Origin of the sequence: Plantibacter sp. CFBP 8804 (assembly GCF_014841225.1) — a bacterium.
GTDB classification, from domain to species: Bacteria; Actinomycetota; Actinomycetes; order Actinomycetales; family Microbacteriaceae; genus Plantibacter; species Plantibacter auratus.
In genome coordinates this window covers 1-41,950 of record NZ_JACYTU010000019.1, presented here as the reverse complement: position 1 = coordinate 41,950, position 41,950 = coordinate 1, and the positions used below count along the sequence as shown (strand labels likewise).

The window sequence follows — 41,950 nt, the reverse complement described above, 5'->3', positions numbered from 1 at the left end:
GGGCTCGTCTTCGACGAGCGCGCTAAGTCATCAGTCCGATCGACACCTCGCCAATGATCGTGAGCGCAAGCACGATGTATACGGCGGCGGCGACGTAATGCAGCACGGCGCCGGCTCGTGGCGACTCTGAGAAGCGCGAGTGAAAGACCCCCGCACCGACACCGATTGCACCGTAGAGGAGAACTTCCATGCCGACGTTGACGGCACCGAGCATGGCCAGCTGCAGCTCCGGTTGCGTCGCCTCGCCTAGGAACTGCGGCAGGACCGCCATGAAGAAGAGGATGACCTTCGGGTTGGTCAAGCTCACTATCACGCCTCGGATGTAGGGGCGTTCTGTGGCGATCTCGGGCGCTGAGTCAATGGAACGGCGAGCGCCTCGGATGGTCGAGTACGCGAGCCAGAGCAAGTAGAGGGCTCCGAGCACCTTCACCACGTCCAGGAGCAGCGGATAGGTCTGAGCGAGGCGTCCGACGCCGACGACCACTGCGATCGCGTAGACGGCCATACCCGTACCGATGCCGAGGATCGCCTTCGCCGCAGCTGCTCGACCGCCGGCTAAACCGACCGCGAGCATGTAGGCCATGTCCGGCCCCGGCGGTATGAGGAACAGCAGGATCACGGCAATGAACCCCGGCAGCACGCTGACGTCAGCCATCTCCGCACGTCCTTGCCGCAATGCCTCGACATACCTCGATTGAGGGGCCAATTGCACTGCCCGCGCCCTGGGCGAGAGGCAACTGACGTGTTCGCATATCCATTTCCTGTCGCGACTGAGCTGCGACAAGAACGCAAGCACCGGCAAAGACGGTTCTATCAGAGACGGGTTGACGAACACAACCGCCTAAGGTGGTTCCATGGCTGCACGAGCGTTGGCTTTCCGCACGGGCAACGTGCTCGCGACTACGTTCACGGGGACGTTGTCGGAACGTCATGGCGTGCGAGTGGAGCGAGTACCGACGACGCAGCGACTCCTCGACTGGTTCGAGCTCAACGACTTCGCTGTTGGCTCGTGCTCGCCCGCGCAGCTTGACCGAGCCTGCGAACTGCGTGAGTCGATCCATGTCGTAGCTACCGCGGCAGCATCGAAAGCGCGCCTCCCAGCTGCGGCCACTCGGATGCTCAATTCCTGCAGCACCCAAGGGCATGCCACGGCCGTGCTGACCAAAGAGGGCGAACTGCGATGGCACCTCGAGACGGCATCCGTAGAGGATGCGCTGAGCGTGATCGCGGCGGATGCGATCGCGCTCGTCTCAGGTGGACGAGACGGCCGACTGGCGGTGTGCTCATCCGCCACCTGCCAAGCCGTGTTCCTCGACTCGAGCCAGAGCCGCACGCGTCGCTGGTGCGACATGAACTCGTGCGGTAACCGTCAGAAGAAGGACCGGCTGAGGGCCAAGCAGCAAGCCAAGACGCCCTAAGAAAAAGGATCGCGGCGCATGGCCTCACCGAAACCCCGGTTCGATTGATTCGCGTACCGAAACCACCTGAGGTTCTGGTGCAGCGTTCCGTTTCCTACGCCGGCTGAACACCGGAGGCACCATGGGACGCCCGGAGAAGGCTCTAGTTGATGCAGAAACACCCGCAGGCGCGTTTGGGTCTGCTCTTCGAGATGCGCGACACGCGGCGGGGATGAACCAGACAGAGTTGGCGGATCGAAGTGGATGCAGTCCTGCAACTGTGAGCCAAGTCGAGCGGGCAAGGTTCCTGCCTGCGTACGATCTGGTGCTTGCTTGGGAGGTCAATCTAGCTGCGCTGGGCCAACTGATACCGCTTTGGAGCGAAGCGGTACTGCGAGCTCATCGGCGTCGGCGCTGCTCGATTCCGTACGAAGGCTAGTGTCCCGGCAAGTTACGAAAACTCGTCATTGTCTCGGTCTCATTCGGGTCCAGGTCGTTGGTTACCCACGGAAGAGCCTCCGTGCGCGTCTCGAAGGGAGTGCCTTCAAGAGCCGTATGGGCGCCGGCGTGGCTGATTCAGGAGTCTTCGTCAGCGGGTTTCTGGCGAGTCGTCGTTCGGCGAGACCTAATGGGCGGGCTCTGTCACGAAGGCGTCAGAAATCCTACGCACCTTCGTGCGTCAGGCGATCCGTACAGCTCTGAGTAGCTCACTGAGCAGCTGCTCGACCACGTCGAGGGGCTAAGCGTGCTCGACGTGGGGCGGCTCGCGCCTCAGTAGCTATTTTTTTGGTGCCGGCGGCGGTTTGATCTGTGAGGTCGCAGGACGCGGTGCAGGCGTGTACTGCACGCGTGCAGGCTGCATGCCGTGTTCAATATGCTTGCCGCTAGACGTCTGGTACTGCCCGGTGAGGCGATCGGTCATGTTGACCTCCTTGGGTGACATTATCCACTACTGAAAGAGCTCATGCCGACCAACATCTGGGGAGTCGCCTTCTACGTGTTCGCCTTGTTTCCAGGCGTAGCTTTTCTCTTCGCGCGCGAAGGGCACCGTCCGACGGCCAAGCGCTCAGTGCTGCGAGAAACAGCGTCCGTGGTACTTGTCAGCGCAGTGTGTGCCGCTCTACTCGCTGTTCCATTTGCCCTGCTCTCCCTCCTTTGGCCATCCTTCAACACCGAAGTCATGCGATTGATGAGTGGCGATCTCGCCTGGGTCCGTAACAATCTGTCGGCCTCAATCGGCCTCAGCATCGTGATTCTCGCGGGTGCGACCTGCCTCGGGTACGCGCTCGGCACGAAATGGATGGACGATCACGGCCTCGAGAAGCTCTGGAAGTCCTCAATTCCGCGCGACACCTCGGCCTGGATGGCAATGTTCTCGGCTGCCGAGGGTCAAGCGGTCGATGTTGCATTGACCCTGAAATCGGGCGCTTGGGTGTCCGGAACGCTCTACACCTTCGACAATGACCCCGACCCACACCCGCACCGTGTGGTCACACTCACCCAACCGTTCTATCGACCTCCAGGAGCAGAGGACGCCGTCGCCCTGATGGAAACCGACTTCCTCATGATCGAAGCGGGCGAAATCGAGCTGATTCAAACTTCCATCAAGGTGGTTGATCCGGAGCTCACTATGACGGGCCCCGAGCTCATCACGCCCGAAGGCTCACCTTCCGCGAATTCGACCTCGTAACGGTCAGCCAATGGCTGCTACACCAGCTGAGATCGCGGGGCATACTTTCATTTCCTGTCGACGTGCTGGCCTACTTCGACCGGCCCGGCACCAGCAACGGGCCGACGGAGGCGATCAACGGCCGACTCGAGCATCTCCGCGGTTCCGCGCTCGGGTTCCGCAACCTGGCCCACTACATCGGCAGGTCGTTGCTCGACGAGACCGGCGGCTTTAGACCCCAACTGCTACACCTTCGATTGGGATGAGCCGTCAAATCGAGCGTCAACGCGGCGATGGCTTCTGTGACGGTCGGGGACGAATGGGGACAGGCGTCGTGCGATTGCGTTAGTTGCTTCGACGGGTAGTTCAGGCACGGTGCCGAAATCGGTTCCCCCGCCCGGCAGAGTGCCCGCGACGTGGAAGTGCAGGTGCGGGATGGCCTGGTGAGTCTAAGTATTCGGACTGGGACTCCCTCCGCTCCTACGACAACTTCATTTCGCAACTGATGTGATCTCCGCTCGATCGAGTTCTTCCAGGACGGCCGCAGGGCTTGAGATGAGTTGCACTAGACCGGACATGCGTTGGGCCCACTCGGCCGGGGTCGATTCGTCGTCGTAGGCCGAGGCGGTCCAGAAGTGACGCCGGATGTTTGCGGGGAGCGACTCGGCGATCGCCTTCGTCAGCCGGTCGGCGCGTTTGGACTGTGGGGAGGGTTCGTACCGTTTCTGGGGCCGATCAGAAACCACGGCCGACGTGGCCGTGGGTGCGGTTGCGGCCTGGATCTGGGCCGCAGTGTCGATCGCCCAGCCCTCCAGTGCGCTCCCCAAAGGGATGGCCACCCGTTGCGTGCTTGCGATCGCCGCGCGCCCGAGCGCTAGGGATAAACCACCAGGGTCTTCGTGGTAATTCAGGTAGCGGGCGACGTCGACGCCGGGCGGGCACACCTCGGCAAGCTCGACGTCGCCCACAAAGTTGCTGGGATCTATGAGCCAGTCCGGACGCACCGTCACGTCGGGGCGAAGGCGGACCCTGTAGAGGTAGAACTGCTGGCCTTCGTCCGCCTGATCGTCGATACGCCGAAACATGTTGTGAATCGCGGCCTCATAGGTTCCGACGTGGAGCGCTTTCGCTCTCTGTCGCTCCGCCCACGCGGCCACACGCTCGTTACCGCCCATCATGAGTCGGGTCGTAGCAGTTAGCCGTGCCGCGGGGTCGATGGACCGGCGGGGCCAGTCGTCGTGCGTCGACGTGTGATACCAAAATAGGGTGGGCACTGCCTCGTCGATCAGAGCAGCGTCGTCGGGGTCGACAGTGACGCGCGGCGCATCCTCGGCTTCGCAGGTGACACCGCATCCGGGACAGGCTTCCTTCGATTCATCCCATCGCTCGATCCAATGGAGCGTGACGGTCCAGCCGTGCCCGCAACACTGGCAGAGCATCTGCCGGTCATGGTCGAAGTTGACGGGTCTATCCACGCTTCATTCTCAATCGTGACCCTGGCGCGCGAGGCGTTGACACGTACGTGTCACAGAACTGAGATCCCGCATCTGGGCGTCCCCGCTCTAAACTATTGCAGTCGCGACTCAGCCCGGATCCTCTCGCCCAGGTGGCGAGGACGGCAAGATTGCTAGAGAGCAATCCGTACTGGGTGGTGGCCGAGACACAGCGGCCTCCCCGGAGGTGCCCCCGGTAGTGCCTGGGTTTGAGTGTCGCCCCCGGGGAGTAAGCCGCAATGGCCGCATCCTCGGGGGCATGCTTCTAGCAGCTCATGTGGCCAATGGTGATTCGGAGATGGGCAACCCGAGGGCCGCGCTGACGCGGAGCCCATTTGCGCGTAACAGGCCCACGAATCTTTTCAGCTCAGCACGCATATGGTCGGCTTGGGTCTTCGACATCGAGAAAGTGGCACCACGTGGGGACCGCAGCCGCAGGGTTGTCTCGCTGTTCTTCTTCACCGCCCACCCCTGAGCTACCGCACTGCTGCACACCAGAGCGATTTCTCGCTCAGCCAAAGAGTGCGACCCGCCAGCTGCTCTTTCGATGCGTGAGCGCTGTACTGCGCCGAGGGCCTTGACCCTGTCTTCTACCTCGAGAGCGGCCGCGGAAACAGCGGCTCTCAAGTTGCCATCCGTTTGCTCGTGGAAAGGCAGGCGGGTGATTCCCAATATGTCGGTGGGGAGTTTGAGGTCTGCGGTCGGGAGGAGGTAGACCCGCTGACGGCTCAAAACTCCCACGAAAAGAGCGTATTCGAAGATGACGTTGTCTCGGGCCGCGAGACTTTCCTTACCGCGGCTTGTAACGGCATCATCAGGGGTCGCGATGAGGACAGCGAAGTCCGCGTCCTGAGCCGCCTCTCGGAGGGAATCCAGGGTGACGCCACCTGCCTCAAACACACCCTGGTCCCAGCGGTGCACGTCGCAGGATGCCCCCAACTCGGCCTGCAGGGCACGTGCGATCGGCATGCCTTCCGACGAGCTACCGATAAAGACGCGAGCTTTGGCACCTGACCCACTCATGTGCCAACCATAGGGGGTTGGGGCCGTATCCCTGCGACATCCCCATGCAGCCGAGACCTCGACCGCACGGGTGCCTACGGCATAGCTCTTCGAGGGGGGTAGCCGATCTCTCGCGGGAGCTGCGACCCATCAGCTTTCTCAGCGCCGCCGCACTACCCGAGCGCACGCGCTGCACTCGGGGCACTGGTGCCGTCGGATCACATCGGGCTCTCCGTGTGCATGGCTGAGCGAATAGGGCCCCGGCCAGTTGACCGGAGCCCTGTCTGATAAGGGCGATCACCGTCGACCACACGCGCCCGTGCGCTGAATCGGATGCTAGGTCCCTCCGTCTGCCTGCTCTTCCCTCCGTACAAGATTCGTCTCAAGAAGCTACAGGTTTACGAGACACGAGGCCGACCGACGACCCAGGGTGCTTCGGGCCCGAGGGTCCGCAGATCTTGCAGTCGTCGTTCTGTCTCAAGAACTCGTCTCACGGCACTGCGTGTCTCACCGATGCTGGCGCGGGTTTCTGAGACATGCTGGTGCGATGAGGCAGATCGGATACACCAGAGTCAGCACCGCCGGCCAGGACGCGCAGCTGCAGCTCGACGCTCTTGTCGACGCTGGCGTGCAGAAGCGCGACGTGTTCGCGGACGTGACCTCCGGCAGTAGGACTGCAATCGAGCGGCCCGGGATGACGAAGCTGCTTGAGTATGCCGAGGCAGGCGACACGGTGATCGTGTGGCGCATCGACCGACTCGGCCGCTCCCTCATCGACGTCCTCAACACCGTCGAGCTCCTACGCAGCCGCGAGATCCAGGTGCGATCCCTCTCCGACGGCATCGACCCCGCAACATCAACGGGCCGACTCATGTTGCACATGCTCGCCACCCTGGCCGAGTACGAACGTGAGCTCATCGTCGAACGCGTGAACGCCGGCATCGCTGCGGCACGCGAATCGGGCACACGGTTTGGGCGCCCACCCGTGAACCCCGACATCATCACCGAGAAGCTCGCCATCGTCGCCGAAGCCCGCGGCCGCGGCCGCACCGCCGCAGAAGCCGCCGCACTCGTCGGCTGGAGCAGAGCCTCGCTCTACAGACACCAGACCAACACCACTGCACGAACACCCTGACGTTCAGGGTAGGCCGTACGCGGTAACCGAAAACCCTCGGTGGCCGGGAGGATCTGCGATCTCGATCGGATCGCGGATACCACGCACGTTGAAGTCGGTCATGCGTGGCGTGACATCCTATTGACTTGGCCACTCTAGAACGCGCGCGTTGGCTTCAACCACGACTGTTACCACATCGGTGGAGCCGAATTCGGAGAACCGTAGCGGTAGCGCTTCACCTGAGGTATGAGCTTGTGTAATCCGTCGCTGAATGAACCGTGCCACGGCGCCCGACGGTAAGTCATAGGTCGATTGACCGTGGACCAACACCCACCGCGGCTTCATCTTTTCACTCCTGGAACTTCAGAGATGAGGATCGTGTCAAGGGTTTCCACAATGTCGTTTGCGTTGAAGAGCTCGAATGCCGAGATCCGCTCGCGGATGATCTCCGAGGTAGCGGCAGCGATGGCCCTGCCTCTAACAGTCGCTAGCGATGCGTCCTCGAGTCGAAGCCGCCGGGCGATGTAGTCGGTCAAGTTACGGAACAGAGCGTCAGCAGATGCATCGTCCGTAAGCGCTGTTTCGTATACAGTTCTGTATTGCCGAATGTGGTCGGTTACGGTTCCTACCGCCAGGAGCAGCGCCGCCCGCCGATCATCGGCGCTGGTCATAATCATTGGGTCCGGCGCGTCCGCACCCTCAAGGGCAATACGCATAGCTTTGTTCAGCAGGTCAGTCGCGTTTCGGCCGTGGGTGTAAAACGTAGATCGGTTCATGCTTGCCCGTTGAACGATCTCGCCAACGGTGAGCTGCGCGGACGGGTTCTTCGCAGCGAGCTCGATCACTGCAGCGGCGAGTTTTGCTGCCGTTTTCCAGTAGCGCGGGTGAGTCCGACGTGTCTCCACGAAACGTCGGTCGTTTTCATGGGTCCGAAGGTTCTCAGACGAGTTCATTATGGGTGGTTCCTTTAACACACGAGCGCAAGCCGCCTTTGCCGGCGCAATATCTTCATCTACCGCAGGTCAGTACGTTCTTCTGTATGACGGCGGCTCTACTGCTCCATTACGGCCGGACTTCACGAAACGGCTCCGGGCGGGTGGAGTACCGATTTCCACCCGCCCGAAGTTACTTACGTGTCTCTATGCCGCACGGCGACGGGTGCGGCGTCCTGCGACCAACCCACCTCCCAGAAGCAGCAGGAGGAGAGCGCCGATGCCCAGAGGCAGCACGTTCGCGCCGGTCGAAGCGAGCCCCGGGCCCGGTGTCGGGACCTTGACCGTCGACGGCGGCGACTCGACCCCTGGGCCGGCGGGTGGGACACCCACGGCAGTCGCGGTGTTGCTGATCGAACCTGCGTTGAGGTCAGCCTGGGTCACCTTGTACGTGGCGGTGCAGGTGATCTGCTGGCCAGGGGCGAGAGTGGCGGCTCCAGCTGGGCAGACAATCGCGGAGAGGGTCCCGGTCCCGGTGAACTTTCCTTCCGTCACTGCGACGTTGCTCAGCGTCACATTCCCGGTGTTGGTCACCTGGAATGAGTACGTGATGACCTGACCGACCGTGGTCGCTTTGTCCGCGTTCGCGAGCTTGACGACAGCGATGCCGGGAGCGGGCGGCGATGGGACCGTGACTTCGGACGGCGGCGAGGTGGGCGGGGTACCCCCGCCCGGTGGCGTCCCGGTCGCCGTGGCGTTGTTCGTGATCGTGCCAGCATCGACATCAGCCTGCAGGACCGTGTAGGTGGCAGTGCAAGTGATCTGCTCACCTGGCGCCAGAGATGCAGCGCCAGCCGGGCAGACGACCTCGGAGAGCTCGCCAGCGCCAGAGAAGTCGCCCTCGTTCACAACCACATCAGTCAACGTGACATTGCCCGTGTTCGTGACCAGGAAGGAGTAGGTGATGACCTGCCCGACGACGAAGTCTTCCTGAGCTGCAGCGTCGGCCGCCTTGACGACGGTGATCGCCGGTGCTGGGACTGAGGGGACCTCGACCGTCGACGGCGGCGACTCCACCGGCGGACCCGTGGGCGGGGTGCCCGAGGCCGTGGCCGTGTTCGTGGTGTTCCCGCGATCAACATCAGCCTGCGTCAGCGTGTAGGTCGCCGTGAACGTCGTCGACGCCCCGGGAGCAAGCGTCGCAACCGACGCCGGCGCGACCGCGCTGAGCGCACCCGAACCGTTGAAGTCGCCCTCGTTCACAACCACGTCAGTCAACGTGACATTGCCCGTGTTCGTGACCAGGAACGAATACGTCAGCTCCTCACCAACCTCGTAAGAAGCCTGACCAGCCGGAGCAACCGTCTTCGCAACCGTCAACGCCGGTGCTGGGACTGAGGGGACCTCGACCGTCGACGGCGGCGACTCCACCGGCGGACCCGTGGGCGGGGTGCCCGAGGCCGTGGCCGTGTTCGTGGTGTTCCCGCGATCAACATCAGCCTGCGTCAGCGTGTAGGTCGCCGTGAACGTCGTCGACGCCCCGGGAGCAAGCGTCGCAACCGACGCCGGCGCGACCGCGCTGAGCGCACCCGAACCGTTGAAGTCGCCCTCGTTCACAACCACGTCAGTCAACGTGACATTGCCCGTGTTCGTGACCAGGAACGAATACGTCAGCTCCTCACCAACCTCGTAAGAAGCCTGACCAGCCGGAGCAACCGTCTTCGCAACCGTCAACGCCGGATCCGAGATGGGGTTCGTGGTGCACGCGGTGTTGTCGGGGTCGCAGGATGTTGGTGGGGTCGTGCCTGTAGGGATGACGTAGTTCGACAGCTGTCGGTCACCAGTTGCTGGATCGTTGATTGTCACCGCGTAGGTGATGGTCGTCTGACCACCGACCGGAATGATCCCGCTGATCCGGAAGCTCTCGTCTGCAATCGGGTCGATCGTCAGCGAGGTGCCAGACGACACCGCGGGTGGGCTGGTGACTGTCGCGTCGTCGAGAACCGAGGACAGATCGTCAGTAAGGTCGACTTCCGCGGGAGCTGTCCCGTTCGTGTTCGCCAGGGTGATCGAGTAGGTCACCGTCTGTCCCAGGGTCACCAGGGTGCCCGAGGCCGGGTCGGACGACTTTGCGACGGTCAGCTCGGAGCACAGACCGCTGTCCTGCTGAGAGGTAGCACCGAAGAAGGGAAGCCCGGTTGCCGCGAGGATTGTCGTTGGCACTGGTGCGGTCGATGCAGCCGTGGGGACGGATGTGATCTCGTACAGATTGCCCGTGGCGCCCGCAAGGTAGATCTTGCCGCCGCTTTGTGCTGCGCCGTACGACTCGGGAAGGGTGCCGACCTGGGTCACCGCGAAGCTTGGTGAGATGCGGAACAGTGCGTTTCCATTTGGCCCCGATCCCACCGCGAGGACGTCGCCGTCCGCGAGGGAGAGGAAGTCGCCGGCAGACCCGAAGCCGGCGGGGAAGGCGGCTTCGTACAGGGTCGCGACACCGGTGGTGGGGTTGATGCGGAAGATCTGCTGCGCGGTCGCGCTGCCGCCTCCCACGCCGCCGACCAGGAGTGAACCATCAGCCAACGCGCTCAGAGCGTTCGGGAAATAGTTCGTTGCAGGGAGACCAGTGATAGCGACACGTGCCGTCTCCGCCCCAGTATCCGGGTTGATCGTATACAGGAATGGCACGCCGGGGAGGATGCCGTACAGGGTCAAGCCGTCGCTAGAGAAAGCGATGTCTGTGTATGAGCGCGGAACCGGGACGCTGCCTTCGAGTGCACCCGTCGCTGAATACTGGTTCAGTACGGGGGTAGCGCTTCCCGTATTCACGTAGATGTTCCCGGGCGTGCAGATCGGCGCCGCAAGGGCAGACTGGGCTGGAGTAAACACGCTAAAGACAGTGATCATGCCCATCAGGAGGGCGAACAGCACGGCAGCCGCGGTGCTTTTCCTGACCGTTCCGGTATCGTCTCGGAGAGTCGATGGTCGTGTTGCGGACATGGGTTCCTTCCGGAGCGGATCACGAGGTGCTGTGATTCTTGGCGGCCGACTGACAGATTTTTCACAGGATATGTTGCTGGCGGGGTCCGGTTCCAGCGCGAAACTACCTAGTTTCGCCAGGTGGATAAAAACCGGTATTCGCCTAAGAAGAGCTCGTCGGCACCCGCGGCGCGGAGATCGCGAAACGCGTCGACACCTACGCCACCGCCCTGCACCACGGCATGACCGTTGACGCCCTGAGCGGCCTCGACCTCTCCTACACGCCGCCACTCGGCTCCCCGTGGGACGCCGTGCAGGTCGCCACGCAGGCCTGGAAGCGGCCTGCTACTGCCTGGCGCGCATCATCTGGAAGTGGCGATCGAGCCGGTGCTCGCGCTGCCGCTGTTCGCGACGTTCCTCGGAGTGCCATTCGCCGCCATCGGGCGCGCGCTTCGCGACGTCCGGTTCCTCGGCGCGGTCGGGCTGGTGAACTTCGTCATCGTCCCGGTGGTCGCCTACGGGCTGTTGCGGTTCGTCGCGGATCAAGCGGCGCTGCTATTCGGGGTGCTCCTGGTGCTGCTGACGCCGTGCATCGACTACGTGATCGTGTTCGCCGGCCTCGCGGGAGGAGCCGCGGAGCGCCTGCTCGCGGCGGCTCCATTGCTGATGCTCACGCAGATCCTCTCGCTGCCCGTCTACCTGCTGCTGTTCATCGGTCCCAGCGGTGTCGCGGCCGTCGAGCTCGGCCCGTTCGTGCGGGCATTCCTGCTGCTCATCGTGCTGCCACTGACCGCGGCCGCGGCGACCCAGTGGCTCACCAAGCGGCACCGGATCGGACGCGGGATCGAGCGCACGATGCTGGCGCTGATGGTGCCGCTGATGGTCGCGACCCTGTTCACCGTCGTTGCCTCGCAGGCGGGGGCCGTGAGCACCGCGGCCATGCAATTGCTTGTGGTCGTGCCGCTGTATGCGGCGTTCCTCGTCATCATGGCGTTCATCGGCACGGGTGCCGGGCGGCTGTTCCGCCTCGACGTCCCGGCGACCCGTGCCCTGGTGTTCAGCGGTGCCACCCGGAACAGCCTTGTCGTCCTGCCGCTCGCGCTCGCGCTGCCCGCTTCGCTCGTGCTTGCGCCCGTGGTGGTCGTGACGCAGACCCTCGTCGAGCTGGTCGGCATGGTCGCGTTCGTACGGCTCGTCCCGCGGCTGGTTCGGGCCCGAAAACCGGCCCGCTGACCCGTCCGTCACCTGTGGATAACTTCGGCGCGAAAAGCGCTGATAGTATATATTATGTCAACTCTTTGATCGAGGACCCCTCTCCCACGGATGACCGGCGCGGTCGCTCCGCCAGAGACCCATCCAGCGTGGAAGCTCCTCGGAACCAGACCACGGCATATCACTACGGCCGCGCCGGCAGGCCCTCTCCTGAAGCGTGCTGACCGGCGAGCCACGTGCGGTACCCGCCGTCGAGGTTTCGGACCGAGCGCCCTCGTTGCGTGAGGAGCCGGGTGGCGATGTGGCCGCGCAGGCCGACCTGGCAGTGAACGACGAGCTCTCCGGACGGCAACTCTGCCAGGCGCTCGCGCAGGTCGTCGAGCGGGACGTTGATCGCCCCGGGGATGCTCCCGGCGGAGTGCTCGTCGCGCGAGCGGACATCGATGAGCGATGCGCCAGCGGCGCGTGCCTGTTCAAGCTCGTGCCACTGCACGGTTGGCGTCGTGCCGTTACGCGTGTTCTCCGCTGCGTACCCGGCGATGTTCACGGCGTCCTTGGCGGATCCGAACTGGGGTGCGTAGGCGAGCTCCAGGTGCGCGAGCTCGGACGCGGTCAGGCCGGCGTGCATCGCGGTCGCGATGACGTCGATGCGCTTGTCTACGCCGTCACGGCCGACGATCTGCGCCCCTAGGATGTTGTCCGTCTCCGGGTCGGCGAGGAGCTTGATCGAGAGCGCCTCCGCGCCGGGGTAGTACCCCGCGTGCGAGCTCGGATGTACGTGCACCTGATAGTGCGGGCGGGCCGCGGCGCGCAGAGCCTTCTCGCTCCAGCCCACCTTCGCGGCCACCAGGTCGAAGACGCCCACCACTCCGGTGCCGAGTGCCGGGCGCGCTGCGGCGTCTCGTCCGGCGATGACGTCGGCGACCATGCGCCCGTGCCGGTTCGCCAGTCCCGCCATCGTCACGAGCGCGGCGTCGCCGCCGACGAGGTCCTGCTTCTCGACGCCGTCGCCGACGGCGAAGACGTGCGGGTCGCTGGTGCGGCTGGCGCTGTCGACCCAGATGCCGCCGCTCTCCCCGATGCGCAGGCCAGCAGCGGCGGCAAGAGCAGTCTCGGGGACGACGCCGGCGGCGTCGACGACGAACGCGGCGGGGATGCGGGAGCCGTCGCTCAGCACCACGGCGTCGCGTTCGATGCGGTCGATCTGCGTGTCCAGGCGCAGGTCGACGCCGTGCGCGCGGATCTCCTCTGCCAGGGGCGTGGCCATCTCCGGGTCCAGTGGGGACAGCACCTGAGCGCCTCTCTGGACGAGCGTCACCTGGGCTTCGCGGGCGACGAGGTTCTCGACCGCCTCCAGCCCTGTGTAGCCGGCTCCGACCACGATGACGGGGGTGCCGGGCGTCTGCACTGCGCCGTGGATCGCGTCGGCGTCGGGCACGGTGCGCAGCGTCATGACCGGCATCCCGGGGTCCTCGAGGAGGGGTCGCGGGCGCGCGCCGGGGGCCAGGACGAGGTAGTCGTAGGGCTCCATGGTCGACGCCCCGGTGCTCAGGTCGACCACCTCGACGATCCGGGTCGCGGTGTCGATGCGCGTCGCCTCGTGGCGCACCCGGACGTCGAGTCGGAACCGGCGGTGCAGCGACTCGGGGGCCTGCAGCAGCAGGGAAGAGCGATCGGCGATCGTGCCGCCGACGTAGTAGGGCAGGCCGCAGTTCGCGTAGGAGACTTCCCCTCCGCGCTCAATGACCACGATCTGAGCGTCCTCCATGAGTCGGCGCAGCCGCGTGGCGGCGGACATGCCGCCCGCCACGCCCCCGATGATCACGATCCTCGGACTCATTGCTCCGATCCCGTCGCGCACACGCAGCGATCGGTGACCGGCACATCTCCGAGCGCCTGCTCGATGTGCTGTCCGCACCCATCCCAGGTCGGCTTGCCGCAGCTGGAACACGTCACACGCTGGCACATGTCAGCCTCTCCGTCCGAACAGGCGGGCGAGGAACCCTCTGCGCCCCGCGTCAGCCGCCTCTCGCTGCGCCGCGGTATGCGAACCGCCGCACCACTGCGCAGACGGCACCGTCTGCTTCACCTGCTGGACATGCTGGCCGCACCCGGCCCATGTCGTCTTACCGCACACGCGGCACCTCACTGCTCGGCACATCGACGACTCCTCGTTCAAATACTCCAGGGGGTATGCCAACCATACTCCCCGGGGTATCGTAGGAGTCAAATCGACGACGAAAAAAGGACAGCCATGGTAGACACCGCCCCCTCGCCGGCCTACGACGAGGCCGCTCAGCGCAAGATCATCAACCGCCTCCGACGGGCGCAGGGACAGTTGGCGGCGGTCACTGCCGCCGTCGAGGCCGGTGCGCCCTGCCGAGACGTCGTCCAGCAGCTCGCCGCCGTGTCTAAAGCGCTCGACCGCGCCGGATTCCTCGTCATCTCGACAGCGCTCAAAGAATGCCTGAGCCATCCCGACGACGACCAGGCACCTTCGGCGGAGGATCTGGAGAAGCTCTTCCTGCAACTGGCTTGAGCGCCGCTAGGAGCTCAGGTCCTCAACGTCCACCGATCGGTGTAGCTTCGGGCGCATCGAATTCATCACTTGCTTCCCTCAACTGTCCTGCGCGGCCGACGCGGGATCTGGATCGCTACCACTGCTGCCGCCAGAACAAGTAGGCACAGCGCGAGGCCGGAGTATGCGATCGCGGAGAGGACCACGCCCGCGAGTGCTCCTCCTGCGGCGCCGGCGAGGTTCATCAAGAGATCGGACACGCCCTGTGTCGCGGGTCGCTCCTCGGCCTGTAGTGAGTTGTTGAGCATGGCGGACCCGGCGACGGTCGCCGCGGACCAGCCGAGTCCGAGCAGGATCAACGCTGTCGTCACCAGGGTGTGGTCATGCAGTCCAAAGGTCGCCAGCACCAAGGCGGTAGCGAAGATGGCCTGCCCGATGAGGACGACGGTCCGTCCACCCAGGCGGTCGGTGAGGATTCCGAACACGGGTGAGACCGCGTACATCCCTGCAATGTGGAGGCTGAGCGTCAGGCCGACGATCGTGAGCGATGTGCCGTGGGATGTCAGGTGCACGGGCGTCATGCCCATCAGGGCGACCATCGTCGCGTGGCTGAGGGCGAGGGTGATCACTGCTCGGCGCGCGTCGGGGCGTCGGCGCAGGATCGAGAATCCGCCCCGTCGTCGCGCTTTGGGACCTGTGGAGCCTCGAGGCCGTGTGAGGGTGCCCAGGGAGAGGAGGAGCGGGTCGGGGCGCAGGGCCACGGTGTAGAGCAGCGCGCCGAGCAGTTGCGCGGTGGCAGCGATGATGAACCCGCCAGTGAAGTTCGGGAGCCCCAGAGCAGAGCCCAGCTGTTCGCTGGGCCCGGTGAGGTTCGGTCCGGCCACTGCTCCGATGGTCGTGGACCACACGACTACGGACAGATCACGGCCGCGGGTGGCCTCCGTGGAGAGATCAGCTGCGGCAAACCGTGCCTGGAAGTTCAGCGCGGATCCAATGCCCATGACGGCGAGGCTCACCAGGACCAGAGCGGAGCTGCCGATCATGGCGGAGCCGGCGACGGCGACCCCTCCGAGGGCGGCCACGGCCGCACCGAAGGAGAGCGATACCCTCCGTCCATATCGACGGGCCATCACAGCGAGCGGGACAGCAAAAATGGCTGCGCCCAGCGTGTTCATCGTCGCGGCCATCCCCGACCAGGCTTCGGAGCCCGTGACGTCGGTGACCAGAAGGGCTCCCATACTCACCGCCGCTCCGATGCCGAGCCCGGAGAGGATCTGGCCGGCGACCAGTGTCGAGATCGTGCGCCTGCGGATTCTGCCGAGAGCCTGCGGACTGAGGACGGTGGGCGAGCTCTCCTCAGTCATCGAAACGGTTTCGTTCCTCGACGTCATCTTGGCCTTGCTCATCAAACCTCTCAGAATGTGTGTCGGAAGCAGCAGACGACCCGATATCGATCAGATCGTCATGCGGGGGGGCACCAGCACGTGCTGGGCACGCAGACTGCTCAGATGACGATGCGTCGCCGCAGTCGGCCCGGTTTCAGGCCGGACGGAGTAGTTCAGTGCTCCGTCCGGCCCGTCAAACCGCGGGGCCCGATAGCCGTGCGGGTCACTCCTCGGCGGAGATGGCCTTCATGGCCTTCCATCCGTGAGTGACCCCTCCCCCGGCGCGCAGGGCAGCGGCGACCATGACGGCCTCGGCGACGTCGGCCTTGGACGCGCCGGCCTTGACGGCGCGCCCCGCGTGGTCCTCGATGCAGAACGGGCACTGGGTGGTGACCGCGACCCCGACCGCGATCAGTTCTCGGGTGGCGAGATCGAGGTTCCCGGTGTCCTTCTTGAAGACGGCCTTATCGAAGCCGAAGAACGCCGAGACCATCTCCGGTGCGGCGTCCTTGATGTCCGCCATGAACCTTGCTTCCTCGTTGTGGTCGTGCATTGCTTCTCCTTCTCGATCGGTTGTTTCCATCGTGATGCAGGGCGCGTCCGGCACAGGCCAGGCCGGACGCGGGGTCATCGCACGCCCTTGACCTTCAGGACCGCCAGGGCGCCGACGATCGTGCAGGCCCCGGCCACGAGGAAGAGCACGGAGTAGTCCCCTCCGCCCAGGGCGAGGATCGCCGGGGCGATCGCCGGGGCGATGGACTGGGGTAGTGCGCTGGCGATGTTGAACACGCCGAGGTCTTTCGCGGCGTTGTCGCGGTCGGGCAGGACATCGGTGACCAGCGCGAGGTCGACGGCGAAATAGATGCCTATGCCGGCACCGGTGATCGCCATGGCGATCAGGAACATGGTCATCTCCGAGGAGAAAGCGACCACGAGCAGACCGATCCCATACACGAGTGCCGATGCTAGGACGAACACTTTCCGGCGTCCGGTCGCGTCGGAAAGCTTGCCGCCGATGAGGCTGGAGAGGATCCAGCAGACCGAGGAGACCAAGGTGGCGATGAAGATGCTGTCCGGCAGCTCGGTCTCGGTGACGCCGATCTTCCCCAGCAGGTAGAACGCCTGGTAGGTCAGCAGGAAGGACTGCCCCATGACGAACAGGAACCGGCTGGCCCACGCCCAAGCGAAATCGGGGGCCTTGCGAGGATCGGTGTAGAACGTCGATGCGAATTCGTGGAGGGACCATGCGGGCCGATCGACTGCCTCGAGTCGCCGGTCTTTGAGAACGATCATGAAGATGACAACGACCAGGCAGCTGATGGCCATTGGGAACATGAACATGGCGAACTGTCCGAGCGGCGCGACCAGCTGGACGACGTAGGCGGCGAGGAGGAGGGCAAGCGGGGTGCAGATGCCGAGGACACCGGAGACCATGCCTCGTTGGCGCTCGGGGATCTGGTCGGCCATGATCGCGACGATCGCGGCCAGCAGCGCGTTGAAGGAGAGCTGGGTGATCGACCAGCCGAGGACGATCATCCCGATGGACCCGGCGGCAGCCATGACGGCGAGGCCGACGACCGCACCGACGAGACCAACGATCATCCACGGGCGACGCATGCCCAGGCGTGAGGTGGTGCGGTCGCTCAGCCTGCCGAAGAGCGGGTTTCCGATGAGAGCGAGCAGAGCGCCGATGCCGGTGACGAGACCGAGCGCTCCCGGGGCCGCTTCCGCGCCAACGAGCGAGTTGATCTTCAACGGCAGTGTCACCAGGACAGGCGCGAGCAGTGCCAGCCAGACACCCATGTAGGCGAGAACGTAGAGGACGATGAAGCCTGCCCCGACGCGTCTGACGATCGCGTTGGCGGACGTGGGGATTGCACCGGACATGTTCCGGTTCCTTTCTCGAGTGCACGCCGTCGGCCCGCCGTGGCGGAGGCATGCGAGGGTGGTTCAGGCAGGTGATGGGCGGGGTTAGAGCGCTGCGAGGCGGGACAGCAGGTGCTGGCGGCGAGTCTCATCGACGCGGTCGCCGGCCATCGCGACGACGGAAGGCACGTCCATGCCGAGGGAGACGTTCAGCATCGGGTGGTCCAGCAGCTCGGGCATATCCTCGGCGAGGACGGCGCGGGCGTCGGGATCTTTCAGCAGCAGTCCGATGCTCGTCCGGTCGAGGCGGTAGCGGCCTCCGCGCCGCCGGGAGACGGTCGTAGCGGATCGCTCCGCATCGGTGGGCTGCGGGCGGAGCTGCCAATGCTCATATCGGAGACCGAAGCCGTACTCAAAAGCCGGATCTACGGAATCAGAGGGGACGTCGGGCCGGCTGGCCTCCACGGCCTCGGTCGACGAAGGCAGTTCGATGGGGAGGCGTCCCAGTGGTTCGGCCTCGCCGAAGAGAACCCGGGCGAACGCCTCGTCGCTCGCTCCGAACTCCGCGATGAGGGAGTCGACGTGGGGCAGCAGCGGCGTCAGGACCGCGCCGCGGTCGAGGTATACGCCGACCACGGTGGGGGCCGCGCTCGCGACGGCCGCGACATGCTCGACGTCCTGCGCGGGGAACTCGATCGAGCCGGCGTGGAAGAAGGACTCGAGGTCGCCGGGGACGCCTCGCTGCTCGAACGGAGCCGCGACGCGCAGGATCGCGACATCGGCGTCCTCGGGCGCAGCGACGACATTCGCCCGTCCGGCAAGAGCTGCGGGATCCATACCCTCGACGTAGACCGAGATGCCCCGCTCCAGCGGAAGGTGCGCTTTCGTTGTGCCGTTCATCAGCAGGGTGTGCGCGGCTGTCTGTGCACGTAGCCCCTCCTCCCGGGCGTCTGCGGCGCCAACGACGATTTCCGCGCGCTCCGCATCGACGAACGGATCGTCGAACAGACCGAGGGTGAACTTCTCCCGGAGCAGACGGCGGGCGGACTCGTCGATGCGGGACTCGTTCACCTCCCCCGATCGGACGAGCCCGATGAGTGTTCCGGGGATGGCTTCCCCGCCGAACTGGTCGATCCCGGCGTCGAGGGCCTTGACCATGCGCTGTTCGAAGCTCAGGTGCTCAACACCCCAGGGCGTCGCGCCGATGATCCCCCAGTCGCTGCATACGATGCCATCGAAACCGAGCTCTCGTCGCAGCAGGTCGGTGACGATCTCCCGGTTGAAGCTGAACCCGACCTCCTCGTACTCGGTGCCCATCGGCACGCCGTAGTAGGGCATCATCTGCGAGATCCCTGCGGCCAGCACATCCTTGAACGGCTGCAGGTGCATCTCCCACAGCCCGCCCGGGTACACCTGCTCCTTGCCGTACGCGAAGTGCGGATCCTCGCCATCTAGCTGAGGTCCCCCTCCGGGGAAATGCTTGCCCATCGCGGCGACCGAGCCTGCACCGAGCTCCTCGCCCTGGAGCCCCCGGACGTAGGCGACGCCCAGGCGGGAGGCCGTCGCCGCGCTCTGCCCGTAGGTGCCGCCGGTGCGCGACCAGCGGGGCTCGGTCGCCAGGTCGATCTGCGGATGCAGGGCGAGCGTGATACCGACTGCGCGATACTCGCGGCGGACAACCTCCCCGAAGCGCTCCGTGAGCTCCGGGTCGTCGAGCGCACCGAACCCGAGAGGCTCCGGCCACTGGGAGAACGGTCCCGCAGCGAGCCCGGTGCCGGGGTTGTTACCGAAGGCATGGCGCGGATCGCTCGAAATGGTGACCGGGATACCGAATGGCTGCCTCCGCACCTCGGCCTGCACGGCGTTCGCCCACTGCGCCAGTTCCTTCGCGCTGCGCGCCTGGAGGATGTTGAAGTGATTGATCCGTCGCTCCAGCAGGGTGCGGGTCGAGGGGTACCCGATCGGCCCGGGGGTGTCGAAGTCACCGAGGGTCGCGAGGGGCTGGAACATGAGCCCGGCCTTGTCCTCGAGCGGAAGCCTCGACAGGAGGTCCTCGGCGCGCTGCGCCGGACTCAGGGACGGGTCTTGATACGGGTGGGACGGGCTGCTCATGGCCGGGCCTGCTCTCGATGCCGAAGGTGAGGAGCAAATGCGCAGGCGCGCTCCGCTCGGATTCACGAGCTGACGACATGAGGGTGGGACCGGCGGGCATCTAGGGCCCGACCTGCACCCCGTTGTGCCAACTCCTGTCACTGACACGAGTCAGTGACAGGAGTCAGTCTTACACTTGCTGATAGACGCGTCAAGAAGCAATCGATCAGACAGCATGCAGAGCACGGAACGGCGGGACGGATGGGAACGGGAATTGGCAAGAGGGTTACCAGCACCGACGTCGCACGGGAGGCGGGGGTGGCTCGCTCGACCGTGAGCTACGTGCTGAACCGCACACCCCATCAGTCGATCCCCGACACGACGCGTCAGCGCGTGCTCGACGCCGCAGCTCGCCTGGGGTACACGCCATCCGCGGCCGCTCGGACGCTGAAGCGGGGCCGGTCCGACGTCGTGCTCTGCATCGTGAAGCCATGGCCGCTCGGCTCGGCTTCGGGGGCGCTGCTGGCCGAGCTCACCGCCGGCTTCGACGCACACGGCCTGACACTGGTGACGCACATCGAGGGAACGGGGGTGCGCCCCATCGAGGCCGTGTGGAGCGACATCTCCCCCGCCGCCGTGCTGTCCTACACTCCCCTCGACGCGGACGCCGAGCGTGCGATGCGCAGAGCCGGCGTGCAGTGCGTGGCGGTCCTCTTCGCCGGCGAGCCCGACGGGAGCGCGCGTTTCGTGCGTCCCGACGTCAGGATCGGTCGGCTCCAGGCCGAGCATCTCATTGCGGCGGGGCACACCAGGATCGGCTACGCGTACCCTGAGCACGTGTCGCTCCGGGACTTCGCCGAGCCACGGCTCGAAGGCGTCCAGACGGCGTGCGCGGAGGCCGGCCTGGCCGCACCCGAGGTGCGCACCGTGGGGCTCGAGGCGGAGTCCGCCTCGTCCGCCATCAGGCACTGGCGAGGGCTGGGCGAGCCCGTGACGGCGGTCTGCGCCTACAACGACGAGGTGGCCCAGGCGTTGCTCGCGGGCACTCGACTCGCTCGCGCGTCCGTCCCGGAGGATCTGGCCATCGTCGGCGCGGATGACATCCCCGCCGCGCGTCTCGCCTCTCCGCCGCTGACGACGATCGCCATCGACCATGCGGCCGAGGCCCGGCGCATCGTGAGCGCCGTGACCTCGGTTCTGCGCGAGGACGCCGCTCCCGAGACGACCGATCCCGCCGATCTCTTCACGACGGTCGTGCGGGAGTCGGCCTGACAGGGCCTCAGCCGCCTTCTGTGACTATTGGCCGCCGCCGCCCTGCACCGACGCTTCGGCAGGTTTCCCCGCGAGCGCGAGGAGAGCGAGCAGGGCGGCGGCCAGGAGGACGCCGGCCCCCGCGAGCAGGGCAGCGCTGTAGCCCTCGACGAGAGCGTGGGGCCCTGTGCTGGACGCACGGGCGGTGACCGCGGCGGCGATGCCCGCGAGCGTCGACAGCCCCAGCGCGACACCGATCTGCTGGGCGGAGTTGAACAGGGCGGAGGCGATGCCGGCCTTGTCCGGGTCGACGCGGTAGACCGCGGCCTGGGTCAGAGCGATGAGTCCGCCACCGTAGCCGACGGCCATGAGGAACATGGGCACTGACAGCTGCAGCCAGTAGTCGGTGTCGACGTCGATGCGGGAGAACCAGAACATTGCGCCAGCTCCGAGCAGGGCGGAGCTCGCGGCGATGATTCGGGGGGCGACGCGAAGCAGGAGCTTCGGCGCGCCGCCGGCCCCGACCAGGATGCCTGCGGCGAAGGGAAGCCAGGCGAGGCCTGTCTGGAAGGGGCTGTAGCCCTCAACTCGCTGCAGATGGAGCGTGATGACGTAGAAGGCACCCATCGGCCCGATCGCCAGCAGCAGCGTACTCAGGTACGCGCCTGTGCGGCTCCGGTCGCGGAACAGGCTCAGCGGAATGAGCGGGGCGGCGCTCGAGCGCTGTACCATGACGAACAGTGCGAGCAGGAGTGCAGCGCCTGCGATCAGCGCCCAGGCAATCGGGTCGGCAAAGCCGTCCTCCCCGAACCGGGTGATGGCGGAGACGAGGGCTACCATGCCTCCGGTGCCGAGAGCCGCGCCCACGCCGCCGAGACGACCGGGGTGACGGTCCGCGCCGACGAGCGTGAGGGTGCCGGCCAGGGCGAGCAGTCCGATCGGCACGTTGATGAAGAACACCCACCGCCAGCCCAGTGTCCCGGCGAGCACGCCGCCGAGGAGGAGGCCGAGGATGACGCCGAAGCCGCTCATCGCGCCGTACAGCGAGAGGGCGTTGTCGCGGGCCTTGCGGTCGGCGAAGGTCGTGGCGATGAGCGCGAGCGCGTTCGGGGCCGCCATCGCCGCCCCGAGCCCCTGCACCGCGCGGGCGGCGATGAGCACCTCGACGCTCTGTCCGAGACCGCCGACGAGGGAGGCGACGACGAAGACGGCGAGCCCGATCTGAAGCGCGCGCTTTCGTCCCCACAAGTCTCCGATCCGGCCTCCCAGGAGGAGCAGCGCACCGAAGGCAAGGATGTAACCGTTGACCACCCACGGCAGATGCACCGGATCGACGCCGAGCTCGTCCTGGATGTTCGGCAGGGCGATGTTCACGATCGAGTCGTCCAGCACGAGCATCAGCTGCGCCGTGGCGATGGTCAGCAGAGGCACGAGTCCACTGCGCGTCGGTGTCCTGGTCGATGTCATCGGGTACTTCCTCCTGGCCCACGCACGCGAGCGCGGGATTCGATCTGCGATCGGGCTCGACGAGAGTCAACAATACCCATAGGGGGTATATTCCCCAGATGGTCCTGCGTGAGATCTCGCGGCGCACCCGGACGCTCGCCGACCGCACCCGCACCCGAATGCTCGCCATCGAGGACATGAACGACGCGACCTTCATCATCAACAACTTCGGCACGCTCGGCATCGAGCGCTTTGACGCGTTGGTCACTCCATTCCAGGGCGCGATTCTCGCCGTCGGCGCGCCCTTGCAGCCCGTGACACTTTAGGGAGGGACGCCGATCGAGCACCAGTGCATCCTCATGACCATCACCGCCGGCTACCGGATCATCGACGGCGCTCTGGCCGCGAAATCCTGGCCACCTTCACGGCACAGTTCGAGGACCTCGAGCAGCTGCAACGATCAAGACTGAGCTCGCCCTCCGGCAGCTCCAGCCCGGGACGGAGCCGCCAGGGCGCCGATCAGCGGCACCACAGCGTCGAAGGCGGCCGACCCGTCCTCAAGCGAGGCTACCTTCGCGCCGTCGAGGAGCGCCACGAGCTGCCGGGCCGTCCGGTCCCGGCGGTGCGGATCGTCGTCGTCGATACAGCGAACGAACCGGGCCCTCAGTGAGGCGCGCTGATCGGCCAGCACCTGGGCGACCCCGGCCGCGTCCTCGAGATGTTCGGCTGTTGCCGTGATGAAGCAGCACCCCGCATAGCGGTCCTGCGCCGCGGCTCTGGCAGCCAGGTTGAAGACCGCCCGGATCAGCTGCACTCCCCCGACACCCTCGCGTTCGAGGGCCTTGATCTCCTGCTCCGTGCGATCGGCCTGACGGGCCAGATAGGCCCGCACGAGGTCGTCCTTCGAGGGGAAATGCGCGTATAAGGTCGCCTTGGCGACCCCCGCCTCCGAGATCACCCGGGCCACGCCCACCGCGCGGACGCCGCGCTCGGAGAAAAGTCGCGTGGCGGCATCGAGGATCCGCTCGCGAGCGGACGAGCCGCTTTGCACTGCGAGGTCGCGCCCGGTCGTCATGGTTTGACCATATCAGACCGACCGGTCTACCCTGAAGAGCCAGGCAGACCGGTCGGTCTTCCTGGCCGTGGCCGTCAATCAGCCCCTCGACCAAAGCACCACCTACAGGAGAAAACACCATGACCGCACCCCGTCGCGCCCTCATCGTCATCGACGCCCAGCAGGAATATTTTGAGGGACTCCTGCCGATCCAGTACCCCGATCGCGACACCTCGATCGCCCGTGCCAGCTCAGCGATCGAGGCCGCGGAGCAAGCCGGCGTCCCGGTCGTGCTCGTGCAGCACGACCTGCCCGCCGAGGCCCCGGTGTTCGCTTCCGGATCGCCGACCTGGCACAACCACCCCGCGGTCGCCGCACACGAGGATCGCGCAGCGCATCGCGTGCGCAAGCAGTTCTCGAGCATCTTCGCCGGTACCGACCTCGCGGCATGGCTGCTCGAGCAGGGCATCGACACCATCACCCTGGTCGGGTACATGACCAACAACTGCGTGCTCGCTTCCGCAGCCGCCGCCGAACCGCTCGGCCTCTCCGTTGAGGTCCTCTCCGACGCGACCGGAGCGATCGACCTGTCCAACGAGGCCGGACGCGCCTCCGCCCAGCAGGTCCACGAGACCCTCATGGCGCTGCTGCACTCGAACTGGGCTGCCGTCACCGACACCGCAGGATGGACCGCCGCTCTGCAGACCGGCGAGGCGCTGAGCAAGAGCGACTTGCCGACTTCCGCTGCCCAGGGCCGCGGCGCGGTCTGACGAAGAGCACCCGAAGCGGCTTTCGGCGTCGTCCGACGATCGAGGATCTCCGGGACACTGCTCACCCCATCACCGGACACCCAGGCCCTCAGGTGTTCACGAACGTTCCAAGAACCAAGGAGATATTCACCATGGCAGGACATGCACCCATTCCCGAGCTCGTCGCTCAGCGCACCGCGGCCGGCACCTACACCGTTCGCAATAGCGCCGGTGCCGAACTGCGCATCGGGGCACCTGGTGCCGCCGGCGCATTCTCACCGGTCGAATTGCTGCAGGCTGCGCTTGCCGGCTGCGCGTCCCTTTCCGCCGAGGCTCAGCTGGTAAGCAGGCTCGGAGAAGATTTCGATGCCGTCACGACCGTAGATGCCGTCTACGATGCGGAGCAGAACCGAGTGGAGAAGCTCGTCACGACAATCGCGGTGGACACGTCGGAGCTCGATCCGGGCGAGCACGACAAGCTGGTCTCGAGCGCAGCGCGGGTCATCGACAAGCTGTGCACCGTGAAGCGATCGCTCAACGCCGGCATCGAGGCAACCACCGCGCTTGTCCGGCAGTAGCTCGGCAACTGACCATCCATGATCGGTGGTCAAGCCGCCCGGGTCGTGAGAGACGCACGCTGGACAGGTATCGCGAAACAACAGAGCAGCCCTGCGACTATGAGGTCGCGGGGCTGCTCTGTCGTCCGCAACGCGTGATCAGCCACGGCCCCAGAAGGCGTCCTCCGCCGGGCCGCCTTCGGAGAACAGGTCCACGGCGGCGATCCTGCCGTCGCGGACGGCCAGCAGATCCACGCCCGCCATGTCCATCGACGCGCCGGAACGCGTGCCAATGAAGCGGACCGGGACGGCGACGAGCTCGCCGTCAACCATCGCGGGACCGGTCACGGCGAGATGGAAGCTGCCCTCTCAGGCTTCCCTCATCCCGCCGAGCAGCGCACCGACCCCCTCGACGCCGACGTGGTCCCCGGAGAACTGGTTGGCCCCCGGCTGGTGCCACACCACCTCCGGGCGCAGTTGGGCCATCGCGGTGGGGAAGTTGCCGCTTCCCACGGCATCGAAGTAGATGGCCGCGACCTCGGCGGGAGCGGTCTAACTCTCGGTCGTGAGATCTCCTCCACCGTGCGTCTTGATGTCCGCTGTTTCCGCCGCCGCGACCATGTTCATGTCGGGACATGCCCGAGAACGCGAATGCGCCCTCATCCAAGCCACCGGCTCGACATAGCAGTCGACCCTATTCACCGCGATCTGGGAGGCCACCATCTACGCCGCCACGGCGGCCGTCCTTGGCACGCTCGCCGCTCTCACCGGTGGCGTCATCATCGCTACCACCCTCGGTCTAGAGTTCCCCGCTGTCGCCACCACCACCATCGGCCTCATCGCGGACGGCGGCTTCGCACTCATCCTCGCCGCGACAGCCGCACCGACCGTCACGGCCCTCCGGCATGAAATCCCCCGAATCCTCGCCGTCGAGTAGTACCAGCGGGACTCAGCGAGTCTGCTGTGTCCACAGGCGGCGACGCTGACTCATGACCCTCCGGCAATGATGCGAGCGGCTGAGCAGAATCAAGGTGCAATAGTGATCTCGCGTGCCTCGTCCAACACGAACACTCCCCCTTGAGCGCGTGCTCGATCGTGAGCGGCCTCAAGGAAATGGGTCAGCTCAACCTCGGTGAACAGTTCAATGGCGCGTTTGGGCATTTCGCCTGCTTCATCGTGTCTCCCAGGGGTCATGTTTTGGCGGTTCATGACTCGTGCACCAGCTGGTTGATGCGCTGCGCGGAGATCCCGAGCAGCAGCGCAGCATCGCGTTGGGTGATGCCCTTGGCGGTGAGGGCCTGGACCGCGGCACGCTTGAGCTGCGCTGCTTCCTTCACCGCTGTTCGCCCTTCCTCCTCGCGGGTAGCGGAGGCATCCCAGATTTCCTGGGCATCCTCGGGCATGTGGACGGTCACGGTGACGTTCACGCTGTCCTTGTCGACGTCGAGCCAGAGCGCGGCGACGTCGCGCGCTGCCCCTGCGAGCTCGCTCACGGTTCGAGCCTGGCCCATGGCCACGACGCGGTGCTCGGCGCCTCGAGGTGACTCGGTGGTGAGTCCGGGGATCTCGAACGTCCACCACCGGCCGTCGCGGTAAGCGACCGCCTCATAGGGGCAAGTCCGCGCCGGGGTTGTCATTCTGCGGCAGCCTCTCCCCCGCCGTTCCAGCGGACGTCGCCGCTCGCAGAATGAGCCTGGCCCAGCGCTCGGGACACGACGTTGAGGTACGTGACGGCCTCCTGCAGCTGGTCTGCGGCCGCTTGAGTCATGCCGTCGTCGTCGCCGGTGTACTGCTTGCCCGACACGGTTCCCTTATGCCAGGTCGCGAGCTGTGCACAGACCTGGGTCAACGAGTCGATGGTGGCGCCCAACTCCCCCAGCATCCGGTAAGAGTCGGCCGGGTTGACGACGGTCCGGGTCGAGTGTGCGAGCGAGCGGACCGCGGCTTCAACCTCCGCCGCGATCTCCAACTGCCGGCTCTCTTCATTGACGGCCATTCGGTCCCCCTCGTGTCATGATCCGTATCCACCTCCGTGTCAATCTAGCCCCCTCTGGATTAGAAGGCCAGAGGGGGCTAGATGCCCGACGCTCACGGGGGATCGCGTCGAGCTCGCATCATCCCATGAGCCACCAACTCCTGTCAGCTCGGGATCACTAAGCAGAGACTCCCCCAACGACCAGCTCCCGGCATGCCTCCCTCCCCCGCCATGCCAACGATCCTCCTCGCATTCAACGCCGCCACTCATCCGGTGGCAAAGGCTCGCGAAGCGAGACACGGCAGCCCAACTGCCACTCACGAGTGACTTAGGTGTGTGGCATTGGGGGCATGGCTCCCACCGATCATCGGCGATCGACCGCCGATGCCCACACCCATGCCCGCCGGCGGGTGCCGTCGCGCAGGGAGAACTCCACCCATACCGCCTTGTCCGTCCACGCCACCGCTCGCCCGTGCACCCGCACTGAGGCCTCCGGGAACCGCACCCACGCGTCGACGTCAACGGGCGCAGGAGCTTCGGGAACGACATCGGCGCCGCGCTCGAGCGGCGTCAACGAGATCGGCACTGGCCGTAGCAACGCCTCGTGCAGGACCGGGTCCGTGATTCCAGATCCGAAGCGCTTGTTCTCACCCATCACCCAAGTAGAACATATGTTCGAATAGCGTGCGATACGAGAGACGTCGGCGTCTCTCACGACGAGCTGACGACGGTGGGCGGCGCTAGGCTCCCGGCATGTGTGGACGATTCGCGCTCGACGCCAGAACCGATGACCTGATCCGAGAGTTCGTGGTCGCCGGCGGTGACTACCAGGACTGGACCCCGTCCTGGAACATCAAGCCGACCCAGCCGGTGGCTGTGATCCTCGAGACCGCGAAGGGCGAGGCCAAACCGTTGCGCCGCCTCGAGCAGGCCCGGTGGGGGCTCGTACCGTCGTGGTCGGAGGAGCTGAAGACGAAGTTCCCGAGCTTCAACGCCCGCTCTGAGACCGCGGCCGAGAAGGCGTCGTTCAAGGCCTCGGTGAAGTCCAAACGCGCGCTCATCCCAGCGACCGGGTACTTCGAGTGGCAGACAGATCCCGACAGCGGCGTCAAGACACCGCACTTCATCCGACCCAAGGACGGCGAGCTCATGGCGATGGCCGGCCTCTACACCTGGTGGAAGGATCCCGCCGCGACCGGGGACGACGATGGCTGGCATCTCACGGCGACCATCCTCACCTCCGACGCTGTCCACACCTTGGAGCACATTCACGACCGCAACCCCGTGCCACTCCCCCATAGCTTCTGGGATGTCTGGCTCGATCCGACCGTCGTCGGCGACCAGGCCCTCGTCGACGAGGCCGTCAGAGCAGCGCTGCCCGTCGCTGAGGATCTCGAGTGGCACCCGGTCGGCAAGGTCACCGGGGACTCCCCCGCCCTCATCCAGCCAGCTCAGTGATGCCGGCTGGGCGCACGAGGCGTTGGCTGCTCTAGAGCATGGGGCGGCCTGGAGAGAGCGGCTCGGCTCCTCGGGATTCGAAGGGGCGTCCGTCGTTGTGCGCTTCTTCGCGACGGCGGACTTCAGCATGGACGGCCTTCGCGACGAAGTCGGAGAAGCTCTCGTCGTTCTCGAGGTGCTTGGTCGCCTTGTAGGTTGCCCGCGCCGCATCGCGCTCGGCAGCATGCATGTAGACGCTCACGGTCGGCTTCTTGGCGGCGCCGGCAGCGGAACCCGCCGCTTCTGAGCCCGCGGGTGCAACCGTCGGCGCTTGGGTTGGGATCCGTCTGGGGAGTTCGGGAGTGGCTGGGACAGTCGGGGTTGCCTCCACGGACTCAGCGACGACGGGAGCCGGCGTCACCGGGCGGTTCTCTCGCAGCAGTCGCCGAAGCGGGGCGTCAGCGTTTCGGCGAGGAGTCAGCCCGCCGATCGTGCGGTCGGTTGATTCGCTCATGCGGGCTGCTCCTGCTCTCGCTGCTCGAGGCGTTCTTCGGCCGCGGTGATGCGGCCGACGATTTCAACGGTCAGGGCCTGGAAGTCATCTGCGACTGAGGTAGCGCTGCGTGGGGACAGGCCCTCCGCCGTGGCGCTCCCCCGGAGTACTTCGAACCACTTCGGCCCTTTGCGGACGTGCTCGTCGAGTTCTGCGACGAGCAGCCCTCGTTCGCGCGTTGCTTGTGCGGTGGCTTCGGAGTGTCGGATGGTGGACGTGAAGACCACGTCGTCACGACCGAAGAGTTCGCCGATGTGGAGTCTCGCTTCGCGCTGCACCACGTGTGCAGAGGTGCCGACGTCGGTGAGAACGACGCCGAGGAGGTCGAGGTCGGGGTTGACGTCGATGACAGTGTCCAGTCGGGCGGCGACTGCCCCGAGGCCCTTACGGCTCGACTTGTCGCTCTTCACCGGCACGACGGCCCACCTCGAGGCAGCCACTGCCGCCGTCTGCAGCATTTCATCGCCTGGCGGGCAGTCGATCAGGATCATGTCGTAGTCGGGTGCCAGGCGCTCCAGGATTACGGCGAGGGCGAGCTTGGCGCCGTTCGGGTCCTTTGTTGCCTTCGCCGAGAGGGCCGCTGTCGCACTGTCGAGCGCGGGACCTCCCATCAGGACGTCCAGGTTTGCCCGGATGTCACGGAGGGGTTCGATCTCGCCGCCGAACAGCAATGCGGATGCGAGCGCACGTCCGTGATCGTTGCGGTCGTCGTCGCTGTAGCCGAGGTCCTCGGCGAGGTTTCCCTGCGGATCGAAGTCGACCACGAGAACGCGATATCCGCTGGCCGCCAACATTCCACCGACGTTTGCCGTGCAGGTCGTCTTGAGCACTCCCCCCTTGCCGTTGATGAACGAAAGCACACGCTCGAGAACTGATCGGTCCAGAGTGACCATGTCACTACCTTCCATATTGCCTGCATTACGTCTATTGAATGTTACAGCAGTATTACCTGCATTACGGGTAATGCTGACAACCCCGATTCGCCGGTTTCCGTGACCCTAGTCGTTTTGCCCGTAATGCCAGCAATACCCGTTACGCCCATAATACACGTATTGCAGGCATTAAGCGCAAGGGCTCTCAGATGCAAGCAATGCCTGCATTGACAGTGACGCACCTGACGGGTGGTCACGCCGACCACACCAGAGACCACTCGACACAGCACCTACGCGGCGCGCTTGTCCTTCTTGAAAATGTGGTCCAGGTATCCGGCGTCGTACTCGTACGCAGCCTGCCTCGTGTCTCGGCGGCCGCCGGGGCCTTCGATGCGTGGATAGACCGGGTGTCCGGTGTCGGTGAGTTCGAGCGTCGGGAGGAAGACCAGGGTCGGCTGTTGCGCTCGTGTGCGGTTACGTCGTCGTGAGGGGGGAGCGGCAGCCTGGGTGAGGTCGTCGACGAACCATGCCCAGAGGCCTCGGTCTCGTTGGAGTCTCTCGCGACGTCGCTGTAGAACGCCATCTACGCCCAGGCGCTCCGCGACGCCCTGAATCAGTCGGCGCTTGGTGCCTGTGACGACACACCCTTAGGCGGCTGCCTGACCGTAAAGGTGGTCGAGGCGTCCGGCGTACACGTGCTCAGCGGCCAGGTGGTGATCTGGTCGGTCTGGTTGGTCCGCTCTGTGGGGGTAGCGGAGGATGCCGGCGTTGTGTTCTTGGGCGTCGAAGAAGACGAGGGTGGGTTGTTGAACGGTGGGTCTGGGGGAGCGGGCAGTGGCGGGGGAGTGGCGTGCGGTGAGGTGGTCGAGCCACCAGCGCCATCGAATGCGTTCCATGGTGAACCGCGCTCGTCGGCGCCCGAGTACCCCGTCGACTCCCAGCAGTTCCGCGGCACGGTGGAGGACGTTGCGAAGGGTTCTGCCCCATCGGACTCCGCGCTTCACCAGCAGCCGCGCACCGACCATCTGCGAGAGGATCTGGCCCGCGTGGGAGACGCTGATTCCCAGTCGTGCGGCTGCTGTGGGGATGTCGATGGTGTCGCCGTCGTTGAGGAGCGCGAACAGGCGTCCTGCGTGATGTCCGAGACCTTGGTAACTGAACACATCGTGGCGAAGGTCTGTCAGGTGCTGCTCTGTCTCATCGAGCAACAGCCAGCGAGTGTTGAAGAGTTCGGCCGGGGCGGCGGCGATCGTTCGGGGGAGTGTCCGACCTAGATCTGTGGGTGTGGATAACTGTCCGGGCTGGGTTCTGAGTTGCCAGGTGGCGGCGTTGGTGCCGTGGTGTTCCTGGACGCGTCTGATGAACCCGGCCGCCTGGAGGCGCAGGAGCGCAGCGGCTGTGGTGGAGTGGCTGAGGCCTGCGAGCTCGGCGAAGTCACAGTCGGAGTGGCACCGTGCCGGCAGGGGCAGTTGATCAACCCGACTCAAGTCACTGAGAGCAGACGACCGAACAGACTCGCGATCGGTTCAGGTTCGCTTCTTGTAAAGTGAACTTGGGTGAGAACTCCGTGACGTCGCCCCCACCCAACGTTCCATCTTCGGAAGAGCAGCTACCAGCCGTGCCAGGCTCGTGAAGGTTTGCCGGTGGGAGTTACCTGGCCCTCTGTCGTCGCAGTTGACATCGAACGTCGACTGGGTCATGCAGAGGATCGTGGCAGTTCTGGTGACGCCATGATGCACTCCGCTGAGCTCCCAAGAATCCATGTATAAGTCTGTCGGGCAGGCCTCTCTTCTTGAAGCCCAGCCGCGCTCGAGAAGGATTGCATCTGCTTCCTTGTCGTAGGGCGACTGGGCGGCATCGAACGCGATCTTGCGGGCTTGCCTCTCGACGCGTCGCTCGGTGAGCGTTTCATTGGTCATGACACCGAGAGCCTCGAGGAACGCATCGTGAACGTCGTCCAGGTTCTCCAGGTACGGGACTTCGTCAAGCAGGCGCACCATATGATCCCGCTGCGGAAGAGAGAGCTTCTCAAACATGACCGTGCAAATGTCCTGCGGTTCGAGCGTTGGAACACTCTTGTATTTGTTTACCACGAGCAGTATTTTATCGGGTCACGGTCTCTGCATCAACGTCAGTAGCGGTCATAACTCGCCCATCCTCCGCGTCTACGCGGCTCGAATCTTGCCGAAGATATGGTCGAGGTAGCCGGCGTCGTAGTCGGATGCTGCTTGTTTCGTGTCGCGTAGGCCGCTGCTGCCATCGACACGTGGGTACGTGGGGTAGCCGGTATCCGAGAGTTCGAGAGTGGGGAGGAATACAAGGGTCGGTTGCGCAGCTTTGGTTCGGTTGCGTCGTTGGGATGGGGGAATGGCTGCCTGGGTGAGATCGTCAACGAACCACGCCCAAAGATCCCTGTCTCGTTGAAAGCGTTGGCGTCGTCGCTCGAGTACGCCAGTAACTCCGAGGGCTTCTGCGACTTTGCCGAGGAGCTTTCGTCTCGTGTGCGTAAGCGAACCATTCCGGTATGTGACCAGGTGGTGTTTCTTCAACCGTGAGAACAGATGTGCTGTCTGGAGGGCCGAGATCCCGAGGAGCGCAGCAGCGGATTCGACACTGATCGTGGCGCCGCGTGTCAGAAGCCCGAAGAGGCGGCCTGCGACAACGCCGAGTCCCTGATGGCTGAAAATGTCTTCTTGGAGCGCGACGAGCTCTGCTTCCAGTGTGTTCAGGCTGGCAGTTCTCCACTCGAAGAGCGGGGGAGGGGGGGCGTGCTCTTGTAAGGGTTGTGGACGGCCCGAGTCTGAGCCTGTGGACAAGTGCTGGTGCCTGGGCATGAGCTCCCAGAGAGCTGCGTTGGTGCCGCTGGCTGGGGCGACGGGCCGGATGAAGCCTCGGGCAGTGATGCGGGCGAGCGCTTTGCCGACGGTGGTGTGGCTGGTGTTCGTCATGGTGGCCAAGGTGCGCGTGGACGCAGCGATAGTGCGCTTGCCCGTGTGCAGAGTGAGGTATGCGAGAGCCATGAGGACGTGTCGGTCTGAGGTTTCGCCGTGCCGGCCGCCCCAACGTCCTGGGGTGATGCGGAAGCTGTCGAGGATCCATTCGACGTCGGCGAGGACTGCGTGGAGTTCGGCGTCCTGCGCAGCCGTCCTGCGGGCGGGCTTGGGCGGGGCTGTGCGCTGGTTCGCGAGGAACGCCTGGTGGCGTACGCGGACGGTGTTGCGGGCGTGGATCCAGTCCCGCTCGAGACGTGTGCGGGTGTCTCGCTCGTTTCTGGGGCGGCGACGGCCGTTGCCGAGGTTGCGGGTGCGGTAGTGCTCAAGGCCAGGAGCGGTGCGCACCATGCCGGCGACGTCCCCCAGGGACCATCCGGCGTAGAGCGCGGACAGGAGGCATTGATAGGCGTCCACGGACGGGTCGGCGCCGCCGCCGGCGGCGCCCATGAACGACTCCCCGAGCTCGGTCAGTGGGCGGCGGCCGCTAGGCAACTCCGTGTCGCTCACCGGCGCAGAGCGGCTGGCGAGTGACAGATACTCCTGGCGTTCAGGAACTTGTGCGCTGAGACGGTCGAGGAGCGATCGCAACTGCTCCAGGGACGTCGACGCGTCCAGCAGCCACTCCAGCTGGCCCTCGAGCACAACTGATGAGGAGCCGTTGTAGTGCGGTGAGAGCGGTGGGCGACACGCACCCGTGCGCAGGTTCGACATCATTCCCCAGTCGAGTGTTCCGTAGCACTGCTTCGCAGTCTCACCCAGCCGGTGGACAAGAACGCTGTCGGCACCGATCGTCCGGTCTATCGCCACCCATACGTGCCGGCGATCCGACGAGGATGACCGACACAACACGTGTTCGATCATCAACTCATCCAAGAGTCGTCGGAAAGCGTCGACCTGGTCGAACCGTTCGTCTGCTTCATCATCGCGGCCGTCGAAATCGAAGGCCAACAGGTAGAACCGTCCATCATCACCGGCCAGATGCACCGCCCACGGGGCGTTAGGAGAACCCTCCGTTAGCGGCCGCCGCAGGTTGAATGAGCCCGCGACCAGCTCGCCGGCAGCGTCGCGCGGCATCACCTGTACCTGAGACGAGTGAGCTGATAGTAGCCGAGTGAACTCCCACGGGTCCCACTCCACGACGCCCTGGCGCTCGAGCACACCGGCCGACGTCGACCGCACAGCCCTCACCACGACGCCCCGCACTGACCGGCGCGCACACGGAGCGGATTCACATCGGCGGAGGAAGGCGGAGCCAGTGTCCGCGCATTGGGGGACACGCGACACGCGAGAAGGTACGCGAAAGAAGGCGCAAACGCGCCTGCATGAGTTACTATGGCTCCATCACCTCCTGTGGGTGGATATGGAGAAGCCTCCGGGCTGATCCGGATTCACTTCCTGTGTGGTTTAGCTCGAACCGAGACTTTGGCGAGACTGGGGTTCTGGGCTACGAATCTTTGAGGGGCCCGATGCGAAAGCATCGGGCTTCTTCGTTTAAGCGGCTGTTTGGTGTGCCTCCTGAGTCTTTGGTAGGTGGGGGCTGACGACAGGCAGCGCAATGTTGCCGTCGTCGTCTCGCTCCACGATCTGACTCAGCAACAGCTGCAGGTACAGCGACGGGGCGAGATCGCCTGAGAGCTTCGCAGCCGTCTCGATGGCCGCCCCGTAGGACGGATCAAGGGTCACGCCACCCTTCCACGGCCTCACGCCGGAGGGCAGACGATTACGCTTCTTTCCTGCATTGTCACCAGCCATGCACCCATAGTGGCGGCTTAAGTGCGACTTAACTCGTCGCGGGGACGGCGTGTCATGTTCCAGGGCCATCACCTCTCCCTCCTGACCGATCACGACACCGGCTTCCCAATGTCGGCGGCCTCTAGGCCGCTCGGCGCACGTATTGCTTGTCACCTCCCCGCCTGGGTCCGTGCTCCAAGCCTGCCACAATACGCGCACTTCTGCGCGATCGTCTAAGCAGAACTGCATACCTCCAGGCATAAACACCCGCTCGTTTGGCCCGGTAGGGTCTGTTGGCTAGCCTGCTCGCAATGGCGCTTCAACAGGACGAACTAGCTGCGATCCACCAGGCGATCGCCGTCGAGCTTCGTGCTGCCCAAGCGGCAGTAGCTGTTCATGCGACAGATCTGGCCGAACGGACGGGGATCAAGATTGATACCGTCTATCGAATTCTTCGAGGACACCGAGCGGTCACGTCAGTCGAGCTCATCCAGATCAGTCGAATCTTGGGTGTAAGCCACCTCGAGATCTTGGAGCGCGCGGAACAAAGGGCGCTGTCTCACTCGCCGCAAGGTCGTCGACCCCGTCAGAGCATTCGGGTGGGCGAGAAACTCTCGTTGGTGGCGTCTTCCCAAGGGAAGACCTTGGACGCGCTGTACCTCGACATCGTGGGTCCGCTCTCGCATCGAGGGTTTGCCTTCCCCAGAAAGGCATGGCAGGAGCTCTTGAGTGGCACCAGTCCGGCTCGCTCCGAGGTTCTGTTCTCCATCTCGGAGATTCTCGGGATTGACCCGCAGTATCTACTCAAGGACGATCCGGAGGTTGAGGTCGCGGTTGAAGCCCGGCTCCGATTTCGCCGGGCGATGAGCGACCTCGGAGTGACTGAGGTTGCAGCCAGGTCGGTCGACGGAATCGCACCCCAAGATCTTGAAGCTATCGGCGAGACCATCGCCACGGCGCTCAGCGCAATACGCACCTCGGAGCGCTGACCTACACTTTTTCGGCTGTCACATACTCAAACAGGACATCCAACGTGGTTTCGAACCGCCGCGCGTGCTGAGCTGAGGATTATCAGTCGAAAGCGCGTCACGATCTCACCCCTTCAAGGCCTGGCCGAAAGCCGCGCCTCCATCCGTCATGCGGCCGCGCGGGCGGAACGAGCCGGCCGATTCGTGGGCCGCCTTGGCATCTCACCAGGGTCCTCAATGCGTTCTGTGTTGTCTGTCACCGAAGCGTTATATGGGCGGCCGATCCGGGTTGTACTGGTCGACGATCTCCCTACCACCCGCGTCACGGGTCTTTGGGTTGGCACAGCCGACGTCGGTCTGATTCTTGTCCGACGAACCGACGCGGAATATTACCGGCTCGTCAGCGGGCTGCACGAGGTGGCTCACGTCCTCCTGGCGCACGCTCCATCCGAGATCATCCAGGAGGTGTTCGGCTTCTCGCCGCAGCGAGGCCCCAGCCACACCTCTGTCACAGAACTGTGCACGGGTCATCTAATCGAGGAAAATCCCGATGATATCGAGAGCCTCGTGGAGGACATTGCACTGGCGATAGAAGGTGCTGCACGTTCATCACCGCCCTCATCTGTCGAGGTGCATCTGTGATCACCTCGATCTGCCTCGTACTACTTCTCGGCCTGGTTGCCTTCCGCGGCAAAAGGGGCATACGGCCATCGTGGGTGGCAACACTCATGGGGCTTCTGTCCTTGGCGACATGGGGTTTTGACGGCACTTCCTCCGCCACGCTAGACGCCTGGCTTGGGTCGACCAACCTGATCACGCTCGCGCGAGACATCCTGGCCGTATTCGCGTTCTGGTTCTACCGGGCCGCAGTCGCTCGGGCCACCGAACGGGAGGTCACCGCAGATTGGAGGATGCGCGGTCGGCTGCTCCGGCTGTTCCCCTGGAGCCTGATCTGCCTCGTGGTCACGATCAGCTGGCCGTTCATGCTCATCTCCGAACGCGGAACAACATCACCGCGGTTCATCATCGATCGGCTAGACCAGCCCGCAATGTGGCTGTTCACGACCATCTATATGCTCACAATTGCACTCCTGTCGGTTGATACCGCGCGCATGCTCTGGAGCCGCCAAGCGAGATTGCTGCGCGTGATGCTAGTGGGCTACCTCTGCGTCATATTCGGTTGCGCGGTCGAAATGGCGTATCTCACCGCCGTGCACTTTAGATGGGGCGATGCCAATTTCCGCGAACACGCCTACTTCGCGGCTGAGCTGCCGTTTTTCGGCGGCATCGTCATCATCACCTGTTGCGTAGCGTGGACCGCGGTTTCCGTATGGTCTCGCCACCGCCTGGCGCTACTACGGTTGACGTTCGTCAGCCGTCGACTAACGCCGCCAATGGAGCATCGCCCTTCCATCACGCGCGTGATCGTATCGGGTCAGCCCCGGGCTGACGCGTTCCGCCTGCTCATCGCGATCAAAGACAGCGCCCTGCTCGGCTCGTCGCTCAGAAACGAAGATGCGGCTTCGGTGGAGAGAATCGCGCTTCGATTCGACAGTGCGGGCACAGACCAGATCGGCGACACCCGAAGTTCCGAGCAGGTAGCGAAGTGATCCTGACGGCCTCTCTTATAGCCCTCGCCCTCGCAGGATCCGTTCCGCTGGTACTCGGTGCCCTGGTTGCAGTCCGTGTCGTGCGACCTCGCCGACGGCGCGAAACGCCAGTCCTCGGCACCACAGAGGATTCGGTTCGGTTAGGCGGTACGGAGTTAAGCCGCCAGCGCGCCCCAATGGGGTTCCTGTACAACGAGGAAAGGTGCCACGCCGTTCTTGGCAGCGTGATCGAGACCGACCGCCGCGGCCGTTGGGTGGACCGAAAGGTATCGCCCCAAATTGCAGCAGCACTCGGCCAGGTACGCAGCGGACGAGTGGTCGGCGACTTGTTCGGAAGTCCACAAGAAGCTGGCCTGCGGCCAGACGAGGTGCGGATACCCGTTCGTCACGGCACTGCGCCGGCTTGGCTATTTCGCCCGTCGCCCACTTCAGTCTCCGACACCTGGGCCGTTCATATCCACGGGGCGATGAGCGGCAGAGAATCAGTGCTCCGGTCTGTCGACACCATGAGTCGGCTCGGGTATACGTCATTAGTACCGTCCTATCGAGGCGATCCCGACAACACGCTCGATCCGTTCACCTCAACCCTCGGCCAAACTGAGTGGCACGACGTCGACGCCGCGATGGGATACGCGCGAACACTCGGGGCGAGGCGATTCATCCTCGTTGGCTGGTCGCTCGGCGCCAGCATCGCGTTGAAGATTGCCTCTGATTCGCGGCACCGGTCAGACATACAAGGTCAGATCCTGATCGCGCCGATCTTGGACTGGGAAAGCTGCATCACACACAGTGTGAAGCAGGCGCATCTACCCGCCGTCGTAGGACGCATTGCCGTGGACTTGCTCTCCGGACCAACGACCAGCAGATGGATTGGACTGCCCGAGCCGATCGACTTCCACGCGCTGTCTTGGATCCGGCGGCGGTCACTGCCCACAACGACTCTGGTGATCTCATCCCTGCGTGACCTCGTCGCGCCGTATAGAGACGCGCAATTGCTGGAGAGCCTCTTCCCGGACAGAATCACGCTCGCCCCATTCCGCCACAGCAGCCATGCCGTCGAGTGGAACGCCGATCCAGCCCTCTTCATGGAGGACGTCGCTTCATGGTGCGGGAAGCTGTCCAGATAGCGAGCCACAGCTTGCATGCTGGGCTTTGGCCTACCGTCAAGGGACCGTAGAGGCCCATGTGTCACAGACACAGGCTGCTTGAGTAACGCGACCTCTCCTACTCAGTTCCCTGCATCGATGGTCTAACTATCAAGACGGTGGTACGCAGATTTGCCGGTTTGACCCCGCCTTTCCCGCAAATATGCCCTTTCATGGAGTCATGAGCGCACTACTAGCGACCGGCCCATGCAGTCGGTGAGCTTATGCACATTGGCCCAGACGCCCCAACCCGACGAGCCTCCGGCTGTGACCGCGGCGAGGATTCCCGCTGTGGCACTTCTCGCCGTCGATGATGTGCGGCGTGATGGTGGCGAGGTTGAGGTTGCTCTGCCGAGGCATGCGGTGTCGTCGCTGCTGATGCCGGTGGCTGTTGATCGGGATGGTCGGTTGTTGGCTGGTGGGTCTCGGTTGGAGTTCGCTCGTGAGGCTGGTTGGACGCATGTCGATGCGCGTGTGTGGGAGAGCGTCGATGATCCGGGTTTGCAGTTGCAGATTGAGTGGGAGCGGAGTCTGGGTCGCGCGGATGTCCCGCTGTTGACTCAGGCGCGCTATGTGCGAGAGGTTCTGCGACCTGTGTACGATGCACGTGTCGCTTTGCAGCGCCGCCAGGTGGTGTTTCGTCTGAATTCCGGGGCGTTTCACGAAGGGACCAATTTGGTCCCTTCGTCGCCGGGCCCGGTTGGGAAGTGGCGTGAGTACGTCGGCGCCCGGGTTTCGGTCGGTGGAACGACGATGTTGAAATTCCTGAAGATGCAGGACTGGGCGGCTGCGGCCGGGCTCGATGATGACGCTCGAGCAGCGATCCGGTGCGAGATTCAGTTGGCGAATGACACGGGCCGGGTTGATAGTCCATTTCGGCGGGCGAAGACGGTCTATCAGGCGGCTGCAGGTGCGCCTGAGACCGGTGGGTCGGCGCAATCGAGTGTGAGTCGTATCGTGCTGCAGATCGCGAAGACGGAGATCGCTCTCGCGAAGCTTGATGCGGATGCTCTTGCCGCGACGCTCCGTGCGGACCCGGATGCTCAGGAAGACTTCCAGGCCGGCGTCGAGTCGGCATACCGCGTGGTCGGCCTCGTCGACGAGCTCCTGGTGGCCATGGACATGCGGGTGAACTGGGCGAGGTCGGCGTGACAGGGCCGGATGACGACGTTCTCCGGAGCATTGCTCGGTGTGTGCTCGCGGAACGAGCGGCGTTCATGTCGTCGGCGGCGTTCGAGGCGGCGCTTGCGTTCTTCGAAGCTCGCTTCGGCGAGAAGACGCTCCGGCGATCGCGGCGTCTGGACCACCCGTACGAGTCCAGCGAGGATGCTGCGCTCGATGTGGTGTTGGAGCTTATCGAGGGGCCGCGCTTGTGCCGGCAGCTCATCGCTTCCGCGCAACCGATGGGGCTGTTGTGGAGCGAGATCTGTCGGATGGTCGGCCGGTACACCGGCCGGTCGGGGTCCAAGGGTCGTCTGACGTTCTTTGATGCTCTTGACGATCTGAAGCTGGCGTCGTTGGAGTTGAGCTTCGGTGACCCGCTTGATCTGGTGAGCGGCCGGGTCGCGGCGGCTGCGGCCTTGACGGTGGCGACGCTGCAGCAGAAGACGCCTCTGTCTCGGCAGCGTCACGTTCCGGCGCTGGTGTCGTGGTTGGCGGTCAACCCGGTGCAGCGTCGCTCGTATGTGGCGTCCGAGATGAACACGGCGGGGGAGTTGTTCCCGGAGTTGTCGCGGGGAGAGATCTCAGCGGTTGCGAACATCACGTGGGGGTCCCGTAACCAGGAGGATGAGACGTCGGTGCTGCGCTGGTACCTGCGTCACCCGGATACGCCAGTGAAGTCGTCCGCGACGCATCTGGCCGCGTTGATTCAGTTCCAGTCCCGGATGCGCCAGGCGGTTCCGAGGTCCCTCGTACTGGCATAGTTTGGTGCCCTGCGCGCGAGGGAAGCGTCTGTGTACGGAGACACGATCACGTGTTCGTACGTACACAGAAAGGTCGTTCATGAACGACGTCAACACCTTGCAGGGTGCGGTCGCGCCTCGCCAGCGGTGGCGGTTCGGGCGCACGCCCGAAACCCCACCAACCACCATCACCCCATTCCGGAAGACCCGCACGGCCCGCAGCTTCGGCGCCCTCACCCTCACCGGTGCCCTGCTCCTCGGCGGGACGCTGGGCACCGCCTCCGTGATTTCGCCGGCGTTCACCCAGCAGGCGCAGGCCGCGACCCACGGATACGGGTACGACCAGGGTTCCGGGTTCATCGGGCAGGAGATCATCAACGGGATCGCGACCTACTGTCTCGAGATCCTCGCCTCACCTCCCACCGGGGAAAGCGCGTTCGTGGGGAATCAGGCGTGGGCGTCGATGAGTGCCGACGACAATGCTCGGGTGAACTGGGCGGTGTCGAACTACGGCCAGCTGGCTGACAACAACTGGGCGGCCGCGACGCACTTGTTCGTGTGGTCGCTCGCCGACAGTGTCGAGTACAACAGCCACGGCATGTCCGGCGACACCTACTACGGCGGCCGTGTCCCGGCTGAGCAGCGTGCTGACGTGCTCGCGAAGCTCGCGCAGATCCGCGCCGACGCCGCCGGCGTCACCGCCGGCCAGCAAGGTGGGGGCGGTGGTGGCCTCGCTCTACATGTCGACAGCACCAACAACTATGAAGGGACGCTCGAGGTTTTGGGGTTGGATCCGGCGGATGCGACGGGGACGGTCACGTTGACGAACGGGATCTTCACCGACACCGGGTCGGCGACGATCGCTGGTGTGACGAACGGCATGGTGCTGCCCGTGCGGGGGAACCCGGAGGATGGTGTGGTCGATTACAAGATCAGCGGCTCTGCAACGTTCAGTAAGTCGTCGGGGTATGCCGGGCAGATTGGTGTCTACCAGTCCGCCGGCGGCGCCCAGCAGCACACCGCCGGTCCCGGGCCGAAGGCTGAGCTGTCCTTCACTGTCCCCGTTGAGGATCCGGCTCAGCGTTCAACGGTGTTCCAGCCGGTGGTGACGTCGGAGATGCAGCAGCCTCTGGTGGGGGTTGGTGGCACGATCACGGATCACGCGACGTGCGATGTTGCCGCGGACAGTGCGAGCCCGGTGTGGCGGACGAACCGCGACGGCTCCGGCGTCCGCGTGAACTGGGACGTCGCGTTCTACCCCAAGGCCGACACCGAGAACGACCTCCCAGAGGTCCCAGCAGGCCGGGAACCGATCGGCACCGCGACCGCCGCCTGCACGGGCCCCGGCGAGGTCATGGAGGCATCCATCGTGAAGCCTGCCGGGATCACCGGGCAGATCACCGCCGTGTGGTCGATGAACCTCGCCAGCCAGGACGCCGCCGTCGCACCGACGCTGCAGGCCGACTGGCACGACGGCTTCGGCCTGGCCGCTGAGACGGTCACAGCACCGCGAGTGACGACCAAGGCTGTTCCGGCCGTGTACGACGGCGAGCAGTACGGCGACACCGCCGTACACACCGACGTCGCCCTCTACCCGGACACCGCCGTGCAGACCTTCACCGCCTACAAGATCATCAACGGCCAGAACGTCTGCGACGCAAGCACCGTCTACCAGGCCGAGTCCCCACCGATCGTGATCGGCGGCCGCACCGAGGTCCCCGGCCCCACCTTCACCGCGACCGCGGACATGGGCGAAGGGGTGAACTGGATCGAACGCACCTACACCGACGACACCAAGACCGTCCTCCTCAGTGAGGGCACCTGTGGTGAGCCGGACGAGCAGACCCTGCGGAAGGTCCGGCCTGCCGCCGCGGGGCTTGCCTCGACCGGGTTCGACGGTTCCGGTATCGGCTGGATCGCCGGCGGCCTCGTCGCCCTCGGCCTGGCCCTCATGACCGGCCTCGCCGTGCAGCGCCGCCGCAAGCCCGCCCCCATCATGGAAACGGCCAACAGCAGCGACACCGAGTAACCACAGCTACACGGAGAAGGG

At 65.0% G+C, this 41,950-nt stretch carries 43 protein-coding genes and 1 pseudogene; 19 read left to right on the top strand and 25 right to left on the bottom strand.

The window, feature by feature from the left end; genetic code table 11:
• Nucleotides 1–22: 22 nt before the first annotated feature.
• Nucleotides 23–655: a LysE family translocator gene (locus tag IFU11_RS18300; RefSeq protein ID WP_192019872.1), complete on the bottom strand. Its 633-nt coding sequence runs from the start codon at nucleotides 653–655 to the stop codon at nucleotides 23–25.
• A gap of 199 nt (nucleotides 656–854) precedes the next feature.
• Between IFU11_RS18300 and IFU11_RS18295 the strand changes: the two genes are divergently transcribed.
• Both IFU11_RS18295 and IFU11_RS20875 read left to right on the top strand, forming a co-directional pair.
• Complete coding sequence (locus IFU11_RS18295; RefSeq protein ID WP_192019871.1) at nucleotides 855–1,418, top strand: CGNR zinc finger domain-containing protein; 564 nt, start codon at nucleotides 855–857, stop codon at nucleotides 1,416–1,418.
• A 121-nt stretch (nucleotides 1,419–1,539) separates the two neighbouring features.
• Nucleotides 1,540–1,836 (top strand): helix-turn-helix transcriptional regulator, encoded by a 297-nt coding sequence (locus IFU11_RS20875; RefSeq protein ID WP_192019870.1) that lies wholly within the window; start codon nucleotides 1,540–1,542, stop codon nucleotides 1,834–1,836.
• Nucleotides 1,837–2,175: 339 nt separating this feature from the next.
• Here IFU11_RS20875 and IFU11_RS18285 read toward each other — a convergent pair whose 3' ends face one another.
• A complete protein-coding gene (locus IFU11_RS18285) occupies nucleotides 2,176–2,319 on the bottom strand; it encodes a hypothetical protein (RefSeq protein WP_192019869.1) in 144 nt (47 codons plus the stop codon).
• 42 nt (nucleotides 2,320–2,361) lie between these two features.
• Here IFU11_RS18285 and IFU11_RS18280 point away from each other — a divergent pair, with 42 nt between their 5' ends.
• Together IFU11_RS18280 and IFU11_RS18275 are read left to right on the top strand one after the other, a co-directional pair.
• A complete protein-coding gene (locus IFU11_RS18280; RefSeq protein WP_192019868.1) occupies nucleotides 2,362–3,087 on the top strand; it encodes a DUF6338 family protein in 726 nt (241 codons plus the stop codon).
• Between the two features lie 59 nt (nucleotides 3,088–3,146).
• Nucleotides 3,147–3,332: pseudogene (locus tag IFU11_RS18275) on the top strand (transposase); the annotation flags it as partial.
• A 225-nt stretch (nucleotides 3,333–3,557) separates the two neighbouring features.
• Here the strand turns inward: IFU11_RS18275 and IFU11_RS18270 are convergent.
• Together IFU11_RS18270 and IFU11_RS18265 are read right to left on the bottom strand one after the other, a co-directional pair.
• A complete protein-coding gene (locus IFU11_RS18270) occupies nucleotides 3,558–4,541 on the bottom strand; it encodes a hypothetical protein (protein WP_192019867.1) in 984 nt (327 codons plus the stop codon).
• Nucleotides 4,542–4,832: 291 nt separating this feature from the next.
• Nucleotides 4,833–5,582 (bottom strand): TIR domain-containing protein, encoded by a 750-nt coding sequence (locus tag IFU11_RS18265; protein ID WP_192019866.1) that lies wholly within the window; start codon nucleotides 5,580–5,582, stop codon nucleotides 4,833–4,835.
• Between the two features lie 526 nt (nucleotides 5,583–6,108).
• Between IFU11_RS18265 and IFU11_RS18260 the strand changes: the two genes are divergently transcribed.
• Nucleotides 6,109–6,696: a recombinase family protein gene (locus IFU11_RS18260; protein ID WP_192019865.1), complete on the top strand. Its 588-nt coding sequence runs from the start codon at nucleotides 6,109–6,111 to the stop codon at nucleotides 6,694–6,696.
• Between the two features lie 320 nt (nucleotides 6,697–7,016).
• Here IFU11_RS18260 and IFU11_RS18255 read toward each other — a convergent pair whose 3' ends face one another.
• Both IFU11_RS18255 and IFU11_RS18250 read right to left on the bottom strand, forming a co-directional pair.
• On the bottom strand, nucleotides 7,017–7,628 hold the full coding sequence (locus IFU11_RS18255) for a hypothetical protein (protein WP_192019864.1): 612 nt from the start codon (nucleotides 7,626–7,628) through the stop codon (nucleotides 7,017–7,019).
• 186 nt (nucleotides 7,629–7,814) lie between these two features.
• Complete coding sequence (locus IFU11_RS18250) at nucleotides 7,815–10,604, bottom strand: DUF7507 domain-containing protein (RefSeq protein ID WP_192019863.1); 2,790 nt, start codon at nucleotides 10,602–10,604, stop codon at nucleotides 7,815–7,817.
• A 321-nt stretch (nucleotides 10,605–10,925) separates the two neighbouring features.
• Between IFU11_RS18250 and IFU11_RS18245 the strand changes: the two genes are divergently transcribed.
• Entirely contained in the window at nucleotides 10,926–11,816 is an 891-nt protein-coding gene (locus IFU11_RS18245) for an arsenic resistance protein (protein WP_192019874.1), read from the top strand.
• Between the two features lie 163 nt (nucleotides 11,817–11,979).
• Here the strand turns inward: IFU11_RS18245 and IFU11_RS18240 are convergent, their stop codons facing one another.
• On the bottom strand, nucleotides 11,980–13,635 hold the full coding sequence (locus IFU11_RS18240) for an FAD-dependent oxidoreductase (RefSeq protein WP_192019862.1): 1,656 nt from the start codon (nucleotides 13,633–13,635) through the stop codon (nucleotides 11,980–11,982).
• A gap of 129 nt (nucleotides 13,636–13,764) precedes the next feature.
• A complete protein-coding gene (locus tag IFU11_RS20440) occupies nucleotides 13,765–13,956 on the bottom strand; it encodes a hypothetical protein (RefSeq protein ID WP_244631933.1) in 192 nt (63 codons plus the stop codon).
• A 93-nt stretch (nucleotides 13,957–14,049) separates the two neighbouring features.
• Between IFU11_RS20440 and IFU11_RS18235 the strand changes: the two genes are divergently transcribed.
• On the top strand, nucleotides 14,050–14,334 hold the full coding sequence (locus IFU11_RS18235; RefSeq protein ID WP_192019861.1) for a metal-sensitive transcriptional regulator: 285 nt from the start codon (nucleotides 14,050–14,052) through the stop codon (nucleotides 14,332–14,334).
• A 65-nt stretch (nucleotides 14,335–14,399) separates the two neighbouring features.
• Here IFU11_RS18235 and IFU11_RS18230 read toward each other — a convergent pair whose 3' ends face one another.
• The 4 genes from IFU11_RS18230 to IFU11_RS18215 form a co-directional block, all read right to left on the bottom strand.
• Nucleotides 14,400–15,677: an MFS transporter gene (locus IFU11_RS18230; RefSeq protein WP_192019860.1), complete on the bottom strand. Its 1,278-nt coding sequence runs from the start codon at nucleotides 15,675–15,677 to the stop codon at nucleotides 14,400–14,402.
• A gap of 244 nt (nucleotides 15,678–15,921) precedes the next feature.
• Nucleotides 15,922–16,251, bottom strand: coding sequence for a carboxymuconolactone decarboxylase family protein (locus IFU11_RS18225; protein WP_192019859.1), 330 nt, complete (start codon nucleotides 16,249–16,251; stop codon nucleotides 15,922–15,924).
• A gap of 74 nt (nucleotides 16,252–16,325) precedes the next feature.
• The gene (locus IFU11_RS18220) at nucleotides 16,326–17,585 is read right to left on the bottom strand and encodes an MFS transporter (RefSeq protein ID WP_192019858.1); all 1,260 of its coding nucleotides are present in this window, start codon (nucleotides 17,583–17,585) and stop codon (nucleotides 16,326–16,328) included.
• A gap of 84 nt (nucleotides 17,586–17,669) precedes the next feature.
• Entirely contained in the window at nucleotides 17,670–19,676 is a 2,007-nt protein-coding gene (locus tag IFU11_RS18215) for a glycoside hydrolase family 3 protein (RefSeq protein ID WP_192019857.1), read from the bottom strand.
• A gap of 240 nt (nucleotides 19,677–19,916) precedes the next feature.
• On the opposite strand from IFU11_RS18215, the gene IFU11_RS18210 reads away from it, so the two are divergent.
• On the top strand, nucleotides 19,917–20,927 hold the full coding sequence (locus IFU11_RS18210) for a LacI family DNA-binding transcriptional regulator (protein WP_192019856.1): 1,011 nt from the start codon (nucleotides 19,917–19,919) through the stop codon (nucleotides 20,925–20,927).
• Nucleotides 20,928–20,951: 24 nt separating this feature from the next.
• Here the strand turns inward: IFU11_RS18210 and IFU11_RS18205 are convergent, their stop codons facing one another.
• Nucleotides 20,952–22,373 (bottom strand): MFS transporter, encoded by a 1,422-nt coding sequence (locus IFU11_RS18205; RefSeq protein ID WP_192019855.1) that lies wholly within the window; start codon nucleotides 22,371–22,373, stop codon nucleotides 20,952–20,954.
• 98 nt (nucleotides 22,374–22,471) lie between these two features.
• Here IFU11_RS18205 and IFU11_RS18200 point away from each other — a divergent pair, with 98 nt between their 5' ends.
• A complete protein-coding gene (locus tag IFU11_RS18200) occupies nucleotides 22,472–22,678 on the top strand; it encodes a 2-oxo acid dehydrogenase subunit E2 (RefSeq protein ID WP_192019854.1) in 207 nt (68 codons plus the stop codon).
• 134 nt (nucleotides 22,679–22,812) lie between these two features.
• On the opposite strand, the gene IFU11_RS18195 is transcribed toward IFU11_RS18200, so the two are convergent.
• Nucleotides 22,813–23,427, bottom strand: a complete 615-nt coding sequence (locus IFU11_RS18195) for a TetR/AcrR family transcriptional regulator (protein ID WP_192019853.1) — start codon at nucleotides 23,425–23,427, stop codon at nucleotides 22,813–22,815.
• A 119-nt stretch (nucleotides 23,428–23,546) separates the two neighbouring features.
• On the opposite strand from IFU11_RS18195, the gene IFU11_RS18190 reads away from it, so the two are divergent.
• Nucleotides 23,547–24,176, top strand: coding sequence for a cysteine hydrolase family protein (locus tag IFU11_RS18190; protein ID WP_192019852.1), 630 nt, complete (start codon nucleotides 23,547–23,549; stop codon nucleotides 24,174–24,176).
• A gap of 131 nt (nucleotides 24,177–24,307) precedes the next feature.
• Nucleotides 24,308–24,733, top strand: a complete 426-nt coding sequence (locus IFU11_RS18185; protein ID WP_199862375.1) for an OsmC family protein — start codon at nucleotides 24,308–24,310, stop codon at nucleotides 24,731–24,733.
• 138 nt (nucleotides 24,734–24,871) lie between these two features.
• Here IFU11_RS18185 and IFU11_RS20040 read toward each other — a convergent pair whose 3' ends face one another.
• The 5 genes from IFU11_RS20040 to IFU11_RS18165 all read right to left on the bottom strand — a co-directional run bounded on the left by IFU11_RS20040 (nucleotide 24,872) and on the right by IFU11_RS18165 (nucleotide 27,342).
• The gene (locus tag IFU11_RS20040) at nucleotides 24,872–25,060 is read right to left on the bottom strand and encodes a nuclear transport factor 2 family protein (protein WP_199862374.1); all 189 of its coding nucleotides are present in this window, start codon (nucleotides 25,058–25,060) and stop codon (nucleotides 24,872–24,874) included.
• Nucleotides 25,061–25,081: 21 nt separating this feature from the next.
• The gene (locus IFU11_RS20035; protein WP_199862373.1) at nucleotides 25,082–25,225 is read right to left on the bottom strand and encodes a hypothetical protein; all 144 of its coding nucleotides are present in this window, start codon (nucleotides 25,223–25,225) and stop codon (nucleotides 25,082–25,084) included.
• A 692-nt stretch (nucleotides 25,226–25,917) separates the two neighbouring features.
• A complete protein-coding gene (locus IFU11_RS18175) occupies nucleotides 25,918–26,205 on the bottom strand; it encodes a hypothetical protein (RefSeq protein WP_192019851.1) in 288 nt (95 codons plus the stop codon).
• Between the two features lie 140 nt (nucleotides 26,206–26,345).
• Entirely contained in the window at nucleotides 26,346–26,708 is a 363-nt protein-coding gene (locus tag IFU11_RS18170) for a hypothetical protein (RefSeq protein ID WP_192019850.1), read from the bottom strand.
• 343 nt (nucleotides 26,709–27,051) lie between these two features.
• The gene (locus IFU11_RS18165; protein WP_192019849.1) at nucleotides 27,052–27,342 is read right to left on the bottom strand and encodes a hypothetical protein; all 291 of its coding nucleotides are present in this window, start codon (nucleotides 27,340–27,342) and stop codon (nucleotides 27,052–27,054) included.
• 98 nt (nucleotides 27,343–27,440) lie between these two features.
• Between IFU11_RS18165 and IFU11_RS18160 the strand changes: the two genes are divergently transcribed.
• Nucleotides 27,441–28,145 (top strand): SOS response-associated peptidase, encoded by a 705-nt coding sequence (locus IFU11_RS18160; RefSeq protein ID WP_192019848.1) that lies wholly within the window; start codon nucleotides 27,441–27,443, stop codon nucleotides 28,143–28,145.
• A gap of 31 nt (nucleotides 28,146–28,176) precedes the next feature.
• Here IFU11_RS18160 and IFU11_RS18155 read toward each other — a convergent pair whose 3' ends face one another.
• The 6 genes from IFU11_RS18155 to IFU11_RS18130 all read right to left on the bottom strand — a co-directional run bounded on the left by IFU11_RS18155 (nucleotide 28,177) and on the right by IFU11_RS18130 (nucleotide 34,294).
• On the bottom strand, nucleotides 28,177–28,386 hold the full coding sequence (locus tag IFU11_RS18155) for a ParB family protein (protein ID WP_192019847.1): 210 nt from the start codon (nucleotides 28,384–28,386) through the stop codon (nucleotides 28,177–28,179).
• 248 nt (nucleotides 28,387–28,634) lie between these two features.
• Complete coding sequence (locus IFU11_RS18150; RefSeq protein WP_192019846.1) at nucleotides 28,635–29,570, bottom strand: ParA family protein; 936 nt, start codon at nucleotides 29,568–29,570, stop codon at nucleotides 28,635–28,637.
• A 626-nt stretch (nucleotides 29,571–30,196) separates the two neighbouring features.
• On the bottom strand, nucleotides 30,197–30,712 hold the full coding sequence (locus IFU11_RS18145; protein ID WP_192019845.1) for a hypothetical protein: 516 nt from the start codon (nucleotides 30,710–30,712) through the stop codon (nucleotides 30,197–30,199).
• A 363-nt stretch (nucleotides 30,713–31,075) separates the two neighbouring features.
• The gene (locus IFU11_RS18140; RefSeq protein ID WP_192019844.1) at nucleotides 31,076–31,642 is read right to left on the bottom strand and encodes a hypothetical protein; all 567 of its coding nucleotides are present in this window, start codon (nucleotides 31,640–31,642) and stop codon (nucleotides 31,076–31,078) included.
• A 72-nt stretch (nucleotides 31,643–31,714) separates the two neighbouring features.
• A complete protein-coding gene (locus tag IFU11_RS18135; protein ID WP_192019843.1) occupies nucleotides 31,715–33,616 on the bottom strand; it encodes a hypothetical protein in 1,902 nt (633 codons plus the stop codon).
• 417 nt (nucleotides 33,617–34,033) lie between these two features.
• A complete protein-coding gene (locus tag IFU11_RS18130) occupies nucleotides 34,034–34,294 on the bottom strand; it encodes a hypothetical protein (protein WP_192019842.1) in 261 nt (86 codons plus the stop codon).
• A gap of 290 nt (nucleotides 34,295–34,584) precedes the next feature.
• On the opposite strand from IFU11_RS18130, the gene IFU11_RS18125 reads away from it, so the two are divergent.
• From IFU11_RS18125 to IFU11_RS18095, 7 genes are all read left to right on the top strand, one after another.
• Nucleotides 34,585–35,262, top strand: coding sequence for a helix-turn-helix domain-containing protein (locus IFU11_RS18125; protein ID WP_192019841.1), 678 nt, complete (start codon nucleotides 34,585–34,587; stop codon nucleotides 35,260–35,262).
• A 216-nt stretch (nucleotides 35,263–35,478) separates the two neighbouring features.
• Nucleotides 35,479–35,883, top strand: coding sequence for a hypothetical protein (locus tag IFU11_RS18120; RefSeq protein WP_192019840.1), 405 nt, complete (start codon nucleotides 35,479–35,481; stop codon nucleotides 35,881–35,883).
• The gene (locus IFU11_RS18115; RefSeq protein ID WP_192019839.1) at nucleotides 35,880–36,851 is read left to right on the top strand and encodes a hypothetical protein; all 972 of its coding nucleotides are present in this window, start codon (nucleotides 35,880–35,882) and stop codon (nucleotides 36,849–36,851) included. Before IFU11_RS18120 ends, IFU11_RS18115 begins: the two co-directional genes overlap by 4 nt.
• 176 nt (nucleotides 36,852–37,027) lie before the next feature.
• On the top strand, nucleotides 37,028–37,978 hold the full coding sequence (locus IFU11_RS18110) for an alpha/beta hydrolase (RefSeq protein ID WP_192019838.1): 951 nt from the start codon (nucleotides 37,028–37,030) through the stop codon (nucleotides 37,976–37,978).
• Nucleotides 37,979–38,287: 309 nt separating this feature from the next.
• On the top strand, nucleotides 38,288–39,148 hold the full coding sequence (locus IFU11_RS18105) for a hypothetical protein (protein ID WP_192019837.1): 861 nt from the start codon (nucleotides 38,288–38,290) through the stop codon (nucleotides 39,146–39,148).
• Nucleotides 39,149–39,189: 41 nt separating this feature from the next.
• Nucleotides 39,190–39,921, top strand: coding sequence for a hypothetical protein (locus IFU11_RS18100; RefSeq protein ID WP_192019836.1), 732 nt, complete (start codon nucleotides 39,190–39,192; stop codon nucleotides 39,919–39,921).
• 79 nt (nucleotides 39,922–40,000) lie between these two features.
• Nucleotides 40,001–41,929, top strand: a complete 1,929-nt coding sequence (locus tag IFU11_RS18095) for a thioester domain-containing protein (protein ID WP_192019835.1) — start codon at nucleotides 40,001–40,003, stop codon at nucleotides 41,927–41,929.
• The last annotated feature ends 21 nt before the right edge of the window (nucleotides 41,930–41,950 follow it).

Excerpts from the sequence above, each read along its gene's own strand:
- IFU11_RS18225 (WP_192019859.1), bottom strand. The coding sequence starts at position 16,251 with ATGCACGACCACAACGAGGAAGCAAGGTTCATGGCGGACATCAAGGAC.
- IFU11_RS18240 (WP_192019862.1), bottom strand. The coding sequence starts at position 13,635 with ATGAGTCCGAGGATCGTGATCATCGGGGGCGTGGCGGGCGGCATGTCC.
- IFU11_RS18170 (WP_192019850.1), bottom strand. The coding sequence starts at position 26,708 with ATGGCCGTCAATGAAGAGAGCCGGCAGTTGGAGATCGCGGCGGAGGTT.
- IFU11_RS18160 (WP_192019848.1), top strand. The coding sequence starts at position 27,441 with ATGTGTGGACGATTCGCGCTCGACGCCAGAACCGATGACCTGATCCGA.
- IFU11_RS18220 (WP_192019858.1), bottom strand. The coding sequence starts at position 17,585 with ATGTCCGGTGCAATCCCCACGTCCGCCAACGCGATCGTCAGACGCGTC.
- IFU11_RS20875 (WP_192019870.1), top strand. The coding sequence starts at position 1,540 with ATGGGACGCCCGGAGAAGGCTCTAGTTGATGCAGAAACACCCGCAGGC.
- IFU11_RS18210 (WP_192019856.1), top strand. The coding sequence starts at position 19,917 with ATGGGAACGGGAATTGGCAAGAGGGTTACCAGCACCGACGTCGCACGG.
- IFU11_RS18285 (WP_192019869.1), bottom strand. The coding sequence starts at position 2,319 with ATGACCGATCGCCTCACCGGGCAGTACCAGACGTCTAGCGGCAAGCAT.
- IFU11_RS18120 (WP_192019840.1), top strand. The coding sequence starts at position 35,479 with ATGCGTTCTGTGTTGTCTGTCACCGAAGCGTTATATGGGCGGCCGATC.
- IFU11_RS18185 (WP_199862375.1), top strand. The coding sequence starts at position 24,308 with ATGGCAGGACATGCACCCATTCCCGAGCTCGTCGCTCAGCGCACCGCG.
- IFU11_RS18125 (WP_192019841.1), top strand. The coding sequence starts at position 34,585 with ATGGCGCTTCAACAGGACGAACTAGCTGCGATCCACCAGGCGATCGCC.
- IFU11_RS20440 (WP_244631933.1), bottom strand. The coding sequence starts at position 13,956 with ATGTGCCGAGCAGTGAGGTGCCGCGTGTGCGGTAAGACGACATGGGCC.
- IFU11_RS18095 (WP_192019835.1), top strand. The coding sequence starts at position 40,001 with ATGAACGACGTCAACACCTTGCAGGGTGCGGTCGCGCCTCGCCAGCGG.
- IFU11_RS18235 (WP_192019861.1), top strand. The coding sequence starts at position 14,050 with ATGGTAGACACCGCCCCCTCGCCGGCCTACGACGAGGCCGCTCAGCGC.
- IFU11_RS18265 (WP_192019866.1), bottom strand. The coding sequence starts at position 5,582 with ATGAGTGGGTCAGGTGCCAAAGCTCGCGTCTTTATCGGTAGCTCGTCG.
- IFU11_RS18280 (WP_192019868.1), top strand. The coding sequence starts at position 2,362 with ATGCCGACCAACATCTGGGGAGTCGCCTTCTACGTGTTCGCCTTGTTT.
- IFU11_RS18300 (WP_192019872.1), bottom strand. The coding sequence starts at position 655 with ATGGCTGACGTCAGCGTGCTGCCGGGGTTCATTGCCGTGATCCTGCTG.
- IFU11_RS18295 (WP_192019871.1), top strand. The coding sequence starts at position 855 with ATGGCTGCACGAGCGTTGGCTTTCCGCACGGGCAACGTGCTCGCGACT.
- IFU11_RS18205 (WP_192019855.1), bottom strand. The coding sequence starts at position 22,373 with ATGACATCGACCAGGACACCGACGCGCAGTGGACTCGTGCCTCTGCTG.
- IFU11_RS18255 (WP_192019864.1), bottom strand. The coding sequence starts at position 7,628 with ATGAACTCGTCTGAGAACCTTCGGACCCATGAAAACGACCGACGTTTC.
- IFU11_RS18215 (WP_192019857.1), bottom strand. The coding sequence starts at position 19,676 with ATGAGCAGCCCGTCCCACCCGTATCAAGACCCGTCCCTGAGTCCGGCG.
- IFU11_RS18135 (WP_192019843.1), bottom strand. The coding sequence starts at position 33,616 with ATGCCGCGCGACGCTGCCGGCGAGCTGGTCGCGGGCTCATTCAACCTG.
- IFU11_RS18165 (WP_192019849.1), bottom strand. The coding sequence starts at position 27,342 with ATGGGTGAGAACAAGCGCTTCGGATCTGGAATCACGGACCCGGTCCTG.
- IFU11_RS18130 (WP_192019842.1), bottom strand. The coding sequence starts at position 34,294 with ATGGCTGGTGACAATGCAGGAAAGAAGCGTAATCGTCTGCCCTCCGGC.
- IFU11_RS18190 (WP_192019852.1), top strand. The coding sequence starts at position 23,547 with ATGACCGCACCCCGTCGCGCCCTCATCGTCATCGACGCCCAGCAGGAA.
- IFU11_RS18150 (WP_192019846.1), bottom strand. The coding sequence starts at position 29,570 with ATGGTCACTCTGGACCGATCAGTTCTCGAGCGTGTGCTTTCGTTCATC.
- IFU11_RS18200 (WP_192019854.1), top strand. The coding sequence starts at position 22,472 with ATGGTCCTGCGTGAGATCTCGCGGCGCACCCGGACGCTCGCCGACCGC.
- IFU11_RS18250 (WP_192019863.1), bottom strand. The coding sequence starts at position 10,604 with ATGTCCGCAACACGACCATCGACTCTCCGAGACGATACCGGAACGGTC.
- IFU11_RS18195 (WP_192019853.1), bottom strand. The coding sequence starts at position 23,427 with ATGACGACCGGGCGCGACCTCGCAGTGCAAAGCGGCTCGTCCGCTCGC.
- IFU11_RS18230 (WP_192019860.1), bottom strand. The coding sequence starts at position 15,677 with ATGACTGAGGAGAGCTCGCCCACCGTCCTCAGTCCGCAGGCTCTCGGC.
- IFU11_RS18260 (WP_192019865.1), top strand. The coding sequence starts at position 6,109 with ATGAGGCAGATCGGATACACCAGAGTCAGCACCGCCGGCCAGGACGCG.
- IFU11_RS18110 (WP_192019838.1), top strand. The coding sequence starts at position 37,028 with ATGGGGTTCCTGTACAACGAGGAAAGGTGCCACGCCGTTCTTGGCAGC.